This is a genomic window from Corynebacterium sp. HMSC072A04 (assembly GCF_001809235.1).
Taxonomy (GTDB): Bacteria; Actinomycetota; Actinomycetes; order Mycobacteriales; family Mycobacteriaceae; genus Corynebacterium; species Corynebacterium hiratae.
Window position 1 is genome coordinate 1 of the sequence record NZ_KV796728.1, and the last position, 57,056, is coordinate 57,056.

54 protein-coding genes (1 of these 54 running past the window's edge) are annotated in these 57,056 nt (G+C 60.6%); 41 read left to right on the forward strand and 13 right to left on the reverse strand.

Going from position 1 to position 57,056, the window contains the following annotated elements:
- Window positions 1-180 precede the first annotated feature (180 nt).
- From HMPREF2565_RS00665 to HMPREF2565_RS00710, 10 genes are all read left to right on the forward strand, one after another.
- The gene (locus HMPREF2565_RS00665; protein ID WP_246819094.1) at window positions 181-2,163 is read left to right on the forward strand and encodes a vWA domain-containing protein; all 1,983 of its coding nucleotides are present in this window, start codon (window positions 181-183) and stop codon (window positions 2,161-2,163) included.
- A gap of 195 nt (window positions 2,164-2,358) precedes the next feature.
- A complete protein-coding gene (locus tag HMPREF2565_RS00670; RefSeq protein WP_046648167.1) occupies window positions 2,359-2,961 on the forward strand; it encodes a copper resistance CopC family protein in 603 nt (200 codons plus the stop codon).
- A 77-nt stretch (window positions 2,962-3,038) separates the two neighbouring features.
- Window positions 3,039-3,725 carry a copper chaperone PCu(A)C gene (locus HMPREF2565_RS00675; protein WP_070547082.1) on the forward strand — a complete coding sequence of 229 codons (687 nt, stop codon included), beginning with the start codon at window positions 3,039-3,041 and terminating at the stop codon, window positions 3,723-3,725.
- A 66-nt stretch (window positions 3,726-3,791) separates the two neighbouring features.
- Window positions 3,792-5,075, forward strand: coding sequence for a Dyp-type peroxidase (locus tag HMPREF2565_RS00680; protein WP_070547080.1), 1,284 nt, complete (start codon window positions 3,792-3,794; stop codon window positions 5,073-5,075).
- A gap of 93 nt (window positions 5,076-5,168) precedes the next feature.
- The gene (gene thrS, locus HMPREF2565_RS00685) at window positions 5,169-7,232 is read left to right on the forward strand and encodes a threonine--tRNA ligase (protein ID WP_070547078.1); all 2,064 of its coding nucleotides are present in this window, start codon (window positions 5,169-5,171) and stop codon (window positions 7,230-7,232) included.
- Between the two features lie 45 nt (window positions 7,233-7,277).
- Window positions 7,278-7,856: an ATP adenylyltransferase gene (locus HMPREF2565_RS00690; RefSeq protein WP_070547076.1), complete on the forward strand. Its 579-nt coding sequence runs from the start codon at window positions 7,278-7,280 to the stop codon at window positions 7,854-7,856.
- Window positions 7,849-8,475: a phosphatidylinositol phosphate synthase gene (gene pgsA, locus HMPREF2565_RS00695; RefSeq protein WP_046648162.1), complete on the forward strand. Its 627-nt coding sequence runs from the start codon at window positions 7,849-7,851 to the stop codon at window positions 8,473-8,475. The genes HMPREF2565_RS00690 and pgsA overlap by 8 nt, the downstream gene beginning before the upstream one ends.
- 63 nt (window positions 8,476-8,538) lie before the next feature.
- Window positions 8,539-9,441 carry a phosphatidylinositol mannoside acyltransferase gene (locus HMPREF2565_RS00700; protein WP_071406730.1) on the forward strand — a complete coding sequence of 301 codons (903 nt, stop codon included), beginning with the start codon at window positions 8,539-8,541 and terminating at the stop codon, window positions 9,439-9,441.
- Between the two features lie 16 nt (window positions 9,442-9,457).
- The gene (locus HMPREF2565_RS00705; RefSeq protein WP_070513194.1) at window positions 9,458-10,558 is read left to right on the forward strand and encodes a glycosyltransferase family 4 protein; all 1,101 of its coding nucleotides are present in this window, start codon (window positions 9,458-9,460) and stop codon (window positions 10,556-10,558) included.
- A complete protein-coding gene (locus tag HMPREF2565_RS00710; protein WP_070513198.1) occupies window positions 10,559-11,017 on the forward strand; it encodes a LemA family protein in 459 nt (152 codons plus the stop codon).
- Here HMPREF2565_RS00710 and HMPREF2565_RS00715 read toward each other — a convergent pair.
- The gene (locus tag HMPREF2565_RS00715) at window positions 11,002-12,111 is read right to left on the reverse strand and encodes a DUF2029 domain-containing protein (protein WP_246819095.1); all 1,110 of its coding nucleotides are present in this window, start codon (window positions 12,109-12,111) and stop codon (window positions 11,002-11,004) included. The genes HMPREF2565_RS00710 and HMPREF2565_RS00715 overlap by 16 nt on opposite strands.
- Before the next feature lie 130 nt (window positions 12,112-12,241).
- Window positions 12,242-12,724, reverse strand: coding sequence for a DUF3817 domain-containing protein (locus tag HMPREF2565_RS00720; RefSeq protein WP_046648157.1), 483 nt, complete (start codon window positions 12,722-12,724; stop codon window positions 12,242-12,244).
- Window positions 12,725-12,842: 118 nt separating this feature from the next.
- On the opposite strand from HMPREF2565_RS00720, the gene HMPREF2565_RS00725 reads away from it, so the two are divergent.
- Entirely contained in the window at window positions 12,843-13,706 is an 864-nt protein-coding gene (locus HMPREF2565_RS00725) for an acyl-CoA thioesterase (protein WP_070516924.1), read from the forward strand.
- 129 nt (window positions 13,707-13,835) lie between these two features.
- On the forward strand, window positions 13,836-14,591 hold the full coding sequence (locus HMPREF2565_RS00730; RefSeq protein WP_070516926.1) for a YebC/PmpR family DNA-binding transcriptional regulator: 756 nt from the start codon (window positions 13,836-13,838) through the stop codon (window positions 14,589-14,591).
- Window positions 14,592-14,596: 5 nt separating this feature from the next.
- On the opposite strand, the gene HMPREF2565_RS00735 is transcribed toward HMPREF2565_RS00730, so the two are convergent.
- Window positions 14,597-15,277 (reverse strand): nitroreductase family protein, encoded by a 681-nt coding sequence (locus HMPREF2565_RS00735; RefSeq protein WP_246819096.1) that lies wholly within the window; start codon window positions 15,275-15,277, stop codon window positions 14,597-14,599.
- 156 nt (window positions 15,278-15,433) lie between these two features.
- Here HMPREF2565_RS00735 and ruvC point away from each other — a divergent pair, with 156 nt between their 5' ends.
- The 11 genes from ruvC to HMPREF2565_RS00790 all read left to right on the forward strand — a co-directional run bounded on the left by ruvC (window position 15,434) and on the right by HMPREF2565_RS00790 (window position 28,873).
- Window positions 15,434-16,045, forward strand: coding sequence for a crossover junction endodeoxyribonuclease RuvC (gene ruvC, locus HMPREF2565_RS00740; protein ID WP_071406731.1), 612 nt, complete (start codon window positions 15,434-15,436; stop codon window positions 16,043-16,045).
- Between the two features lie 39 nt (window positions 16,046-16,084).
- The gene (gene ruvA / locus HMPREF2565_RS00745; RefSeq protein ID WP_046648151.1) at window positions 16,085-16,693 is read left to right on the forward strand and encodes a Holliday junction branch migration protein RuvA; all 609 of its coding nucleotides are present in this window, start codon (window positions 16,085-16,087) and stop codon (window positions 16,691-16,693) included.
- Window positions 16,694-16,708: 15 nt separating this feature from the next.
- Window positions 16,709-17,794, forward strand: a complete 1,086-nt coding sequence (gene ruvB / locus HMPREF2565_RS00750) for a Holliday junction branch migration DNA helicase RuvB (protein ID WP_046648150.1) — start codon at window positions 16,709-16,711, stop codon at window positions 17,792-17,794.
- A 51-nt stretch (window positions 17,795-17,845) separates the two neighbouring features.
- Window positions 17,846-18,178 (forward strand): preprotein translocase subunit YajC, encoded by a 333-nt coding sequence (yajC, locus tag HMPREF2565_RS00755; protein ID WP_046648149.1) that lies wholly within the window; start codon window positions 17,846-17,848, stop codon window positions 18,176-18,178.
- Window positions 18,179-18,424: 246 nt separating this feature from the next.
- Entirely contained in the window at window positions 18,425-20,221 is a 1,797-nt protein-coding gene (gene secD, locus HMPREF2565_RS00760) for a protein translocase subunit SecD (RefSeq protein WP_158396681.1), read from the forward strand.
- A 2-nt stretch (window positions 20,222-20,223) separates the two neighbouring features.
- Window positions 20,224-21,387, forward strand: coding sequence for a protein translocase subunit SecF (gene secF, locus HMPREF2565_RS00765; RefSeq protein ID WP_046648147.1), 1,164 nt, complete (start codon window positions 20,224-20,226; stop codon window positions 21,385-21,387).
- Window positions 21,388-21,390: 3 nt separating this feature from the next.
- The gene (locus HMPREF2565_RS00770; protein ID WP_080975073.1) at window positions 21,391-23,001 is read left to right on the forward strand and encodes an ABC transporter substrate-binding protein; all 1,611 of its coding nucleotides are present in this window, start codon (window positions 21,391-21,393) and stop codon (window positions 22,999-23,001) included.
- Complete coding sequence (locus HMPREF2565_RS00775; protein ID WP_046648146.1) at window positions 22,998-23,552, forward strand: adenine phosphoribosyltransferase; 555 nt, start codon at window positions 22,998-23,000, stop codon at window positions 23,550-23,552. Before HMPREF2565_RS00770 ends, HMPREF2565_RS00775 begins: the two co-directional genes overlap by 4 nt.
- A 34-nt stretch (window positions 23,553-23,586) precedes the next feature.
- Window positions 23,587-25,884, forward strand: coding sequence for a RelA/SpoT family protein (locus HMPREF2565_RS00780; RefSeq protein WP_049154885.1), 2,298 nt, complete (start codon window positions 23,587-23,589; stop codon window positions 25,882-25,884).
- Between the two features lie 194 nt (window positions 25,885-26,078).
- Complete coding sequence (locus HMPREF2565_RS00785) at window positions 26,079-28,214, forward strand: bifunctional metallophosphatase/5'-nucleotidase (RefSeq protein WP_049154883.1); 2,136 nt, start codon at window positions 26,079-26,081, stop codon at window positions 28,212-28,214.
- A gap of 101 nt (window positions 28,215-28,315) precedes the next feature.
- Window positions 28,316-28,873 (forward strand): DUF421 domain-containing protein, encoded by a 558-nt coding sequence (locus HMPREF2565_RS00790; RefSeq protein ID WP_180963910.1) that lies wholly within the window; start codon window positions 28,316-28,318, stop codon window positions 28,871-28,873.
- 302 nt (window positions 28,874-29,175) lie between these two features.
- Here the strand turns inward: HMPREF2565_RS00790 and HMPREF2565_RS00795 are convergent, their stop codons facing one another.
- The 3 genes from HMPREF2565_RS00795 to HMPREF2565_RS00805 form a co-directional block, all read right to left on the reverse strand.
- Window positions 29,176-29,427 (reverse strand): hypothetical protein, encoded by a 252-nt coding sequence (locus HMPREF2565_RS00795; protein WP_046648585.1) that lies wholly within the window; start codon window positions 29,425-29,427, stop codon window positions 29,176-29,178.
- Between the two features lie 45 nt (window positions 29,428-29,472).
- Entirely contained in the window at window positions 29,473-29,826 is a 354-nt protein-coding gene (locus HMPREF2565_RS00800) for a hypothetical protein (RefSeq protein ID WP_070516928.1), read from the reverse strand.
- A gap of 288 nt (window positions 29,827-30,114) precedes the next feature.
- On the reverse strand, window positions 30,115-30,975 hold the full coding sequence (locus HMPREF2565_RS00805) for a peptidylprolyl isomerase (protein WP_046648581.1): 861 nt from the start codon (window positions 30,973-30,975) through the stop codon (window positions 30,115-30,117).
- Window positions 30,976-31,081: 106 nt separating this feature from the next.
- On the opposite strand from HMPREF2565_RS00805, the gene tpx reads away from it, so the two are divergent.
- The 3 genes from tpx to hisS are packed head-to-tail and all read left to right on the forward strand — an operon-like array spanning window position 31,082 to window position 33,506.
- Window positions 31,082-31,579: a thiol peroxidase gene (gene tpx / locus HMPREF2565_RS00810; RefSeq protein WP_070513221.1), complete on the forward strand. Its 498-nt coding sequence runs from the start codon at window positions 31,082-31,084 to the stop codon at window positions 31,577-31,579.
- Complete coding sequence (locus HMPREF2565_RS00815; RefSeq protein ID WP_070513224.1) at window positions 31,579-32,223, forward strand: MBL fold metallo-hydrolase; 645 nt, start codon at window positions 31,579-31,581, stop codon at window positions 32,221-32,223. The genes tpx and HMPREF2565_RS00815 overlap by 1 nt, the downstream gene beginning before the upstream one ends.
- A 5-nt stretch (window positions 32,224-32,228) precedes the next feature.
- Window positions 32,229-33,506: a histidine--tRNA ligase gene (hisS, locus tag HMPREF2565_RS00820; RefSeq protein ID WP_046648575.1), complete on the forward strand. Its 1,278-nt coding sequence runs from the start codon at window positions 32,229-32,231 to the stop codon at window positions 33,504-33,506.
- Here the strand turns inward: hisS and HMPREF2565_RS00825 are convergent.
- The 6 genes from HMPREF2565_RS00825 to HMPREF2565_RS00850 form a co-directional block, all read right to left on the reverse strand.
- Window positions 33,503-34,912 (reverse strand): L-serine ammonia-lyase, encoded by a 1,410-nt coding sequence (locus tag HMPREF2565_RS00825; protein WP_070700405.1) that lies wholly within the window; start codon window positions 34,910-34,912, stop codon window positions 33,503-33,505. The two genes, hisS and HMPREF2565_RS00825, sit on opposite strands and share 4 nt — an antisense overlap.
- A gap of 73 nt (window positions 34,913-34,985) precedes the next feature.
- Entirely contained in the window at window positions 34,986-35,663 is a 678-nt protein-coding gene (locus tag HMPREF2565_RS00830; protein WP_049154570.1) for an FMN reductase, read from the reverse strand.
- Window positions 35,664-36,770 (reverse strand): LLM class flavin-dependent oxidoreductase, encoded by a 1,107-nt coding sequence (locus HMPREF2565_RS00835; RefSeq protein ID WP_071406732.1) that lies wholly within the window; start codon window positions 36,768-36,770, stop codon window positions 35,664-35,666.
- Between the two features lie 45 nt (window positions 36,771-36,815).
- Entirely contained in the window at window positions 36,816-37,538 is a 723-nt protein-coding gene (locus tag HMPREF2565_RS00840) for a CBS domain-containing protein (RefSeq protein ID WP_049154572.1), read from the reverse strand.
- 138 nt (window positions 37,539-37,676) lie between these two features.
- Window positions 37,677-39,266 carry an inorganic phosphate transporter gene (locus tag HMPREF2565_RS00845; RefSeq protein ID WP_198525934.1) on the reverse strand — a complete coding sequence of 530 codons (1,590 nt, stop codon included), beginning with the start codon at window positions 39,264-39,266 and terminating at the stop codon, window positions 37,677-37,679.
- A gap of 337 nt (window positions 39,267-39,603) precedes the next feature.
- Entirely contained in the window at window positions 39,604-40,497 is an 894-nt protein-coding gene (locus HMPREF2565_RS00850; protein WP_049154573.1) for a KPN_02809 family neutral zinc metallopeptidase, read from the reverse strand.
- Between the two features lie 233 nt (window positions 40,498-40,730).
- Here HMPREF2565_RS00850 and aspS point away from each other — a divergent pair, with 233 nt between their 5' ends.
- From aspS to nusB, 15 genes are all read left to right on the forward strand, one after another.
- Window positions 40,731-42,551 (forward strand): aspartate--tRNA ligase, encoded by a 1,821-nt coding sequence (aspS, locus tag HMPREF2565_RS00855; protein WP_049154574.1) that lies wholly within the window; start codon window positions 40,731-40,733, stop codon window positions 42,549-42,551.
- Between the two features lie 64 nt (window positions 42,552-42,615).
- A complete protein-coding gene (locus tag HMPREF2565_RS00860; protein WP_070516934.1) occupies window positions 42,616-43,833 on the forward strand; it encodes a phosphotransferase family protein in 1,218 nt (405 codons plus the stop codon).
- A complete protein-coding gene (locus HMPREF2565_RS00865) occupies window positions 43,833-45,188 on the forward strand; it encodes a replication-associated recombination protein A (RefSeq protein WP_049154576.1) in 1,356 nt (451 codons plus the stop codon). Before HMPREF2565_RS00860 ends, HMPREF2565_RS00865 begins: the two co-directional genes overlap by 1 nt.
- 67 nt (window positions 45,189-45,255) lie before the next feature.
- On the forward strand, window positions 45,256-47,943 hold the full coding sequence (gene alaS / locus HMPREF2565_RS00870) for an alanine--tRNA ligase (protein ID WP_049154577.1): 2,688 nt from the start codon (window positions 45,256-45,258) through the stop codon (window positions 47,941-47,943).
- Window positions 47,944-48,001: 58 nt separating this feature from the next.
- Window positions 48,002-48,550, forward strand: a complete 549-nt coding sequence (ruvX, locus tag HMPREF2565_RS00875) for a Holliday junction resolvase RuvX (protein ID WP_049154578.1) — start codon at window positions 48,002-48,004, stop codon at window positions 48,548-48,550.
- Window positions 48,551-48,572: 22 nt separating this feature from the next.
- Window positions 48,573-49,748, forward strand: coding sequence for an endolytic transglycosylase MltG (gene mltG / locus HMPREF2565_RS00880; protein WP_049154617.1), 1,176 nt, complete (start codon window positions 48,573-48,575; stop codon window positions 49,746-49,748).
- 4 nt (window positions 49,749-49,752) lie between these two features.
- Window positions 49,753-50,559 (forward strand): shikimate dehydrogenase, encoded by an 807-nt coding sequence (locus tag HMPREF2565_RS00885; RefSeq protein ID WP_071406733.1) that lies wholly within the window; start codon window positions 49,753-49,755, stop codon window positions 50,557-50,559.
- A gap of 45 nt (window positions 50,560-50,604) precedes the next feature.
- A complete protein-coding gene (locus HMPREF2565_RS00890; RefSeq protein ID WP_070516942.1) occupies window positions 50,605-50,997 on the forward strand; it encodes a prepilin peptidase in 393 nt (130 codons plus the stop codon).
- 51 nt (window positions 50,998-51,048) lie between these two features.
- Window positions 51,049-52,260, forward strand: coding sequence for a chorismate synthase (gene aroC, locus HMPREF2565_RS00895; protein ID WP_070516945.1), 1,212 nt, complete (start codon window positions 51,049-51,051; stop codon window positions 52,258-52,260).
- Complete coding sequence (locus HMPREF2565_RS00900) at window positions 52,257-52,766, forward strand: shikimate kinase (protein WP_049154582.1); 510 nt, start codon at window positions 52,257-52,259, stop codon at window positions 52,764-52,766. Before aroC ends, HMPREF2565_RS00900 begins: the two co-directional genes overlap by 4 nt.
- A 77-nt stretch (window positions 52,767-52,843) precedes the next feature.
- Window positions 52,844-53,914: a 3-dehydroquinate synthase gene (gene aroB, locus HMPREF2565_RS00905; RefSeq protein WP_049154583.1), complete on the forward strand. Its 1,071-nt coding sequence runs from the start codon at window positions 52,844-52,846 to the stop codon at window positions 53,912-53,914.
- Window positions 53,915-53,952: 38 nt separating this feature from the next.
- Complete coding sequence (gene aroQ, locus HMPREF2565_RS00910) at window positions 53,953-54,378, forward strand: type II 3-dehydroquinate dehydratase (protein ID WP_046648552.1); 426 nt, start codon at window positions 53,953-53,955, stop codon at window positions 54,376-54,378.
- A 43-nt stretch (window positions 54,379-54,421) separates the two neighbouring features.
- Window positions 54,422-55,513, forward strand: a complete 1,092-nt coding sequence (locus tag HMPREF2565_RS00915) for a M24 family metallopeptidase (protein ID WP_049154584.1) — start codon at window positions 54,422-54,424, stop codon at window positions 55,511-55,513.
- Window positions 55,514-55,607: 94 nt separating this feature from the next.
- Window positions 55,608-56,171 (forward strand): elongation factor P, encoded by a 564-nt coding sequence (efp, locus tag HMPREF2565_RS00920; RefSeq protein ID WP_046648551.1) that lies wholly within the window; start codon window positions 55,608-55,610, stop codon window positions 56,169-56,171.
- A gap of 1 nt (window position 56,172) precedes the next feature.
- A complete protein-coding gene (nusB, locus tag HMPREF2565_RS00925) occupies window positions 56,173-56,703 on the forward strand; it encodes a transcription antitermination factor NusB (protein WP_049154585.1) in 531 nt (176 codons plus the stop codon).
- A gap of 230 nt (window positions 56,704-56,933) precedes the next feature.
- Here the strand turns inward: nusB and HMPREF2565_RS00930 are convergent, their stop codons facing one another.
- Window positions 56,934-57,056 carry the 3' portion of an amino acid ABC transporter ATP-binding protein gene (locus tag HMPREF2565_RS00930; protein WP_049154586.1) on the reverse strand. 642 nt of this gene lie beyond the right edge of the window, so the window shows 123 of its 765 coding nt (coding positions 643-765); its start codon lies off the right edge, out of view; its stop codon occupies window positions 56,934-56,936.

Genomic DNA, 57,056 nt, shown 5'->3' on the forward strand with positions numbered 1-57,056 from the left:
GGTTTATCCACACGAAATGTCCCTTAAGCCCATTTATGATGTTTCTCACAGACTTGTCATCTCAAAGAAATGGACATCATGAGAGCATTCGCCCCGTTTTTGACTTCCAGGCAGAGCGCAGTACGCACCTTTTTCGCCGTTTTCGCCGTTGCGCTTCTCGCACTTCTCAGTGCGATAGCCGTGCCAGCGTTTGCACAGAATCCCACGGGCGTCACGCGCAGTGAAGAGCCTAGTTCGGCGTCCGCGGCTGACTCCGAGTCTGCACCGAGTGGAGATTCAGCAGAGGCACAGAGCGGTGCGACGATGCTTGTGCTCGACTCTTCGGGCTCTATGAATGTCCAGGATGCTGGCGGGCAGACCCGCCTTGATGCCGCGAAGGACGCAACGAAGAACTTCGTCTCCGAACTCGGCGGCACCATCCCGTTGGGACTCGTCACGTATGGTGGCACGGTCGACGAAGCCCCTGAGAATCAGGAAGCCGGATGCCGTGATATCCACGTGGTGAGTGGGCCTAAGGAGGACGTGGGGGATTCTTTCACTGGGCCAATCGATGACCTTCAAGCTAAGGGCTATACCCCGATTGGTGATTCCCTGAAGAAGGCCGCCGAAGAGCTGGGCGGTCAGCACGGGACGATCGTCTTGGTATCGGACGGCATTGATACCTGTGCGCCGCCGCCAGTATGTGAAGTAGCCAAAGAGCTTCACGAGCAGGGGGTTGATCTTGTCATCAACACGATTGGCTTCAATGTTGACGAAGAAGCCCGCAAGGAGCTTTCCTGTATCGCAGGTGCCGCAGGCGGCGAGTATCTCGACGCCGGGGACGCAGATTCACTGGCAGCGATGATTAAGAAGGCAGCAGGGCGCGCCGCAGACATTTACAAATCCGATGTCGAGCAGATTGAAGGCAGCGAAGATATTAGCCAACCAACGCAGCTTCCTCGCTGGGAATCCGGAGAGGACTTCATCTTCCGTGCGCAACTGGAGCCGCCGACTAACGGCGGCGAGGATACTCACAAGGATTTTCACGCTGAGTCATGGTCTATTCCCGTCAAGCCTGGGGAGCGCTATGTAGCGACGATGTACAAGACTTTGGACGGCGCGGTGGTTAAGCCGCGAAGTCTCGGAATGTCGGTTTTCTTCGGTGACGGTTCCGAGCCACCGACCGGTAATCATGGAGGTGAACAAGGCTCCATTGAGTGCACTGCTGATCAGGACGAGTTCCATACCTCCATTCGCACAGACGCTTTGCCCAGCGCGAGTGCCTTTACCCGAGAAATGGGCTCCGAAAAGTGTCCAAGTGACGAACTTGTCTTGACCGCGAAGCGAGCGATGACCCATAAGGCTGAGGAACCCCTAGACGTAGAAATCCTCCTCCACCGCATTGACCCTGTGTCCAACATGGATGAGCTGGTGAGCGGGCTGGACAGCGAGGTAGAGGGTGAGCTTCATGCCAATTTTGAAGGCGCTGAAAAGGTTCGCGCGGCTAGCTGGTTCAGCGATGCCATTGAGCTGGAAAGCGGAGACACCATCGAGACCGACATTGTGCGGGGCGAGGCGCAAGTCTTCAAGGTTCCCATGAAGGAAGGACAGCAGCTTGCTGCTGCCTTGAAAGTAGGCGAGATGTCTGATGAGAATGCCTTGAAGTACTCGTCCCTGAATTTGGAGATTCTTAACCCCGCGCGCGAGCGAGCTGGTGACAACGATTATATGTCGGCGTTGAACGAGGGCCAAGAAGTTGCAGCACACTCAGTTATACCGACGGCCTTCGCCAACCGTTTCGGTCAAAGTCAGGCAAACGGGCAAGGAGCCCAAGCTAACTGGTTGGAGGGTGACTATTACATCTTGGTCACCCTAGATGCGGGCACGGATACCGAAAAGGAAGATGAGGTATTCGATGGCAAGCGAGACACGGCGAAATATGCCCTCACCACCAAGGTGTTGGGGGATCCAATCCAAGGGCCCATCTATGAGCCTGTCAAGGACAAGACTGAGGCACCGAAGAGTGATGGTGACGAAGGAAATGTGGACCAAGCAGCAAGCGCCGACGAGGATAAAGGCTTGGGTCTTGGCACCCTAGGATTTCTCTTGGCCGCAGCCTTGGGCATCATTGCGCTTGCCGTCATCATCTTGGTGGTCATCCTTCTTCGCGGGCGTAGACACTAGTGCTACCTGCGGGAACTGCGGCAGAATCCACGCTTGCGTAGGCATAGGGAACTTTTCTGTCGCGTGCAACGACTACTTGATAACCCCACGCACTCCACGTGGGGTTAAGGATTGGCTAGGAGATCCCTCCCAGCGATAGGATGAGGGAACCTTCAATCAAAAGTTTCATCACGCCATCAAGGAGTCATCCAAGAAATGCAGTTGCGTCAGGTCACCACAGTAGTCGCCGCTGGGGCCGTGAGCCTCGTGATTGGGCTGTCCGCGCCACTAGCCGCGGCACATGACTCAGTCATTGGCGGCAACGTGGTGGGTGACGCACCGCTGGAAGAATTCCCCCGTGAAATCACGCTGGAGTTCTCTGGCATTCCTCGGGATGACTTCAACACTTTCGCCGTGAGCGACACAACCTCCGGCGACGTGCTCTTTGATGCCACACCCACCATTGACGGACGAAACCTCACCATTGAGGTTCCCCAGGACATCGAACCTGGTGACGGCGAATACCAAGTAGGTTTTCGCATTACCTCCTCCGATGGTCACTCCACACTCGGCTCGGTGCCGTTCAGCGTAGCTTCCGGTGCTGCCGGAGGGGAGGCAGGCAATGGGTCGTCTGGAGCCTCTGGCCAAAGTGACGCGGATGCTGCCGCGGAAGACGGCGGTGCAGAGGACTCCCAGGACCCCCTGAGCTCCCTGCCCGCAGCTGCTAAATGGATCATTGGTATCGGGGCAGTTCTCGTCGTCGGTGCGGCAGTCTTCGCCTTCGGGGCGAAAACACGTCGCTCCGATGGCGCAGGCTAGGCCACACAGGGCCTCGATGACGCGCGAGCCAATCCACCTCATCCCCTTCAGGTAATTACTCCAGAAAGGCATGTTCCATGCTGAAATCCCGTTCTTTCTTCCGTACCTCCGTAGTTGCTATCGCGGCTGTCAGCCTCACCTTGGCTGGTTGCTCGCCGAGCGAGGAGGACTCGACAGCTACCGCGACGAGCACCGCGGCCAGCGCTGACAGCAGCGCAGAGAAGGGTGCGGAAACCAGCACGTCGGCTTCTTCCTCCGCTGAGTCTGGCGTAACTTTCGAGGATGCTGTCGTGCGCGCCATGGAGAAGGACTCCGATATGACCGCTATCTTCGGCACGCTCCACAACAACACGGACAAGGACATCAACGTAGTTGGCTTCAGCTCTTCGGTGAAGGCTAAGCACTATGAGATCCACGAGGTCGTAGACGGCGTGATGAAGGAGAAGGAAGAAGGCTTCGACATCCCCGCTGGCGAATCCCTCGAGCTCGCGCCGGGAGGTTTCCACTTCATGCTGATGGGCGTGACCGAGCCCGTCATGGCCGGTGAGACCGCAACCCTTACGCTGGAGCTTGCCGACGGTTCCACGATCGAGCTCGGTGACATCCCCGTGCGCACCATTGGTGCCGGCGATGAAGACTACGGCGACATGGGCCACATGAACCACGGCGATATGGACCACGGATCCATGGACCATGGTGAGCACATGGACCACTCGGAATCCGCAGACGCGTCTGACATGAAGAAGGAAGAGCACGCGCACTAGAAACCAGCGTGTTCCGGGCCAAGGTAGGCAAGAAATCGGTTCTCACGAGATAGGGAGAAATCAAAAATGAGCGGGTTCGAGGAACCTGTCAGTCGGCGTGGACTGCTCGCCGGAAGCGCTGTGGCGGCAAGCGCGGTAGCGCTTGCAAGCTGTGCGAAAGGGGATGAACCTGGACAGGCATCTGCTGATGCCTCCGCGGATGCCTCTCGCGCAGCGCAGGCTGGGGACGCCGGCAGCACAGGCCCGGAAAACCGCGAGGAGACCATGGGTGGCGATATCGTCGCCTTCGACGGCAAGCACCAAGCAGGCATCCAAACTCCGGTCCAGGCGCACGTGGAGCTGGTGGGCTTTAACCTCAAGAAGGACACCACCGCTCGCGGCGCGGCCGCGTTGATGCGCCTGTGGACGGAGGACGCCCGTCGCCTCTGCACCGGTGAGAACCCGTTGGGCAGCCTCGAACCCGAATTGTCTACCACCCCAGCAAACCTCACCGTCACGTGCGGTTGGGGAGAGGGATTCTTCGACACGGTGGACGTCGCCAAGCCCAGCTGGCTGCGCGATATCCAGGCTTTTGACCATGATGACCTCCGCCCGGAATGGGGCCAGACAGATATCGTCCTGCAGATCTGTAGCGATGATCCTTTCACTGCCGCCTTCGTGTTGCGGCATATGACCCGTGCGGGCAAAGATTACGCCGACGTTGCGTGGATCCAGCAGGGATTCAGCCATGCCTATGGATCTGCACCGAAGGGTGTTACTCCCCGCAACCTCTTCGGGCAAAAGGACGGAACGGTTAATCCCCGAAGCGAGGAAGACTTCAACGAGCAGGTGTGGATCGAAGACGGCCCCTTCGCCGGCGGCAGCGCCATGGTGGTACGCCGCATCCACATGAACCTGGACACATGGGAGCAGCTTGATCGCGCAGCACGTGAGAACTCGACTGGGCGCACTCTCGATACCGGAGCTCCTATAGGTGCTAAGGACGAGTTCGACCCGGTGGATTTGGACGCCCGCAATGAGTTTGGGCTCAAAGCCATTGATGAGAACTCTCATGTCGCCAGAGCGCATCCGCCGGCGGAGCATCCAGAGCAAAAACTGTTGCGTCGCCCGTATAACTACAACCTGCCGCCGACTCCGGAGACCACCCAGCGCGGTGAGCTCAGCAACGCCGGGTTGATCTTTATTTGCTACCAGAAGGACCCGACGACACAGTTTGAGCCTATTCAGGCGCGCCTTGACGAAGCTGATCGGCTCAACGAGTGGATCACCCACATTGGTTCGGCCGTCTACTACATGCCGGCCGGAACTGAAGGCGAAACCTTCTGGGGCGAATCGCTCATACGCAGTTAAGAGGGGTAGACTAAGCCGCTGTAACTTTCTCGTTGAGTGCTGCTCGGCCAGGTATGTCGAGCGGCGCGTGAGCGCAAAGGAGCGCACCAAGTCATGGCGGAAATGATTCCAGCAGTCCCGGTGAACTACGACCCGATCACGGTCCCGGCCGGGACTGCCGTGGGAGCAGCGATGCGCGAGCATGAGCTGCCCAACAAGGGCCCCGAAGCAGTTGTCGTCGTCCGCGGCGCCGACGGCACCCTCTACGACCTTTCCCACACCCCGGACACGGACGCCGAGTTCACCCCGGTTGCTGCCTGCGAGGAAGATGGCCGCGCCGTTATCCGCCACTCCTGCGGACACGTCATGGCCCAGGCAGTACAGGCGGAATTCCCCGGCACCAAGCTGGGCATTGGCCCGGCCATCGAGAATGGCTTCTACTTCGACTTCCAGACCGCTGAGCCCTTCACCCCAGAGGACCTCAAGGCCATTGAGAAGCGTATGAAGAAGATCATCAAGGGCGGCCAGCGCTTCGAGCGCCACGTCTATGCCACCACCGAGGAGGCTGAGGCGGCATTGGCCAACGAGCCCTTCAAACTGGAGCTGGTCCAGGACAAGGGCAACGTGGACCCAGATTCCGATGAGGCCGCCGAGGTGGGTGCCGGAGATCTGACCCACTATGACAACGTCAACCCGCGCACCGGCGAGGTGGAGTGGTTTGATCTCTGCCGCGGCCCGCACGTGCCGACCACCAAGTACATCCCGGCATTCACCCTGACGCGTTCCTCTGCTGCCTACTGGCGCGGTGACCAGTCCAAGGCTGGTTTGCAGCGCATTTATGGCACCGCCTTCGAATCCAAGGAGGCCTTGGAGTCCTACAAGACCATGGTGGAAGAGGCCGAAAAGCGTGACCACCGCCGCCTGGGTGCTGAGCTGGACCTATTCTCCTTCCCGGATGAGATTGGTTCCGGTTTCCCGGTATTCCACCCCAATGGCGCTACCGTGCGCATGGAGATGGAGGAGCACTCCCGCCGTCGCCACATCGCGGACGGCTACTCCTTCGTGTCCACCCCGCACCTGACCAAGGGAGACCTGTTCAAGAAGTCCGGTCACCTGGATTTCTACGCGGATGGCATGTTCCCGCCGATGCAGCTCGACGGTGAGTGGGACGAGGATGGCAACTGCACCAAGCAGCCGCAGGACTACTACGCCAAGCCGATGAACTGCCCAATGCACAACCTCATCTTCGCCTCCCGCGGCCGTTCCTACCGCGAGTTGCCGCTGCGCCTCTTTGAGTTCGGAACGGTCTACCGATACGAGAAATCTGGCGTTATCCACGGCCTGACCCGCGCTCGCGGCTTTACCCAGGATGACTCGCATATTTACTGCACCCCGGAGCAGCTCGAAGAAGAGTTGACCAAGGTTCTGGAGTTCATCATTTCCTTGCTCAAGGACTACGGCCTGGATGACTTCTACCTTGAGCTGTCCACCAAGGACCCGAACAAGTACGTTGGCTCGGATGAGATCTGGGAGCGCTCGACGAAGATCCTGCAGTCGGTGGCGGAGAAGTCCGGCCTTGAGCTGGTCCCGGACCCGGCAGGCGCGGCCTTCTACGGCCCGAAGATTTCCGTTCAGGCTCGCGATGCCATCGGCCGTACCTGGCAGATGTCCACCGTGCAGCTGGACTTCAACCTGCCTGAGCGCTTCGAGCTCGAGTACACGGCGTCGGATGGCTCCAAGCAGCGCCCGATCATGATTCACCGTGCGCTCTTCGGCTCCATCGAGCGTTTCTTTGGCGTGCTCCTAGAGCACTACGCGGGTGCATTCCCGGCGTGGCTGGCTCCGCACCAGGTGGTGGGCATTCCAGTCGCTGATACCTTTGCCCCGCACCTTGAGGAAGTTTGTGCACAGCTGCGTGCACGCGGCCTGCGCGCTGACGTGGATACCTCCGATGACCGCATGCAGAAGAAGATCCGTAACCACACCACCGGCAAGGTGCCATTCATGCTTCTGGCCGGTGAGCGTGACGTCGAAGCGGGTGCGGTCTCCTTCCGCTTCCTCGACGGCACCCAGGTCAACGGTGTGCCGGTCGAGGCGGCAATCAACGTCATCGAGGCGTGGGTTCGTGAGCGCAATAACGAACAACCGACCAAGGACAGCATCGCCGAGCGCGTCTAGATGCATATGCATCTAGGCAGAGGCTAGAAAGGGAGAACATACAGAGTGGGAGAGTACGTCGATACCGGCCTGGGAACGCCCGACCGCTTAGAGCGCCTGTGGGCGCCGTACCGCATGAGCTACATCAAGCGTGAGGGCGGCGCCGGCGACGTGCCGAAGAAAGCCCACAATCCGTTCGTGGAGATTCCGCAGATGTCGGACGAGGACGGGCTCATCGTGGCCCGCGGCGAGCTTGTCTACTGTGTGCTCAACCTCTATCCCTATAACGCTGGGCACATGATGGTCATTCCGTACCGTCAAGAATCTGAGCTGGAAAACCTTACCGAGGAGGAATCCCGTGAGCTCTTCCAGTTTGCCCAAGCAGCTATCCGGGTTCTCAAGAAGGTCTCCGGCCCCGATGCCGTCAACGCTGGATTCAATCTGGGGCGCGCCTCCGGTGGATCGGTGGGGCAGCACCTGCACATGCACATTGTTCCGCGCTGGAGCGGGGACTCTAATTTCATGACTATCGTGGACGGCGTCAAAGTGCTGCCGCAGCTCCTCAAGGACACCCGCTCCCTGCTGGCGCAGGGGTGGGCGGAGCTCGCCGCCGAGGGAATTATCTCAGGAGAAGCGCATGCTTAGTGTTCATGGGCGCAAGCCCGCCGCCGTGGTTGTGGTACCGGTGGCCAAGCTCTTCCTCAAGATGGGCCTGACTCCCAATATCGTCACCATCGTGGGGACGATTGTCACCATTGCTATCTCGGTCATCCTCATCCCGCTCGACCACCTTTTCGCCGCAGCGCTACTCTCGGGGCTTTTCGCAGCCTTCGACATGCTCGACGGCACCATGGCACGCCTGACTACGGGCGGTTCCAACTTCGGAGCTACTCTCGACGCCTCCTGTGACCGCATTACCGACGGCGCATTGTTCGCAGCGATTGCCTTTTGGATGGTGTACGTCGACAATGCTCACCCGCTTAACTTCGCCGCCTGCATGGTGGTGCTCGTGAGCTCCCAGGTCATTTCCTATGTCAAGGCGCGCGGTGAGGCCTCCGGCTTTAAGATGGTCGGCGGACTCGTCGAGCGCCCCGAGCGCCTGATTCTGGGCCTCGGCGGCGTGGGTCTGGAGGGACTGGGGGTTCCTTATGCCCTAGAAGTCTCGCTCTGGCTCCTAGCTGTCGGTTCTGTCTTCACCATTTACCAGCGCATGCGCCAAGCGGCGCGCCAGGACACTAAAGCGCGTTTCAAGAAGGATCTTTAGCCTAAGTAATCGCTCCGCTCAGCCGGCACCCGACCCCGGCCCGCACAGAAAGGCTTCTCAACCGTGGCTCTAGTGGATCGTGAACGCCTGACGGCCGCCGCGTACATCGCGTGTTGGAAAGTTGTACGTTTTCTTCCGCAACCGCTGGCAGCCTGGTTGTTTGAGCGCGGCGCGGATGTGGCCAGCGACAATGGAAAGGGCATGGAGCAGCTGCGCCGAAACCTCAGCCGCGTGGTGGGCGCCGAAAACGTGACGCGCGAGCTGGTGCGTGACTCGATGCGTTCCTACATGCGTTACTGGCTCGAGGCCTTTCGCCTGCCTGCCATCCACTCGGACCCCGAGTTGCAGAAACGTCTATTGGCAGGGCTGCGCGGCAAGGAGCACGCGGACGCCTCAGTGGCATCGGGCCGCGGGGTGATCTTCGCCCTTCCGCACTCCGGCAATTGGGACATGGCGGGTGTTTTCTGCGTGGGTCACTATGGCGGATTCACCACCGTGGCCGAGCGCCTAAAACCCGAGGCGCTTTTCGACGCTTTTGTGGACTACCGCGAGAGCCTTGGCTTTACCGTCTTGCCGCTGACCGGCGGAAGTTCCTCGCCTTTTCCGCGTTTGAAAGACACCCTGGAGCGTGGTGGCGTGGTGTGTTTATTGTCCGAGCGTGACCTCACACGCACTGGTGTGCCGGTAGACTTCATGGGCGAAGAAGCCAACGTTGCCGCAGGCCCCGCCCAACTCGCCATCGAGACGGGAGCGGCCCTTCACGTGGTGCACTCGTGGTTCGATGGTAAGGAATGGGGCTTGTCCGTCAGCCCCGAGGTGGAAGTTACCACTCTTCACGAGACCTGCCAGCGGCTCGCAGAAGGCTTCGCAGAAAACATCCGAGCGCATCCAGAGGATTGGCACATGCTGCAGCCGCATTGGAACGCCGACGTAGAACGTCGGCGGGCGGCGCGCGCGAAGAAATAGAAAGGCAGAACACATCATGCGGATCGGTATTATCTGCCCCTATTCCTTCGACGAGCCTGGCGGCGTTCAGGCCCACATCCTTGACTTGGCTACTGTTTTTATTGAACAGGGTCATTATGTGGAGGTGCTGGGGCCGGCGTCGGCAAGCACGCAGGTCCCCAGCTTTGTGCGGAAGGGAGGCTGGGCGGTGCCGATCACCTATAACGGATCTGTGGCCCGCCTGTCCATCGGCCCGCACGTGCGCCGCAACATCAAGCGCTTCATCCGCGAGGGCAACTTCGATATCCTCCACATTCACGAACCGAACTCCCCAAGCTATTCCATGGCAGCCTTGGCACTGGCGCGCGGGTCGATCGTGGCGACGTACCATGCATCCGCCTCCAGTTCTCTCGCGCTGACTCTGGCCAAGCCTTTCCTGCGCCCATATCTGGAAAAGGTCCGGGGCGGGATCGCGGTCTCGGAGATGGCGCGGCGCTGGCAGGTGGAGCAGCTTGGCGGTGACCCCGTGCTTATCCCCAATGGCGTGGATACCTCCGTGTATGCCCTCGAGCGGGAGCGAGCTGAGCGTGAGCGACGCGATTCGGAGATTGAAATTGTGTTTTTGGGACGCCTCGATGAACCGCGCAAGGGGTTGGACATTCTTCTCGAGGCCCTGACGCTTCTCCCAGAGCCCGTCCGCGTGACGGTCATGGGAGGAGGGCATCCGCGAAGCGCCCCAGGGGTTGAATTCGTGGGCCGGGTCAGCGATGCCGAGAAAGCAGCCATCCTCGGGCGTGCCGATATCTATGTGGCGCCCAATACTGGAGGCGAAAGTTTCGGCATCGTCCTCGTCGAGGCGATGGCCGCCGGCTGCGCGGTCGTGGCTTCAGATTTGGAGGCCTTCGCCGCGGTGTGCAACGTCGATTCGGACACACCCGCCGGTGCTTTGTTCCGTAACGGTGATGCCACGGATCTAGCCCGCGTGCTGCACGATGTGGTGAGCGATTCCGGCAAGCGGCACGCCTTGACCGCAGCGGGAATGGAGAGGGCTCGCGACTACGATTGGGACCATGTGGCCGCAGCCGTAATGCGCGTCTATGAAACGGTAGCGGACGGAACAAAGGTGCGTGTGTCTTAAATGCCGATCGAAGTTGTCATCATCCTTGCTCTGGCGATTGTGCTCGGAATGTGGGCCCTGTACACAGCACAGCGGCTCAACTCCCTCCACATCCGCACCGATGCAGCGTTAGCGCAGTTGGAGTCCACGCTCGACCGCCGTGCGACGGTCGTGAGCGCGCTGGCGCCGGAGCTCGAGGGCATTGCGGCGCGGGCGGAGTCTACCGAGTTAGCACAGGGGAATTTCGATGAGCGTGCCACCCGGGAGCGGGAGTTGTCCGCAGCCATCCAGCAGCGCTTTGAATCACGCCCGGCCTTGCTTGCCGACGCCGAAGGGCGCATTCACCTAGCTCACCGCTTCTACAACGAAGCAGTCAGCGATACTCGTGCGTTGCGGTTGCGCCCCGCTGTCAAGCTGCTGCGCTTGGGGGGAACAGCGAAGCTGCCTGAGTTTTTCGAACTAAGTCAGATCGACATGTGAGCTGCTCGCGCTGCGCGATACTCGAGGCGGTGCCAGTAGAGAGCCAGAACAGCCATGACGAGGATGAGCTGGTTGCGCAGTACGAGGGCATACACCGGGTTGGGGTCCTCACCGACATAGAACCAGATGTAGTCATAGCCATAGGGGTAGATGACGGTTCCCAAAGCCGCTGTTCCCACGGCGAGGACGGCCATGATGGTGCGTACCCCTTTGATATCGGCGGCCCTCTGCCGTTGCCCGGCGGGTGACTTGGGGACGGGGGAGCGAAGCGCCACCGCTAGTATCGGCCCGAGCCACACGATGTACTGCGGGGAGAAGACCTTATTCGTTGCGATGAGAAGCAGAATCGCCGCGATGAAAAAGACCACGGTGGAATGTGGGCTCCAGAACCCCCGTAGAAAGTGCACGAGTGCTACGCCCACGAACCACACGAGGGCCGCGCCCGTCGCGATGGTGCTGATAGCGAGTGCCGTGTCGACGCCGGGACCGGAGATCTCATAGCTCTTCGAGGCCGCGTATCCCATCGTCCACACATTAGGATGGCGATGCGCCTGGTACACGAACCACGTAGCGGCTAGAGACTCAATCTGGAGGCCGCGCTCACCTTGATACGTCAACGGGGATAGAACCCTATCCACGCTGGTCATCGCTGCTACACCGAGGCACAGGGCAACGAGACTTCCAAAGAACGCGGCCAGCCGCTGCCAGGTATCGCGGGAGTTTGCTCTCCCGACAAGCCCGGCAGCGAGGACCCCCGGCCACAGCTTCGCGGCGGTGGCCCACGCCAACAAAGCTGAGGCGAGCCGCGGGCGGGTAGCCAGAAGCGCGCCCGCGCCGGCAACCAGCAAGGCAGGATAGAGATCGAGCCGCCACGCGAAGACGTGGCCTGCCGCCGTGCCAAAGAACACCCAAAACCATCCGGCGCTATATGCCCCGGGGTTGGAACGGTGATGACGTAGGAGAAGGGCGAGGAATGCGCCGTCGGCAAGCAGCACCATTGCCGTAAAGCCGATGGCATAGGCCTCGAAGTCGTCGCCGGTAATCCACGCAAGGAGGACGCTGGGCCAGGTGCCCACCTGGGGATATTCCGTCATGTCACGGGGGTTATCCCCGTATACGCCCGCGAGGTAGTACCGGACATCCCCGAGCGGACCCGTTTCGTTGACGAGTAGGTAGATAAGGAAAAGGCGTGCCAGCACCCACCCAGCCCAGATAGTCGGGACTTTAGCGATTATTTTCAATGGCGGATTCGACGTCGACGGGTGGGCCCAAAAAGAGAAGGATGCTAAACACTACGGCAACGACGAGCAGCGCGATGAGCGCGGTGCGGACGGGGTGGCGCACTGCCTGGGCTAAGAGCTTGTCGAAGAAATTCTGCGGCTCCGCGTCATCGCTAAACCGCCACGGACCAGCAACGAGCCCGCGCCGCGACACCCACAGCGCAAAAGGCAAGGCTGCGAAAGGAATCACGGTGACAACCAGGCCCAGGATCCCGATACCCAATGGCCACCGGTTGTTGATCCACACCAGGGCCGTCATGAGCAAAAAGCACAGGAAGCCGAAGCCGTGGATACCTCCCGCAAGTGGGGTGAGTGCTGCGGTGGTGCCCGAGTACTTGAGGATCATCGAGAGGATCAGCAATCCCCACGTGACCATTTCCAGGTAAGCGGCTACGCGGTGCACGCTGTGCGGCGTGGTTGAAGTCATGCGGAATATAGTACGCAACCTCCGGGGGTGGATCAGCACGTGAGTAGGATAGTCGGGGTTAGTGTGGCGGGCGCCATATCGCGGCGAACGCCACAACGCACAAGGAAGGGAGCAAGACATGGCAACGGTGGCCCAGGCGGTCGACCTCGAGCGAATCGGCGACGACGAGTTCCGCGGCCCTGTGGTTCCATCGCTTATTACGCGCACCTTTGGCGGGCAAACCATGGCGCAGGCGCTCCGCGCGGCGCAGCTCACCGTTGACGACAAGTTTGCCCACTCCATGCACTGCTACTTCGTGGGGCCGGGCGATTCTGGCGCTCCCACCACCATTCGGGTCGAGCGGATTAGGGATGGCCGCTCTTTTGCGCACCGACACGTACGGGTCTTTCAAAACGAACGCTTGATCTTCATGCTCAGCGCTGGTTTCCAAGCGCCAGGGGACAGTGGTCCAGAGCACCAAGCAGACATGCCGCAGGTGCCGCCACCGGAGAGTATTAAGGACTCGCCCTATTCCACCCGAATCATCTTGAAAGAGTGGGAAGACTGGGACGTGCGGCTTGTCCCGGATGCGGACCGCGACGCGATTGCCGCGGAAACCACCGGTGCCGGGTTTAGGAATATTTGGTTCCGTAACACTGGTGACTTTCTTACCACTGCCGACCAGTCTCTCCACCAGGCGGCGCTGCTGTATATGTCGGACATGACGCTGATTCGTACAGCATTGCTTCCGCACCAGGGCGAGAGGATTCAGCTAGCCAGCCTGGACCATTCTCTGTGGTTCTTGCGGCCAGTTCGAGTGGATGAGTGGATGTTGTATTCGCAGTCTAGCCCGTCAGCACAAACCGGGACGGGGCTAGCAGAGGGCAAGATCTTCAATCAGCGCGGCGAGCTACTGGCCGTGGCGATGCAGGAGGGCCTGACGCGCATCCTGCATCCGGACGCCGAAGGCTCAAGCGCCAACGGGAATTGGCAAAACGTTTAGCCACCGGGGGTCAGCACCACGGCGTGCGAGACGCACGCGCGGACCCCTGTTCCGGTGGATCCAGGACAAGGCCGTATAATTGCAGCAGTTTCTACAAGCTTTTTATATAGCCACATCGAAAGGGATGACATGGCAGGCCACTCTAAATGGGCAACAACGAAGCACAAGAAGGCGGCGAACGATGCCAAGCGTGGCAAGGAATTTGCCAAGCTGATTAAGAATATCGAGGTGGCCGCCCGCACCGGTGGCGGTGATCCCGCCGCAAACCCAACCCTTGATGACATGATTAGGAAGGCCAAGAAGGCCTCTGTTCCTAACGACAACATTGAGCGCGCCCGCAAGCGCGGCTCCGGCGAAGAAGCCGGCGGTGCCGATTGGGAAACCGTGATGTACGAGGGCTATGGCCCGAACGGTGTTGCCATGCTCATCGAGTGCTTGACGGATAACCGCAACCGCGCGGCGACGGACGTGCGCACCGCCATGACCAAGAACGGCGGCAACCTCGGAGAGTCCGGCTCCGTGGCGTACATGTTCGCCCGCACCGGCTTGGTGTTGGTGGAAAAGGGAGAGCTTAGCGAAGACGACATCCTGCTCGCTGTGCTGGAGGCTGGCGCTGAGGAGGTCAACGACAACGGCGAGAAGTTTGAGATTACCTGTGCACCGGGTGATATCCCCGCCGTGCGCGAGGCGCTCGTTGCTGCCGATATCGAGGTCGATGACACCGATACCGATTTCCGCGCCTCGGTCGAGGTGCCGCTGCAGGCAGATGATGCCCGCAAGATCTTCCGCCTCATCGACGCTCTTGAGGATTCGGACGATGTCCAGAACGTTTACACCAACATGGACTTGAGCGAAGAGGTCCTCGCCCAGCTGGACGAGGACTAACGCGGCTAGTCGAGCTTGAGGCCTTCCATGCCATGAGCAGTTACCGTCTCTGACAGCGGGGCACGGCCCGGGGATGTGTTGAACACAGGGCTGGACTCGTCTGCAATGCCGAAGGTCAGGGCGGTGACAAGCTTGTGCTCCTCGTCCACTCCGAGGAATTCACGGACGGTCGGGGCGAGGAGCGAAATCATGCCTTGCGGGACACCGCGGTAGCCGTGCGCTTGAAGCGAGAGCAAGAAATTCTCCGCATAGGTACCTTGATCAAAGGCAGCGCGGATACGGTCGCCCATTGGGGGAATGAAGAGCAAAGCCGTGTGTGGGGCGCCGAAGAAGCGAAGGTTCTCACGGACAAATTCCGTGCGCGCTTCCTTATCCTCGCGCGCAATACCGAGGAGACCGTACATCTTGGCTGCTAACGCCTGCGAGCGCTGCGGGTGGACGCCCTGACCGTAGTCAATCGTGAAGTCCGGGTTGATTCCATTCTTATCGAACTCAGCAATGAGAGCCGCGCTCAAGTCCTGCAATGCCGTACCGCCAACCAGGTGCACATTCCAGGGTTGGGTATTGGAGTTGGAGGGGGCGGATTGGGCGTCGATCAGCACCTGTTCTATAACCGCCGCGGGGGATGGGGTCCGGAAGGAACGCGCGCGCGGAATGGCGGGAACGAATGAATTCAGAAAAGCCATTAGGATGTTGAGACATGCGCGCCACTCTATGCCCCACAATCTGAGGGAGTGTATTCGGCTCGGGGGACTGCCTGCACTAGAACGCATGTGTGTACACTGTTTCTAAATAAACAAGTGGTTGTATAGGGTGAGAATAAAAAGGGCGAGGAGGCAGCCGTGAACTTGGAGGGGTTGCGTGTCATGGGGATTGATCCCGGTCTGACGCGTTGTGGCCTGTCTGTTGTCCAAGCCGGACGTGGGCGCACGGTCATTCCCATCGCCGTGGGCGTCGTCCGTACGCCCAGTGACAAGGATCTGGGAGAGCGCCTTAAGCGGCTGTCAGTCGCGGTCCGGGAATGGATGGATGACTATAAGCCGGATGTCGTGGCGCTCGAGCGCGTATTCGAACGCGGTCAGGTGTCAACCGTGATGCAGACCGCGCACGCAGTCGGGGTCTTGGTGCTTGCAGCCGCAGAGCGCGACATCCCAGTACACATGTACACCCCTTCGGAGGTGAAGAAGGCGGTGTCGGGCAACGGGCGCGCTGATAAGAAGCAGATGACCGCCATGATCACCCGAATTCTGGGGCTCAGCGAGTCGCCTAAGCCAGCGGACGCTGCGGATGCCTTGGCCCTTGCCGTCTGCCACTGCTGGCGTGCGCCGGCCCTGGCATGGATGAGCGGGGGTGATCCGAGTGCTGGCGTGGGGGCTGGGGCACGAACGAGCGGTGTGCGCGGCACCTCACCACGCACCGCGTCCGTTTCTCGGGCAGCGAAGACGACCTCTTAAGCTATGTGGTACATCCACTCGAACCAAGGAACCTAAATAATGATTGCATCTTTGCGCGGAACTGTCCTCGACATCCAGCTTGATCATGCCGTGCTCGAATGCGCCGGCGTGGGATACAAGGTGCTGGCCACCCCAGCCACACTGGGCACGCTCCAGCGTGGTGAGGAAGCCCGAGTCATGACCACGCTCGTGGTGAAAGAAGATTCGATGACGCTGTACGGGTTCACCAGCCAGGATGACCGCGACATGTTTCACGTCCTCCAGACGGTCTCTGGGCTGGGGCCCAAACTGGCTCTAGCCGCGTTGTCCGTGATGAGCGCAGGCGATTTGGCCCAAGCAATTGCGGGGGAGGAGGCTGCACGGCTGCAGAAAATCCCGGGGGTAGGAAAGCGCGTGGCGCAACGCTTGATCCTAGAACTCAAGGAGAAGGTGCAGGCGTTTGCACCCACGGACGGTGCTGATCCTGCGGCCTCCGCCCCTGCGGCTGCCGGCCCCGTGGTGGAGGATGTCGTTGAGGCGCTTATTGGGTTGGGCTTTACAGACAAGATGGCTCGACCGGTGGTGGAATCGGTAGTGGCTGAGCAGCCCGATGCGGCGACGCCGGTGGTGCTGCGAGCAGCCCTCAACCAACTCGGGGCCAAAAAATAGGGGAGAGTGGACGACATGTCAGATGTAGAACGCACTGAGTTTAAGCTGCCGGAGGGGATGGATTTAACCTCGCCTCCGCAGCGTAACCAGGATGTGGACGCCACAGAGCAACAAGGCGAGCACGATATTGAGCGCTCACTGCGCCCGAAATCCCTCGATGAATTCATCGGCCAGCCCAAGGTGCGCGAACAGCTATCGCTCGTGCTCAATGGCGCGAAAAACCGTGGTGTCACCCCGGATCACGTGTTGCTCTCCGGCCCGCCTGGGCTGGGCAAGACCACGATGGCGATGATTATCGCTCAAGAACTGGGAAGTTCCCTGCGCATGACGTCCGGCCCCGCACTGGAGCGGGCCGGAGACTTGGCCGCGATGCTGTCGAATCTCATGGAAGGTGACGTGCTCTTCATCGACGAAATTCACCGCATCGCCCGTCCCGCGGAAGAAATGCTCTACATGGCAATGGAGGATTTCCGCATCGATGTCATCGTGGGCAAAGGCCCTGGGGCGACCTCCATCCCGCTGGAAATCCCACCTTTTACTCTGGTGGGAGCGACGACGCGCGCGGGCATGCTGACTGGTCCGTTGCGTGACCGCTTCGGTTTCACCGCGCAGATGGAGTATTACGATACCGAGGACCTCACCCGAGTGATTACCCGAGCAGCGCGAATCTTGGAGGTTGATATCGACCAGGATGCCGCGGTGGAGATCGGCTCCCGATCGCGCGGGACGCCGCGTATTGCTAACCGGCTGTTGCGTCGTGTGCGCGACTATGCCGAGGTCAACGGAGATGGGCACATTAATGTGGCAGCTGCCCAGGCAGCGCTTCGGGTCTTCGACGTTGATGAACGTGGGCTGGACCGTCTTGACCGCGCGGTGCTCGAGGCCCTCATTAAGGGACACGGCGGTGGACCCGTGGGGGTTAATACGTTGGCTATTGCGGTGGGCGAGGAACCGTCAACCGTCGAGGAGGTCTGCGAACCCTACCTCGTGCGCGCCGGAATGATCTCCCGCACCGGGCGTGGCCGTGTTGCCACGGCAGCGGCCTGGCAGCACCTGGGCCTTGAGGCGCCCGAAGGAACTGTCGGCGGGACACTCTTCTAATCGTCCCGGCAATTGGCCGGGAGGCGGGCAGGTCTGGCACACTGGCCTTTTATGAACGGAACCCAACTTATTCTTCTCCTTGTTCTCGCCGTCCTCGTCATTTTGCCGAGCTTCATGTCCATGCGCGCGCAGCGCAAGCGCCAAGCGCAGATGAAGGAGCTCCAGTCCTCGTTGCGCCCAGGCTTAGACGTGATTACGGCCGGTGGCCTGCACGGAACCGTGGTGGAGGCCCGCGGTGAACAGGTTGATTTGCGAGTCAAGGACGGCACGGTGATGACCTTCGACACCATGGCCATCGTGCGCTCCGCGGAGCCGATTGCTTCCCAGAACGAAGCAGCGGCTGAGCCGGAGGAGGGTGAGGACGAACGCTTTCCGAAGCTCTAAAACAAGTTGCACTCGTCACACTGCGGGTGCCTCACCTTAAACCTGTTAAGGATTATGCCGGTCCATGACGTACGATGATGGACTGTGCTTTAGTCATGGTGGCGCCGCGACACTCAGCACGTGCGTGGCAGTGGCTGCCATGACCCATGATTTTTAGCCCTGTTCCTCACAACACAGGAGATCTTTGTGTCCGCTTCGAAACGTGGTGGCGTTAGCAGCCGTCAACGGCAATGGCCCAGACGAGCAATGGCGCTCTTTGTGCTCATCGTCATTGTGGTTTACGCCCTTATCTTCCTAACCGGCGATAAATCGCCGACTCCCAAGCTCGGCATTGATTTGCAGGGCGGTACGCGAGTAACCCTCGTTCCGCAGGGCGAAGACCCCACCCAGGATCAGCTGCAGCAGGCACGCAACATCCTGGAGCAGCGTGTCAACGGTATGGGCGTCTCCGGCTCTGAGGTCGTTATCAGCGGCTCTAGCCTGGTCATTACGGTGCCGGGCGAAGACGCTTCCCAGGCGCAGGCTGTAGGCCAAACCTCGCAGCTGCTGTTCCGCCCAGTGGGTGAACAGCCGATGCCGGACTTGGACAAGCTTGAAAAGACCATGACGGATATGGCGAACCGCTGGGTCAAGTTCGGCGTCGTGGCACCGGAGCAGGCGAATGACGCACTGGCCTCTATCCACGACGCGCTTAACCAGAGCGCCGATGCTGCCCAGGGTGAGGATAAGAAGGAAGAAAACAAGGACGCGAAGAAGTCTCCGGCCCCGACCGTGAGCGAAAAGCCGCTTCCGGACCCAGCAAACTCTCTGGAAGAAACCGAACGTCGCGACCAGGTTAACGAGGTTCTTCTCAAGGACCGTCAGTCCGAGGATCCCACCGTTCAAACCGCGGCCCTGGGCCTGATGCGGTGCGATGCCGATTCCGATCCGCTGGCCGGCACGGACGATCCGGCAAAGCCGCTCGTGGCGTGTGACTACTCGAACCAGCAGCCCTATATCCTGATGCCGGCTCCGCTGCTGGATGGCATTGAGGATCCACACGGTACCCGCCTGACCGGTAACGAAATCGATACCCAATCCCCAATTCAGGGCGGTCTCAACGGCCAAACCGGCCAGATGGAGATCAGCTTCGCATTCAAGACTGGCGACGGCCCCAACGGCTCTCAGACGTGGTCCACCCTGACGCAGGAGTACCTGCAGAAGCAGGTGGCCATCACTCTTGACTCCGCCGTTATTTCCGCACCGGTTATCCAGGGTGCGACTCCGGTGGGTTCTGCCACGTCCATCACGGGTGATTTCACGCAGGAAGAAGCCCAGAACTTGGCCAACAACCTCCGCTACGGTGCGCTCCCGTTGTCCTTTACGGGCGCTAACGGCGAGCCGGGCGGAACGGTGGAAACCGTGCCTCCGTCACTGGGTAAGGCAGCTCTTGAGGCAGCGCTTATTGCGGGTATTGTCGGCCTGATTTTGGTCTCCCTGTATTCCATCTACTACTTCCGCGCACTGTCCGCCGTGGCCTTGCTGGTGCTCATCGCCACCTGTGTCCTGCTCTATGGCGCTCTGGTTCTGTTGGGCCGGTGGATTGGCTACTCGCTGGACCTGTCTGGCATGGCGGGCTTGGTCATCGGTATCGGCGCCACGGCTGACTCATTCGTGGTCTACTACGAGCGCATGAAGGATGAGCTCTTGGGCGGCCGCACATTCCGCTCCGCTACCCGCACGGGTTGGGAACGCTCCCGTGCAACGATCGTCACGGGTAAGGCAGTTACCCTGATCGGTTCCGTCGTGGTCTACTTCCTGTCCATCGGTGCGGTCAAGGGATTTGCCTTCACCATGGGGCTGACCACGATCTTCGACCTCGTCGTATCCTTCCTGATCATGGCACCGCTCATGCAGCTCCTCGGCAGCCGCCCGGCCTTCGCTAAACCATCCATGAATGGCCTTGGTGGCATCTACAACCTTGTGGAGGAGCGCCGTGAACGCGGCTTTTATGCCAAACCGGCCAAGAACCCCGTTGCTACCGCTGCGGATGAGGAGAAGTAAACATGGCTGTCGAAACCACTAACCGCAAGATTTCCCGCTTTGACCGTCTCTACGTGGACGGCAGCGGATTCGACTTCGTGGGCCGGGCCAAAACCTGGTACACCATCGCCGGCGTGCTGCTCATCGCGTCCATTTTGGCCATTGCGCTCCGCGGCTTTAACTTGTCCCTTGACTTTGAAGGCGGTACGAAGCTCAACATGCCGGCGGGAGACCTCAGCACCGAGCAGGTAGAGGAAACCTTCAAGGATGCCACCGGTGTCACACCGGAGCTGGTGCAGATTGTGGGCGCCGGTTCCTCGGAGACATTGGAAATCACCTCCGAGCGCCTGTCCCAGGATCAGGTGAATCGGGCACGCCAGGCCATCTTCGAAGAGTTCCACGTCAAGGATGAAAACGGCAAGCCCAGCCCGGACGCGATCGGTTCCTCGACGGTATCGGAATCGTGGGGTGCCTCGATTACCAAGCGAATGGTCATCGCCATGGCGGTCTTCCTGGTGCTCGCCACTATCTACGTGGCGGTTCGCCTGCAGCGTGATATGGCCTTTGCCGCTATCCTCGCCCTTATCTTTGACGGTGTTTTCATCTCTGGTATCTACGCCCTCTTTGGAATTGAGGTTTCACCGGCGGTCATTATCGGCCTGCTGACTGTGCTTACTTTCTCCCTCTACGACTCCGTCATTGTCTTTGACAAGGTAGATGAAAATACGAGTGGGCTGGAGGGCCAGCGTAAGAAGACCTATGCCGATCTCACCAACCTGGCCATCAACCAGACCGTGATGCGTTCTATCTCTACCTCGGTCATTTCCGCGCTGCCGATTATCGCCTTGTTCGTCGTCGCTGTGTGGTTGATGGGTATCGGTACCCTGCGCGATCTGGCTCTGGTCCAGTTCATCGGCGTTATCGAAGGCGTCTTTTCTTCCATCTTCCTCGCAACGACGCTGCTGGTGACATTGTCGAACCAGCGCAAGAGCGTCAAGAAGCATAACGCTGAGGTCGCCGCTTATCGGGCGGAAGGCGGGGACGCAGACGACGCCGACGATGATTCACCGAAGCCTGCGCGCACTGTGGTATCCCCGGCAGCAGTTTCCCCATCCACGGCCTCCGAGCCCGCAACGAAGCCGCGCGGCGAGGAGTCCGGTGGCGCGTCCTGGCGTCCTGGGCGCTAAATCGTGCGCGCCTCATCAGTTGCGGCACTGCTCGCTGTTGCTCTTACCGTTTCTGCGTGTGGAGCGAAGGAGGACAGGGCAGGCAAGGATGTCCCGCCGCCGCGCTTCGCAGTACTGAGCGACGCCCGCATCGCCACCAGCAATGCGGCTTCTGACTGGGGCGAAGCTGCGGGCGCCGCGCAGCTTGCCAGCCGCGTGTTCCCTGCGTTGTACGTGCCAGGCCCGGCTGGGCAGATGGTTCCGAACTCGGATCTGGCAGATGCTGAGTACGTTCCGGCCGAGAGCGAGGGCGTCGGCGCTCGTGTGGACTTCACGCTCACGGAGCAGGCACGCTTTGCCGACGGAGAACCTGTCACATGTGATGACTACCTTTTGGCGTATATCGCCGGGCAGTTGAGCGAGACCTTTGGCTCCCACCTCCCGTTGGCGGAAGACATAGCCGAGATGGAGTGTGCACCGCATAGTAAGAAGTTCACCGTCTGGTTTAACCCAGATGCTGGTTCGCGCTGGCGCTACCTGTTTGGGCCGGGCACGGTGGTGCCCGCCCACGCGTTAGCTAAGCGAGCAGAGCTCAGCATGGAGGAGCTCAACGCGGCGCTTCACGCCTACGACGTGACGACCTTGCAGCCTGTGGCGGAGGCGTGGCGCGAGGGGTTTTCTACCGAACCAGGCCGTTTCGATCCCGAGCTACAGATTTCCTTTGGTCCTTACAGCATTGATCGCGTCGAGGACGACGGCGCCATCGTACTCACCGCCAACGACAACTACTACGGCGACAAGCCGTCGCTGAAGGAGATCGTCATGCTGCCGAACACGGCGGATGCGGCTGCATTTGTGGCCTCGGACGAGTTGCGCGTGGCCGAGTCACCTACCGCGGCACCGTCGTGGCTGAATCGGGACGCAGAAGGAAAACCGGTCGACGTTAACTCCGTTGCGGGAGGCATGACCGATACTTTGGTTTTCTCCGAAGCCGGCACCTTCGCGCAGCCGTGGGCACGCGCCGCTTTCGCTGCCTGCGTCGATGCACAACGCATGGCAGAAGTTTCCGCAAAGGAATCCGGCGTGGAGGTACCCGCCGTCTCCGTGCGGACAGTGAGCACCAGTGATTCGGTGGCATCACAAATGGCGTCGCTCACCACAGTCCCTGTAGACACCGCCACTGCTTCCGGCCTCGCTGGCTATACGGTCGGCGTCGGATACCTGGCACCTAACCCGCGCTATAAAGCGATGGTGGAGGAGCTACGCGCAGCCTGCGAACCAGCCGGGATTACGGTGGAGGATCGTTCGGGGGATCGTGTATCCCGTGCCCAACTGGACGCCGACCCCTCGACGGGGTTGCCGGAGATCGACGTCTACCTTGGAGCCGTCGACCCGATGCGGGAGTATTCCGCGCCCGCTGCCAGTGTGAAGAACGCTGCGGCTTTACGCACACTGGAACAAGAGCTTTGGGAGGAGCTGCCGTCTATTCCCATTGCCGCGCAGCCCCGAACCTTCATCGTTGATCGCGCTGTGACTGGCGTGGTGCCCTACACTGGCCCTGCGGGTATCGGGTGGAATCTCGACCGCTGGGGCTATACCCGAAATGAAGCAACCGAAACAAAGGAAGAGTCGTGAGCGAGATTTACGTCGCAGCAGCACAAGCCCTGAAAGACAAGGTGCGCCTTGTCCCGGATTTCCCGGAGGAAGGAATCCTTTTCGAGGACCTGACTCCGGTGTTGGCCGATGCTGAATCCTTCGCCGCCGTTGTCGATGGCTTGGCTGAGGCGTGCAAGGAGCTCGGTGCTGACATGATCGGCGGCCTCGATGCGCGCGGATTCCTGCTGGGTTCAGCCGTAGCGTACAAGTTGGGGGTAGGTATTTTGGCCATTCGCAAGAAAGGCAAGCTGCCGCCACCGGTGCTGACCCAGGAGTACGAGCTGGAATACGGTACCGCCGCGCTGGAAATCCCTAACAGCGGCATCGACATCAAGGGCAAGCGCATTGTGCTTGTCGACGACGTCCTCGCCACCGGCGGCACTCTCCACGGCGCCACCTTGCTCCTGGAGTCCGCAGGAGCAGAGGTCGTGGGCAATGTCGTGGTTCTGGAGGTTCAGGGACTGGAGGGCCGCGAGCGCCTGGAAGGTTCTCCGCTGATTGTGCTCAACCAGATGGGGACAAAGGACTAAGGTTGTATGCCTAAGCTACTTCGCGGAGGCAGACATGACGACTGAAAAGCAGGACAAGACTGCATGGCGGCCAGGCGGCGTCCGCGGCATGTCCGCCCGCCTGGCTCGTTCGCTGACGGGCGGCAGAGTAAAGATCAATCCGGCGCTCGACCCGCTGATGTCCATTCACCGGGAATTTCATCCGAAGGCCGACGCGGAACTACTCAATAACGCCTACACCACGGCACAGCGTCTGCACGAAGGCGTTTTCCGCAAGTCCGGTGAGCCATACATCACGCACCCGCTGGCGGTAGCCACCATCGCCGCGGAGATAGGTATGGACACCACGACCGTCGCAGCAGCGTTGCTGCATGACACGGTGGAGGATACCGACTACTCGCTCGAGGATCTGACTCGTGATTTTGGTCCTGAGGTGGCCCGACTCGTCGATGGTGTTACGAAGCTCGACAAGGTTGCACTCGGCGCCGCTGCGGAAGCGGAAACGATCCGCAAGATGATTGTGGCAATGGCTACTGATCCGCGCGTGTTGGTTATCAAGGTGTGCGACCGTCTCCACAACATGCGCACGATGCGCTTCCTCCCGCCGGAAAAGCAGGCTAAGAAGGCACGCCAGACTCTCGACGTCATCGCGCCGCTGGCTCACCGCCTCGGAATGGCCAGCGTCAAATGGGAGCTTGAGGATTTGGCCTTTGCCATCCTGTACCCGAAGAAGTATGACGAAATCGTACGCATGGTGGCCGACCGTGCGCCCTCGCGCGATCGAGCGCTCAAAGAGATCAAGGCTCAGGTTAGCCAGGCGCTGAAGGCCAACGGCATCGAGGCTGAGGTGATGGGCCGCCCGAAGCATTACTGGTCGATTTACCAGAAGATGATCGTGCGCGGCCGTGACTTTGCGGAAATCTTCGATCTTGTGGGCATCCGTATTCTTGTCGATGACATCAACTCCTGCTACGCAGCCATCGGCGTGGTGCACTCGCTGTACCAGGCTCTTCCAGGGCGCTTTAAGGATTACATTTCTTCGCCGCGCTTCGGCGTGTACCAGTCCTTGCACACCACCGTGATTGCGGCCGGTGGCTCCACTCTTGAAGTGCAAGTGCGCACGCACGAGATGCACTACAACGCTGAGTTCGGCGTGGCGGCGCATTGGCGCTACAAGGAAACTAAGGGCAAGAATTCCGGCCACCAGGAAGAAGTCGACCAGATGGCGTGGATGCGCCAGCTGCTGGATTGGCAAAAGGAAGCAGCAGATCCCAACGAGTTCCTCGACTCCTTGCGCTATGACCTGACCGCCAAGCAGATCTTTGCGTTTACCCCGAAGGGCGACGTGGTTAACCTGCCTGCCGGTTCCACCCCCGTTGACTTTGCCTACGCTGTGCACACCGAGGTGGGGCACAGGTGTATCGGCGCCAAGGTCAATGGCAAACTCGTGGCCCTAGAGTCTGAACTCAAGTCCGGCGACAAGGTGGAAATTTTCACTTCGAAGGATCCGAACGCAGGACCGTCGCGGGATTGGCAGGAGTTCTTGGTGTCGCCCCGGGCGAAGACGAAGGTGCGGCAGTGGTTTGCCAAAGAGCGCCGTGAGGAGCATCTTGAAGCCGGGCGCGATGCCCTGGCCGCTGAGGTTCAGCGCGGTGGTTTGCCCATGCACCGCTTGTTCACCGCCAGCTCGATGAAGCAGGTGGCCGAGCAGCTGCACTATCCCGACGTGGATGCGTTGTACACCGCTATCGGCGCGGGCCACGTATCGGCGCAGCACGTTGCTAATCAGCTCATGGCTCTCTTTGGGGATCAAGATGACGCTGTCGATGCCTTGGCTTCGCGCACCCCGCTGAGTGAGCTGGAGAACTCCCGCGCGCAGCATACGAAGGATTCCGCATCCGGCACCGGCATTCTGGTGGAGGGAAGCCCAGACGTCATGGCCAAGTTGGCGAAGTGCTGCCAGCCCGTGCCAGGAGACGCCATCTTTGGCTTCGTTACCCGCGGCGGTGGGGTGTCTGTGCACCGTGCTGACTGCACCAACGCTGAAAAGCTGAAGTCCGAGCCGGAGCGCATGATGCAGGTGGAGTGGGCCGGTGGGCCGAAGTCTTCCGGCGCTTTCTCTGCGACACTGCAACTTGAGGCCATCGACCGCCAGGGCCTGCTCTTTGAGCTGACTCGTATCTTCAGCGAGCAGAGCCTCAACGTTTTGTCGATGACGTCCAACCGCGGCGATGACCACATTGCGACCGTGCGCTTTACCTTCTCGGTGTCCGATACCAAGCAGCTGGGGCAGCTCATGACGACGCTGCGCAACACCGAGGGCGTCTTCGACGTCTACCGCGTCACCGCCTAGGCGAACTGAAGCCCACGGCTAAACCACCGCCCCCTCAACCGGGGGTGTGTGGTTGAACACTGGGTTGCGCTGGGATGAAAACGGGGAAGACGCTAAGTAAACGTGCAGGTGGAGGCGTTAGCGAGCCCTGCGCAACCGTGATGGATGCGTTATAAACGCGTGGACAAGATTCCTCTCATCTTCAGGAGTACCACGTGAATTTCCGCCGCTTTGGCCAGCTGTTGGCCGCCACCACCGTTACCGCCGTTGCCGTCTCCGGCGCACCTGCCTTCGCCGCTGAGGCCGACCAGGTGACCATCTCCGTCACCAACTTCACCGACTTCCACGGCCACCTTGAGCTGGCCGAAAACTTTGATAAGGAAACCGAGGAACTGGTTGGTTACTCCGAGATGGGTGCTGCTCGCATGGCTGCGCTCATCAAGGCCGTCAACAAGGACCAGGAGTACGCCTTGACCTCCTCCGGTGATAACGTTGGCGGTTCCGCTTTCGTGTCTGCGATTTCTGAGGACAAGTACACCAACGAGGCCCTCAATGCTATGAATCTCGATGTCACGGCCGTGGGCAACCACGAGTTCGACAAGGGCGATAAGGATCTTATGGGCCGTATCAAGGACCAGTCCAACTTCCCGATCCTGGGCGCCAACGTCACCAAGGATGGCAAGCCCTTGCTCGATGCTTCCTTCGTCAAGGAGGTAGACGGCGTGAAGGTGGGCTTCGTTGGTACCGTCACTGAGAACACCAAGTACAAGGTGTCTGCTGCGTCCATCCCGGGCGTCGAGTTCTCCGACCCGGTCGAGGCCACCAATAAGGAAGCCAGCCGACTGAAGGAATCCGGCGAGGCCGAGGTTGTTGTGGCGCTCATGCACGAGGATGCTCAGCAGTTCGCTGAGGGCTTCAACAAGGATGTGGACATCCTCTTTGGCGGTGATACTCACGTCAAGACCCAGGGCGAGGTTGCCCGTGAGGGCGCATTGCCGCTGTACTGGGCACAGGGCTACGAGTACGGCAAGGTGCTTAACGACGCCGACATCACCTTCGACAAGGCCGAGAAGAAGATCACCAAGATTGATCTCAAGCAGTACGACGTGGCCGACGCAGAGGTCTTCGCCCAGCTGCAGGGCCTCGAAGACGACCCCGAGGTAGCTAAGGTCGTCGAGGAAGCAAAGAAAGTAGCGGAGATTGAGGGTGCCAAGACTGCTGGTACCACCGAGAAGGCCATGTACCGCGGCTCCGATGAGGGCAAGGACACCGGTTCCAACCGCGGTGTGGAGTCCACCCTTAACAACTTCATTGCGGAAGGTCAGCGCTACGCTCTAGCCAAGCCGGCGGGCAAGGACATCGAAATTGGCGTCATGAACGCGGGCGGTGTGCGCGCCGACCTCAAGGAAGGTGACGTTACATACCAGGACATCTTTGCTGTTCAGCCTTTCGGAAACTCCGTGATTACCGCTGAGGTCAGCGGAGCTGACTTCATCACCGCACTGGAAAACCAGTGGAAGCCTGGCCAGTCCCGCCCACGTCTGGCTCTAGGCCTGTCCAACAATGTCACCGTTGTCTACGACCAGAAGGCTGAGCAAGGCAAGCGTGTTAAGTCCGTCACCATTAACGGTGAACCGATTGACCCGAACAAGAATTACAGCATTGCTCTGTCCTCCTTCCTCGCATCCAGCGATACGGAAGCAGGCGGCGATGGCTTCTTCGAGCCCGGTTCCATCAAGAACCGCAATGACGTTGGCCACATGGACACCCAGGCGATGATTGACTACATTGCGTCCGGAGAGTCCAAGGTCCGCACCGGCCAGGGTCAGATCGGTGCTCACATTGAGGGGGACCTGAAGCCGGGCAGCGAGATTACCATTGACCTGTCTTCCCTGAACTACTCCAACGCTGAGGAGCCGCAGGCTAAGAAGGTCACCGTTGCACTGGGTGACGCTAAGGCTGAGGCAGGCATTGATAACGCAGCACAGCCGGGTGATGAGCAGTTTGGCGAGCGTGGCCGCGCAACCGTCAAGCTCACCATCCCGGAGGGCCTAGAGGGCGAGCAGAAGCTGTCCATCACCACGGATGCTGGTACTAAGGCTGTCCTGCCTATCACCCTTGAGGGCGCGGGTAACGACGAGGACCCGAAGGACCCAGAGAACCCGAAGGATCCGAAGGATAACGGCTCCAACAAGGATGTAGCGTCCTCCGTTGGCCTGGGCGTGGGGATCACCGTAGCGATTGCCGCTGCCATTGCCGCTGTGATTGGCGCTATTAACCTGCCGGCAGGCGCGCTACCGGCTCCGGTACAGCAGATGATTGAGCAGTTGCGCAAGCAGTTCAACATCTAGTCAGTCTCGTTCCTAAAGCCCGCACTGAGGTGCGGGCTTTTCGCATGCGGAAGGTATGGTGGGAAGCTGTGGATACACTGAGGCTATTTGGACGCGAGGCAATGTATCAGCTCGGCATCGAGCCTCACCGCATCCCGGTGGTGATGTTCGCAACGCTGGGCATCTACTTGGCTTTCATGCTCTTGGTCAAGCTTTTCGGTAGTCGGGTGCTGACGTCTATCACGGCCTCAGATGCTGTCATCATCATTATGTTTGGTGCGGTTTCGGGACGCGTCATCGTAGGCAACCCGCCCACGCTTGCCGCCGGCATCATCGGACTGTTTACGCTCATGTTGTTGGAGGCCGCTTTCGGCACCTTCAGACAGCTGGTGAGGTGGTCGAGGTTCATTGACCGAAAACCGGTCCTTTTGGTGTACAAGGGGGAACTGCAAGAGGACAACATGCATTTTGCGCACATCACCGAGAGGGATATCAATTCCGCTGTGCGCAAGGCGGGGCTCGGACGGCGTAGCGACGTCCAGCTTATGATTCTGGAACCGACTGGTCAGATTTCGGTCATCCGCCGTGGCCAGCTTGTCGACGCTTCAGTGTTTAAGGATATCCTCGGCGCCGAGCGCATCGAAGAAGTCGAAGAAGACTCGCAAAAGGATAGCGAATAGATTCTCGCCAGCTGTTAGACCTGCTAACCACTGTGAGGGTTGGAGTCCTGAAGGACGTGCCGAGATACCTTTCTCCATTCCACACGAGAGCGCGAGCCTCATGGGGTGGGGACCAGACTGCCCTACGTGACGAAAACATAGCCCGATCCCCGGGGCGGGAGGGAAAACTTTGGCAACTAAGGCAGCACGTCCAGGGCAGCAGTGTCTAGGGCAGTAACGGTCAAACGGGGGATGGCCAGCCCGCAAAACGAAAAATCTCCTCCGGCGCGTTGAACGCGGGAGGAGACTTACGTGCTTGCGGCTTAGTTGCCAGCGAGCTTGTCGCCGAGACGCAATGCGTCATCCATGGCGCCGATGATGGAGGTGATAACCTTGATCCACTCGCGGATCTCCTTCGGGCTGACGTTGCCCTCATCGTCGGAGGAGAGAGCGAAGAAAGCAGCGGAGGAGCTATCGTTCTCGACCGGAGCAGCGGAAGCAACAGCGGTGCCGGAGAAGGTGATGGTCGCAGCGGTAGCAACGGCAACGAGGGACTTACGGGAGAAGAACTTCATGGTGGAGTGTCCTAATCTTTGGAGAGGGTGGAAAGAGAAACCGAATTACTTCGCGTTAGGAGCGAAGTTCTTCTGGTAGAAGGCGAAGACGGTGCCCAGAGCGCCGATGATGGCGGTGAAGACTGCGATCCAGTCGCGGATCTCAGACGGCTTCATGTCGGTGATGGAGGAACCCTCAGAGTCGTTGGAGGAGGAAGAAGAGGACTCCTCTTCCTTCTCCTTGTCGTTCTCGGACTCGGAGTTGTCGGTCTCCTTGTTGTTGTCCGTGGTGGACTCGGAGTCTGCGGACTCGTTGGTTACGACTGCGGTGTCCTCAGCGGAAGCAACGGACACGCCGGACAGGGAAACGGTTGCAGCGGTAGCGGCAGCAACAAGGGCCTTACGGGAGAAGAACTTCATTCTCGTTCCTTAAGATCTCGGGAATTTCAAAGACCTCACAGATGCTACTGAGACATTGTGCGATTTGCAAGAGATTTGGCAATTAGTTGGTGAGTCTGTGTATCTGCTGGCCGCCGTATGTGAGCTGCGGATATTAAACAGAGGTGCCTGTGGTGGGTGAGTGGTTTGCCAAATGAACTGCTCAAGGCTAAGAAATTCTTAGTACCGGGCGGGGTGGGGCGGAGTGGTAAAGAAATAGCCCCGCTCGCTGAACGCGAGTGGGGCTAGTCACCGTAAAGGGGGTAAAACTTATCCCTCGATGGTTGCCTTGGTGATGCGCACCTCTTCGGCGGGCTCTCCGTCAGACTGTCCATCCTTGACGCCCTTAGCAGCGATAGCGTCGATGGTCTTCTGACCCTTCTCCGTCAAATCACCAAAGTAGGTGTAGGAGGGAGGAAGCGTCGAGTCCTTGTAGTTAATGAAGAACTGCGAACCGTTGGTATCTTCGCCGGCGTTGGCCATCGCGATGGAGCCCTTCGGGTACAGGGCAGGCTGTGCCTTGGCGGCATCGTCAGACTCATCGGTGGGGTACTCGTTGGCAAACTGGAAGCCTGGTCCACCGGCGCCCTGGCCGGTCGGGTCGCCACACTGCAGAACGAAGATGCCGCCATCGGTCATGCGGTGGCACACGGTGTCGTCATAGTACTTGGCCGAAATCATGTCCGTGATTGCGTTGACGGTACACGGAGCTAGGGAGCGGTCGAGGGTCATCTCGATGTCGCCCTGCTTGGTGGCGAAGTTGACGGTCACCTCACCCTTGGCTGGAATGTCCTTGCCGTTAGGCGTAGGCACCTCACGGGAGGCGTCACCTGCTTCTGGGTATTCACACGTTACGGTGTCACCCAGCGGTGTGGCACGCTTGCCGATCAAAGGCTCGGCGGTGGGGGCTTCGGTTGTGGTCTCCGCGGCCGAGCTCTCCTCGGCCTGAATCTCCTCTTCCTCCGACGAGCGGGTAGCCAAGAACCAGATTCCGCCGACGAGGGCAATAATGACGACGGCTGCCATCACAACAACGCCAAGTGGGCGGCTCTTCTGTTTACGGTCGCGGGACTTCAGCTCGCGATCGAGCTGGTTGAGCGCATCATCCAAGCGCTGGCTGTTAGTAGACACCTATGTTTCCTCCACAGTGGTGGTTCACAACTTTCGACTCACCTATCCTAACCGCACCGTCCTACATCATGGCGCGACGCCCCGCGCGTCAGTACGCTTGGGTGCCATGGCTACAACGAATTTTCAGAATGAACCCGTCGAAACCAACGCCGAGCTGCCCAAGGTTGGTGAGGTCCTGCCGGACTTCACCCTTGTCGGTACCGATCTGGCAGAGCTGACCAAGGCAGACTTCGCCGGCAAGCGCCTCGTCGTTTCATGCTTCCCATCCGTCGACACTGGTGTGTGCGCGGCGCAGCTGCGCAAGTTCAACGAGGAGGCGGCTGGACTGGAGAACACTGTTGTTCTGTCTGTCTCTCGTGACCTGCCGTTCGCACAGGAGCGTTTCTGCGCAGCTGAGGGCATTGAGAATGTCGTCAGCGCCTCTGACTTCCGCTCTGACTTCGCGGATAAGCTGGGCCTCGTGCTAGAGGGGTCCCCACTCAAGGGCCTGTTCGCCCGCGCGGTCATCGTCACCGACGAGGACCACAAGGTGACCTACACCGAGCTGGTTCCGGAGGTCACGACTGAGCCGGACTACGACGCAGCTTTGGCATCGCTCAAGTAATGCCCGCTCCCGAAATCTACGGTTTCGCCGCCGGGCCTTATAAAACCAACACTTATGTGGTGGCTAACGGATCCCGGGCGTTCATCGTGGACCCAGGGATGCACACGCGCGAGAAGCTTGAGCAGCTCGCGCGTGAGAAGTCCTTGGAGTTTGAGGCCGTCGTGCTCACCCACGGCCACATTGACCACACGCGCGATGCCGCCGAGTTCGACCTACCGGTCTACATCCACCCAGATGACGCGTTTATGCTTGTGGATGGCTCCGGTGTGTCCCCCGAATCGCAGATGCTCTTTGCTGCCGCCTCCATGAAGCAGGTGGCGGACCGTCGCGACTTGATCGGCGGAGAAACGTTGAATCTGGTTGGCCTTGAGTTCAAGCTGCTCCATGCACCAGGTCACTCGCCCGGATGCGTCATTCTCGTGGCTGAGGAGGTTGCCCTGACGGGCGACGTGCTGTTTAAGGGTTCCATCGGGCGCACCGACTTGCCGCACTCCGACCACGCCGCGATGCAGCGTTCCTTGCGCGGCCCGGTGTGGGGCCTCGATGACTCCCTTGCTATCTTGCCGGGCCATGGCCCGACCACGACTATGCGTCGTGAACGCGCGACTAATCCGTTTCTACGCGCAGCGGGGGATGTACTCTAAAGGGCGTGAGTGATAAGAAGCAGTTCAAAGCCCTGTCCGCGCCCAAAGGTGTGCCGGACTACGTCCCGCCGCAATCGGCCATCTTTGCCAAGGTGCGCGACACCTTCGTGCACCAGGCACACCTGTCCGGCTTCCAACACATCGAGCTCCCTATCTTCGAGGACACCTCGTTGTTCGCCCGCGGTGTGGGGGAGTCCACGGATGTTGTGTCCAAGGAAATGTACACCTTCGCCGATCGTGGCGATCGTTCCGTGACACTGCGCCCAGAAGGCACCGCTGGTGTCATGCGTGCGGTCATTGAACACAACCTCGACCGCGGCCAACTGCCGGTCAAGCTGAACTACTATGGTCCTTTCTTCCGTTACGAGCGCCCGCAGGCGGGCCGTTACCGCCAGCTGCAGCAGGTCGGAGTGGAGGCCATCGGCGTGGATGATCCGGCGCTGGACGCAGAGATCATTGCCTTGGCGGATCGCTCCTACCGCAGCCTAGGCCTGAGCCAATTCCGCCTTGAGCTGACCAGCTTGGGTGACCACGACTGCCGCCCGGCCTACCGCGAGAAGCTGCAGGAGTTCCTGTTCAAGCTGGATCTAGACGAAGAAACCAGGGCCCGCGCGGAGCTGAACCCGCTGCGCGTGCTCGATGACAAGCGCCCGGAAGTCCAGGAGCAGCTTGTCGACGCCCCCCTGATGCTCGACCACCTCAATGCCGAGTGCCGCGAGCACTTTGAGACGGTCACTGGCCTGCTCGATGACATGGGCGTGCCCTACACCATCAACCCGCGCATGGTCCGCGGTCTCGATTACTACACGAAGACCTGTTTCGAATTCGTCCACGATGGCCTCGGCGCGCAGTCCGGCATTGGCGGCGGCGGCCGCTACGACGGGCTCATGGCTCAGCTCGGCGGACAGGAGTTGTCCGGTATCGGCTACGGCCTCGGAGTGGACCGCACGGTTTTGGCCCTGGAAGCCGAGGGCGTGGAGCTCGACGGCGTCGAAGAGCGCGTGGCCGTTTATGGCGTTGCTTTGGGCGCTGCGGCAAAGAAGAAGATGGTCAGCATCATTGATGACCTCCGCAAGGCCGGTATTTCCGCGGACATGTCCTTCGGTGACCGCGGCCTCAAGGGCGCAATGAAGGGCGCTGACCGCGCTAACGCGCGTTTCGCCCTCGTCCTCGGTGACCAAGAGCTAGAGGCCGGCACCGTGGCGCTCAAGGATCTTCGCGCGCACGAGCAGCACGACGTCCCCGTGGGGGACGTCGTCAAGCAGCTTCGTCAGCTGGTTTAGCACTCCACCTGGGAGACGGTGAAGCCCATCGTCTTCGCTAGGCCACCGAGCGAGGTCTCCTTGTACTTGGAGAGCATGTCGCGCCCCGTTTCGGCCATCGTGCGTACCGCGTTATCGAGGGTAACGTGGTGCGTTCCCTCGCCCATGCGGGCTAGGCGTGCGGCGTTGATGGACTTGACGGCACCGATGGCGTTGCGCTCGATGCAGGGAATCTGCACGAGGCCGCCGACCGGGTCGCAGGTCAAGCCGAGGTTGTGCTCAAGCGCGATCTCGGCAGCATTCTCTACCTGCTCCGGAGTTCCCCCAAGCAGTTCGGCCATGCCGGCCGCCGCCATGGAGGAGGCGGAGCCTACCTCACCCTGGCAGCCCACCTCGGCGCCTGAAATGGAGGCATTGGACTTGATGATGATGCCAACGGCACCCGCGGTCAGCAGGTAGCGGCGAGCATCGGCGCGCGTAAAGTCCGCCATGAAGTCGCGGGCATAATGGAGTACCGCCGGTATGATGCCACAGGCGCCATTCGTCGGCGCAGTAATGACGCGGCCGCCGGCGGCATTCTGCTCGTTGACGGCGAGCGCGTAGAGGTTTACCCACTCCATCGCAGAGAAGCCACAGGATTCGTCGTCCTGCTTGGCCAACAACTGTTGGTACATCTGCGGCGCGCGGCGGTTGACGCGCAGGCCACCAGGCAAGATTCCCTTGGTGGAGATTCCCTCGGTCACGCATTCGCGCATAATGTCCCACACAAGGTCGAGGTGTTGGTAGACGTAGTCGAGACCGCCCTCGTCGCGGTGAAGCACAGCCTCGTTTGCCGCAACGATCTCCCAAATGGCCATGTCATTGGCAGCGCACAGGTGAAGCAGGTGCTCACCCGATTGGAACTCATAAGGAACGGTGTCCTCAGCAGTCGCCGCGGCGACACCTGCTGGAACGCCGGAGTCGGTTTGAAGCTGGGCATCAAACTCCTCGCGGGACAGGATGAACCCGCCACCGACGGAGAAATACTCCGCGTTCTCGGCGAGGATGGAGCCGTCTTTGTCCCAAGCAGTGAAAATGAGGCAGTTCGGGTGCTCGGGCACCGGCTCGTTGTTGAATTCGATGCTGTAGTCCACCTCGCCTGCCGGGCCGCTGATGCTGCCCTCGGTAGGGATGAAGGCATCGGCGCGTGGCTCAGCATCGAGCGGAACGGAGAGCGGATCCCAACCGGCGAGGCCTAGAATGACGGCCCGGTCCGTAGCGTGTCCACGGCCGGTAGCGGACAAGGAGCCACGCAGTTCGATGTGGACCTTTGCTGGGTGTTGCTCAAGGGTCTCGAGGAAGGCCTTAGCAGCACGCATGGGGCCCACGGTGTGGGAGGAGGAGGGACCGATACCGATCGAGAAGATGTCGGTCACGCTAATTGTCATGGGGGGTTAAACCTCCTTAGAAGCGTTAGATAAGTTACGCCTTACGATAGTACCGAGCGCCCCCAGTAGTTGCTTAGCCCGGTTGGCCGTCGTGGCGGGACAGGAGTTCGCGGAATCCCCCTGAGCCCGAATCAGGTGCCTTCCCGGTAGAACCCTGGTGCGTGTTGCGCGGTTCGCCGAGAGAGCCGGCAAGGCCAGCTACGCGGTCGAGCGGGCGCACCATGAGGTCTGCGAGCTCGCCCGTGGCGCGCTCGATGCGCTTTTCATTGCGCGCGCCCTCAGCAGTGCCAAAGTCTTCCGTGGCCTGGAAGATCCCGGTGGGGACCACCGTGGCATGCAGGTAATTGAGTAGTGGGCGCAGGGCATAATCCAACACTAGGGCGTGACGGCTGGAGCCGCCCGTGGCCGCGATGAGGGTAGGAAGCCCCTCCAAGGAATGCGGCTCCAAGGTGTCGAAGAACATCTTGAACAGTCCCGAGTAACTGCCCTGGAACACGGGACTGACCGCGATGAGGCCGTCGGCATCCAGCACCGCGGACTGAGCCGCGTTAAGGCGGGGCGTGGGCGAAACCCAGTTCGTCATTGCTTCAGCTAGCTCGCTCGCGAGGTCCCGGAGCTCCACGACGGTGATGTCGGTGCCTTCGCCCCGCGCGGTGACGTGGGCGGAGGTGGCGGCCGAGAGGGCGTCGGCAAGCGCGCGCGTCGAGGACGGCGATGACAACCCGGCCGTAACGACAACGAGTGACCGCATCTACTTCTCCTCTCCAGGATTGACCAACGCGTGTGGCTCATAACTACCGAGCGTGGCGTGCGTTGGTGGGTCAGAAGGTACATGATCCGGGCGGCGTTCCTCAAAGCGGCGGCGCAGCTCAGGGACGACCTGCGTCCCTAGAATCTCAATCTGCTCCAGCACCACCTCTTGCGGGAGGCCGGCATGATCGATAAGGAAGAGCTGGCGCTGATAGTCGCCCACCCAGTCGGCGAACTGCAGGGTTCGTTCTACCACCTGCTCCACCGTGCCTACCGTCAGCGGGGTTTGTGCGGTGAATTCTTCCAAGGAAGGGCCGTGGCCGTAGACCGGAGCGTTGTCGAAGTAGGGGCGGAAGAAATCCTTCGCCTCCTGCTCGGTAGACCCGATGAAGACGTGCCCGCCGAGGCCCACGATGGCCTGATCCGCGCGACCATGACCGTAGGATTCGTAGCGGGTGCGGTAGAGGTTCACCATTTTCGCGGTGTGTTCCTTGTTCCAGAAGATGTTGTTGTGGAAGAAACCATCACCGTAATAGGCCGCCTGCTCAGCGATCTGCGGGGAGCGGATGGATCCGTGCCACACAAAGGGCGGGATACCGTCAAGCGGGGCTGGCGTGGAGGTGAATCCCTGCAGTGGGGTGCGGAACTTTCCTTGCCAGGACACGACAGGTTCGCGCCAGAGGCGGCGCAACAGGTGATAGTTCTCCACCGCCAGAGGGATGCCTTCGCGGATATCTTTGCCAAACCACGGGTAAACCGGACCGGTGTTACCGCGGCCCAGCATGAGATCGATGTGCCCGTCAGCCAGGTGCTGGAGAAAAGCGTAGTCCTCTGCAAGCCGGACGGGGTCGTTGGTGGTGATCAGCGTGGTGGCAGTGGAGAGGTGCAGGTTCTTCGTCTGCGCCGCGATGTAGGCCAGATGGGTGGTGGGTGCGGACGGGACGAAGGGTGGGTTGTGGTGCTCGCCGGTGGCGAAGACGTCGAGGCCCACCTCCTCTGCCTTGAGGGCGATTTCTGTCATAGCGCGGATGCGCTCGGCCTCGGTGGGGGTGCGACCGGTGGTGGGATCTTGCGTGACATCACCGATGCTAAAGACTCCAAATTGCATGCCATACTCCTCTCTGTGACATGTCAACAAAGTTTAGCCGGGTAATTATTCCCACTCAAGGGCGTCGACCAAGACTGCAAGATCCGCTGGCGTTGCGATGGCGAGCGGGCGCTGCGAAGGCTTGCCCTGCTCGGTAAGGAGAACCGCACTAGGATGCGTGCCGTCCGCCGCGGGTTCGGTGAGGGCATCGATGACCTCTTGCGCACTGGCGTTGCGGGGAAGGAACTCGGCCCTGTCCTTCTTCTCTGCAAACTCTAGAACGGCGCTAATCGACGCCGCGTTGACCACACCATCGTCTCCCAAATCTGCTGCGACCCAGCGGGCGATGACATTGGTCGTGAGGAGGGCTTGGTAAGCGCCGGAATCATAAATCGGGATCTGCGAATAGCCGGTCCTATTAATGAGCCGGAGAGCCTCTATGATCGGGGTATCGGGGCCAAGTGTGGTGACCTCACGGTTGGCGAGTAAGGACTGTGCCGTGGGCGGATCTGTAAGAAGCCGCTGGAGGTTCTCTAGCTGCGCCAGCACCTGTGGGTGCGGGGTAGCGATGGGCTCGCCGTCGAAATAGCGGCCGTGGGCGATGGCGTTGCGCAGATTACCTAAGTCCTTGAGCTGCTCTGCCTGGCGCTTGCTGAGCAGGTGTTTGTCGTGTGCGCGGTCGACAATCCACCAGAAGGAGTCGGAGTTCTTGGCCCCGACGGCCTGGCGGAGAAACTGCTCAATGTCGTTGAATGCGGAAAAGAATCTGGCCAGGGAGTTATCGCTCATGCCGTTCCAGTGTACGGGTGCTCTCAAACCCCAGTGGTCGCTGGTGGACAGAGAAAACAAAGAAGCCGCGAGTATCCCGAGGCGGCAGGAGACTCGCGGCGACTGGGTACGATGCCCTGTGCGCGTGTTGTGTTGAGACTAGAACACGACGCGCAGGATGGAGACCGTCACAGCTGCGATGGCAGCGGCGGCTGGGAGAGTGATGACCCATGCGAGGGCGATGGGCTTCATCAGGTTCCAGTTAGCAGCGCGGTTGACGATGCCGACGCCAAGGACAGCACCGATGAGGATGTGCGTCGAGGAAACCGGGAGGCCTAGGAGGGAGGCTGCCATGACAACGGCAGCGGCAGCCAGCTCAGCGGCGAAACCGGAGGAGGGGTGCATCTGGGTCAGGCCGGAACCGACGGTCTGGATAACGAAGCGGCCGATGAACCACAGGCCAGAAACGAGGGCAATGCCCATAGCCACCATGACCGGCAGCGGGACGGTGACTTCGTCAGAAATCCGGTTGGTCTGCAGGACATCGAAGACGGCGGCGAAGGGGCCGATGGCGTTGGCGATGTCGTTCGAGCCGTGCGAGAACGCGAAGGCGGAGGCGGTGAAGACCTGCATCCAAGAGAAGAGGAGGAAGGTGGAGCGGGACAGGGACTTCTTCTTCAGAGAGCGGGCGAAGATGAAGACGGCCATCCAGACCACGGCACCTACCATGCCCATGACAAGGAGGTTCTCAAGTGTGGAGAAGTCAACGCCGGTGTTCTTGAGGCCCTTGAAGAGCATCATCGCGGAGATGATAACAGCGCCCAATGCTGCCAGCAGCGGGACCCAGTTCTCTAGTGCGCGGTGCGCGTTGACGTCCTCGAGATCCTTGTTGAGGTTGTGCAAATCTCGGTAGTAGTCGGACTCGAGCGCCTCTGGATCGTAATCATCTTCCGCGGTGAGGGCGGCATCACGGGCCATGGCGTTGGTGTAGGAAATCTGCTGCAGCTCGTTCATGCGCTCGAAGCGGGTCTTGTGCTCCTTGCGCAGCTCAGCGCGGCGAACCTTGATGTCGCGCAGACGCTCGTCTGCGGCGTCGTTGTAGACGAGGATGGAAGCCTTAATCCACCTAAACAGCAGGTAAGCGGCAACACCGCCAAGAACTGGTGAAAGTACCCAGGAGAAAGCAATGGTGCCAATGCCGCCCCACTGCACCATGTCCATTCCGCCCTTGCCGGTGACGAAGCCGACGGTCAGCGCGGCGCCGACGATACCGCCGACGATGGAGTGGGTCGTAGAAACCGGCCAGCCCATGCGGGTAGCGACGAGCAGCCAGATGGCAGCGCCGAGCAGCGACGCCATCATGATGTAGACGAACTCCATGGGGTCGAGCCCGTCAATGGCGTCGAGGTCCACAATGCCGGAGCGGACGGTGTCGGTAACCTCGCCGCCGGCGAGGATCGCGCCGGATACCTCAAAAACCGCCGCAACAGCGAGGGCCTGCTTCATAGAGAGGGTTCCCGCACCCACGGAGGTACCGAAAGAGTTGGCGACGTCATTGCCACCAATGTTGAAGGCCATGAATACGGCGAAGATGATCGCGGTAACAAGGACGATCTTGTTAGCGCCCTCAGCAACCTCTCCGTTGCCCCAAATGATGAAGAGGACAAGAGTAACAGCGGTGATGGCGCCGAAGAACAAGTGCCAAATCCAGTCCTTGTTCTTACCATTCATCGTTTCGAGATCAGGCATCGTCGGCGTGGCGGTGCTCAAAACGTCGTTCCTTTCATGAAGAGAACGCTGCGTGATGAGGAAGCGCGGGCTGCCGCGGGCAAGGTAAAAGCGTCAATAATGATGGGGATTAACGTACCTGCTGCGGTGCAGGTGATGACATCACGCACAGTTCTTTTATGTTTTTAAAGACAGAGCGGATCCCACCACGAACCGGCGGGAACTTGATCAGGGTAAAGCATCAAGATTGCCGGCAGGTAAACACCTCATGTATTTGAATTTAATCTGCACATTTTGTGGCACATTTGGGGGTGGTGTGGCCTTTCGGTGGACACACCAACATTTTTGACGCTCGGTATTAAGACTTATATACGCCTCGACCCAAAGTGTCGCACTGCTCCATCTTTCCGCTGTTATATCCGGCGAGGAAGGATTGTGCTCGGTCCTCAGAGGAGCCGTGTGTCCAGGTATCGGGGCGTACCTCGCCGCCAGAGCGGCGCTGGATGTTGTCGTCGCCCACGGCGCGGGCAGTGTTGACGGCGTCGGTGACCTGCTGTTCGGTGATCGTTTCGAGCAAAGCATCCTCACCCTTGTCGGCGTAGTGTGCCCACAGTCCGGCATAGCAATCCGCTTGCAGCTCAATCTTCACTGCGTTGGAGTCCTCGCCGGGTTCGTTGTAATTGGACAAGCTGAGTGTGCCCTCTAGCTTCTGAATGTGGTGGCCAAATTCGTGGGCGACGATATACATCTGTGCCAGAGGTGCATTATCCCCACCGAAGTTGCGGAGCTGATCGAAGAACGCGGTGTCGAAATAGGCGGACTCATCGGCCGGGCAGTAGAACGGCCCGGTGGCGCCGGAGGCTTGGCCACAGCCGGACATAGTGGTGTTGTTAAAGATGACGCGGCCGGGTTCGACGTACTCGATGCCTGCCTGATCCGGCAGCTGCTGGGCCCAGACCTTGTCGACGGACTGGGCGGCGAACATGACGCGGCAGTCGTCGTACTTATTGCCGTCCTCGGCAGTTTGGCAGTGTGCGAAGGCATCCTCTCCGCTTTCCTCTGGGCCGACCTGGGTTTGGTCGGGCTGAGGGCTGCTTTCGGTGATGTCACCAAGATCGCCGCCAAGCAAGAGATAGAGGCCAATGAGGAGGAGGGAGCCAATGCCGCCGCCGGTAGCGATCATGCCGCCGCGGCCCCCGCCGCCGGAGCTTGCTCGCTTGCCATCAAAGTTGGCGCCAGATTTGAAAGTCATGGTCCAGATTTTGCCATATGCGGGCGGTGATGTGCGTGTGATGAGGGGAGCTGCGTCAAGCGGGGGTACCAGTGCTCGACGTTCGGCGGCGCTCGGTGTTTACCCCAGCGCTGAGCAAGTCTGGTGCGGGCGGTAGACTTGGGCCGTTCAAGTTCTTGCATCCCTCGGCGCGTGCTGTCTACGCGTGGCGTGTGTGGGTGCGAGCGTCAACGATGAGAAGGGATTGAACGAGAGTGCTGCGTACACATTTGGCAGGCGAACTGCGCAAAGAGATGGCGGGGGAGACCGTCACCCTGACGGGTTGGGTGGCGCGCCGTCGCGACCACGGCGGTGTTATCTTCATTGACCTGCGTGATCGCTCCGGCGTTGCCCAGGTGGTTTTCCGTGAATCCGAGGTGGCTGAGCGCGCCCACGATCTGCGCTCCGAGTACTGCGTTAAGGTCACCGGCGTGGTGGAGCCCCGTCCAGAGGGTTCCGCTAACGCGAACCTGGCCTCCGGTGAGATTGAGGTCAACGTTACGGATCTGGAAGTGCTCAACAAGTCTGCAGCGCTGCCATTCCAGATCGATGATCCTTCTTCCTCCGGTGAGGTCGGCGAAGAGACTCGTCTGAAGTACCGCTACCTCGATCTGCGTCGGGAGCGCCAGCACGAGGCTCTGCGCCTGCGCTCGGCAGCTAACCGCGCCGCTCGCCAGGTCCTGGATAGCCATGATTTCACTGAAATCGAAACCCCGACCCTGACCCGTTCCACCCCGGAGGGCGCTCGTGACTTCCTCGTGCCCGCCCGCCTCAAGCCGGGCAGCTGGTACGCACTCCCGCAGTCGCCGCAGCTGTTTAAGCAGCTGCTCATGGTGGCCGGCATGGAGCGTTACTACCAAATCGCTCGCTGCTACCGCGATGAGGACTTCCGCGCGGACCGTCAGCCGGAGTTTACACAGCTCGACGTCGAGATGTCCTTCGTTGATCAGGACGATGTGATCGCTCTCGCGGAAGAAATCATCTCCGCCCTGTGGAAGCTCATCGGCTACGAGATCAAGACACCGATTCCGCGCATGACCTACGCAGACGCTATGAAGTACTACGGTTCCGATAAGCCGGACCTGCGCTTCGACATCAAGATCGTGGAATGCACCGAGTTCTTCAAGGACACCACTTTCCGCGTGTTCCAGAACGAGTACGTTGGCGCCGTCGTCATGGAAGGCGGAGCTTCCCAGCCGCGCCGTCAGTTCGATGCGTGGCAGGAATGGGCAAAGCAGCGCGGTGCGAAGGGCCTGGCTTACATCACCATCGCTGAGGACGGCACCTTGGGCGGCCCAGTGGCCAAGAACATTACTGATGCCGAGCGCGAGGGCATTGCTGAGCACGTCGGCGCCAAGCCGGGTGACGCCATCTTCTTCGCGGCTGGTGACACCAAGTCTTCTCGCGCTCTTCTGGGTGCAGCACGCGGCGAGATTGCAAAGAAGCTGGATCTCATCAAGGACGGCGACTGGGCCTTCACCTGGGTTGTGGACGCACCACTGTTCGAGCCTGCCGCTGATGCCACCGCCTCCGGCGACGTGGCTCTGGGCCACTCCAAGTGGACTGCGGTACACCACGCCTTCACTTCGCCGAAGCCGGAGTATCTGGACAACTTCGACGAGAACCCGGGTGAGGCGCTGGCCTACGCCTACGACATCGTCTGCAACGGCAACGAGATCGGCGGCGGATCTATCCGTATCCACGACCAGGACGTGCAGAAGCGTGTCTTCGACGTTATGGGCATCGGTGAGGAAGAAGCACAGGAAAAGTTCGGCTTCCTGCTCGACGCTTTCCAGTTTGGTGCCCCGCCGCACGGTGGTATCGCGTTCGGTTGGGACCGCATTGTCTCCCTGCTGGGCGGTTTCGACTCCATTCGTGACGTCATCGCCTTCCCGAAGTCCGGTGGCGGCGTGGATCCATTGACCGATGCTCCGGGCACCATTCCTGCCGAGCAGCGCAAGGAGACCGGCGTGGATTTCAAGCCGGAGAAGGCAGCCAAGGCCGCTCAGGGCGACAAGGCAGGGAAGGAGTCCTAGGTCGCTCAACTCGGTGATGTAGTTGGGCCTTCGATATGTGGAAGCAGGCAAGCAAGTGAATCCGATGGGACACGAGTCCAAGAAAAAATCTGTGGCGGATGCCGTGGTGGCGGAAGCCTCACAGATGCTCTCGCGCCGCTTTGGCGGGGAGCCTGAGCTTAGTGACGTCGAGCAACTCACTGGTTCGGGCAACGCCGTGGTGCTTCGTGCCCGCACGTCACCGAGTGCCTTTTTCCCGCATCGTTCGGTGGTCATCAAGTACAACCCAGTCACCGGGCACACCATTGATGACGCCGCCCTTCTGCGTGAGGTGGTGGCCTATCAGTTCACCACAGCGTTATCCGAAGAGGTTCGCCCAGGCCCAGTACTGCTCGCACACGACGTCGAGAAGCGCATCTTGGTGCTGTCTGACGCCGGCGATGGCGACACCCTGGCGGACACTCTTGCCCGCAGCAATGACGAAGAACGCGGAGAGCTGCTCAGGTCCCTGGGCGGCGCGCTGGGCAAAATGCACGCGGGCACGGCTGGGCGCGAAGAGGATTACGAGGCTCTGCTGAACCGGCAGTTGCGCCGGCATCCCGAATACGCCGAGCACCAAGCCCTGCGGGATGAGTCTCTGAAAAGCTCCATCCTGATCGGTGCGGACATCCTCAGCGAAGCAGGACTGGAGCCACCAGAGCACGTCCGCGAACTAGCCCGCACCGCCATGCAGAGCTTTAGTTCTGGCCGCAACCGCGCTTTTACGCCCTTCGATCTGTCCCCAGACAACATCATCGTGGGGACAACACTGACCTTCCTGGATTATGAGTGGGCCGGTTTTCGCAACGTGGGCTTTGATGTAGCCTGCGTTGTCGCCGGCTTCCCACAGTTCCTCTTCAGCCGCCCGATTACGGATTCTGAGGCGGACGTCTTCATCCAAGCCTGGCAGCGCCGGGTCGTCGACGTGTGGCCGCAGCTGGCGGATGAGAAAACACTGCATGAGCTGATAGTCGCTTGTCTCATTGGTTGGGCTTTGTCGAGCGTGACCACCATGTATGCCGGTGGGATTGAAGGGGTAGTAGCACTGGCGGAGGGTAACGCCGAGATTTATCGTGACCCGCGTCGCTCGCTGCTGCGCCGCTCCGATCACGGCCCGTTCAGCGAGGATGAGCTCTTGATTCGGCGCGACCTTTATGAAACTTTCGAAGCGCTCTCACGTTTTGCCGCGCAGTGCAAGCACGATGGGTGCTCGACTGTTGCCGCTTTCGGTCGCGCTGTGGCCTCCCGTCTCCGGGAGTCCTGATGGGGCAGGAGTCACTCTTCGGCGACGACCAATCAGCGCCAAGCCTGCCGGGTGGCCCCGATATTTTTGCGACTCATTCGGGGTCACCGCTGGCCGCGCGCATGCGGCCGCAAAGCCTCGACGAAGTAGTGGGCCAAAAGCACCTTCTGGAACCCGGGACTCCGCTGCGCCGCCTCGTCGAGGGTTCCGGCGAGGCCTCCGTCATCCTGTACGGCCCGCCAGGCACCGGAAAAACGACCCTGGCTTCGCTGATCGCGTCCTCTCTGGGGGATAACTTCATCGGCCTGTCCGCCCTCGACTCCGGCGTCAAGCAGGTACGGGAAGTCATCACGCATGCTCGCCGCGAGCTGATTGAGGGCCGCCGCACAGTGCTCTTTATCGATGAGGTGCACCGCTTTTCCAAAACCCAGCAGGACGCATTGCTGGCTGCGGTGGAAAACCGGACGGTGCTGCTCGTGGCAGCTACCACCGAGAACCCCTCCTTCTCCGTGGTGGCGCCTCTGCTCTCGCGTTCGCTGCTGCTGCACTTGGAGCCGCTTGACGACGCCTCCCTGCGCACTCTCGCCGAGCGAGCGCTGACGAGCGAGCGCGGCTTAGCCGGGCGAATCACCGCAACGGAAGACGCTCTGGACCAACTGGTGCTGCTCGCCGGAGGAGATGCGCGTCGCACGCTGACCTACCTCGAGGCTGCGGCTGAGGCGGTACCAGATGGTGGCGAGCTCACCGTCGACATTCTCAAAGACAATGTCAACCGCGCGGTGGTGCGCTATGACCGTGACGGCGACCAGCACTATGACGTAGTCTCCGCGTTCATCAAGTCCATTCGCGGTTCTGACGTCGATGCTGCGTTGCACTACCTCGCCCGCATGATTGAGGCTGGCGAGGATCCACGCTTCATTGCGCGCCGGCTCATCGTGCACGCCTCAGAGGACATTGGGATGGCCGACCCCACCGCGCTACCCACCGCCGTGGCCGCCGCGGAGGCCGCTGCGCTGATCGGCCTGCCCGAGGCGCGCATCCCGCTGGCTCAGGCCACGATCCACCTGGCTACTGCGCCGAAGTCGAATTCCGTTATTAATGCCATCAATTCTGCTCAGGCCGATGTCCGGGCCGGTAAGAGCGGTTACGTCCCGCCGCACTTGCGCGACGGGCACTACGAGGGTGCTAAGCGCCTAGGTAACGCCGTCGGCTATCAGTACCCGCATGATGATCCACGCGGTGTTCTAGCCCAGCAGTATCTGCCGGAGACGCTGGCCGATGCCGAGTATTATCAGCCCACCGACCACGGAGCGGAAAAGCGCGTGCGCGAGTACCTGGGAAGGTTGCGGGACATCATCCGGGGGCGGCGTCGCTAAGCACAGCACCGGACGGGTAAAGTTGAGCGCTGACTAGAAACCTCTCAACAGTGAAGGACTTTTGCTCGTGAAGACTCATGAGATCCGGGAACGCTTTACCCAGCACTTCGTCAAGGCCGGCCACGAAGCCGTCCCCAGCGCGTCGCTGATCCTGGATGACCCGAACCTGCTCTTCGTCAACGCCGGCATGGTTCCCTTCAAGCCCTACTTCTTGGGCCAGCAGAACCCGCCTTTTGCTAACGGTACGGCGACCTCCATCCAGAAGTGCGTGCGCACCTTGGATATCGAGGAAGTAGGCATTACCACCCGCCACAACACCTTCTTCCAGATGGCAGGCAATTTCTCCTTTGGCCAGTACTTCAAGGAGGGCGCTATTACCCACGCCTGGAACCTGCTGACGAACTCGGTAGAGGAGGGCGGCTTGGGGCTGGACCCCGAGCGTTTGTGGGTCACGGTCTACCTCGATGACGATGAGGCAGCCGATATCTGGCACAACAAGATCGGTGTTCCCCGCGAACGCATTCAGCGCCTCGGCATGGAGGATAATTACTGGTCCATGGGTATTCCTGGCCCGTGCGGTCCGTGCTCTGAGATTTACTATGACCGTGGTCCGGAATATGGTCAGGACGGTGGCCCCGTCGCGGACGATAACCGCTACATGGAGATCTGGAACCTGGTCTTCATGCAGAACGAGCGCGGTGAAGGCATCGGCAAGGGCAACTTTGAGATTCTCGGCCCGTTGCCTAAGAAGAACATCGATACCGGCATGGGCATCGAGCGCGTTGCCTGCATCCTGCAGGGCGTGGACAACGTCTACGAGACGGATCTGCTGCGCCCGGTCATTGACGTTGCCGAGGAACTCACCGGGGCGAAATACACGCCCGATGCACCGAAGGAAGACTTGATCCGCTTCCGCGTGGTGGCGGACCACTCGCGCACCGGCATGATGCTCATCCTGGATGGCGTTACCCCCGGTAACGAGGGCCGTGGCTATATCCTGCGCCGACTGCTGCGCCGTATCATCCGCTCCGCCAAGCTGCTGGGTGCGAAGGGCGAGACCATGGAACGCTTCATGAACACCATCATGGACACCATGACTCCGTCCTACCCGGAGATTGCGGAGAACCGTGAGCGCATCCTGCGCGTCGCCGTGGCGGAGGAGAAGGCCTTCCTTAAGACCTTGGAGTCGGGCACCAAGCTTTTCGACGAAGCTGTCGACGAGCTAAAGAGCACCTCCCGCGCGGCCACCCCGAAGGTGCTGTCCGGTGAGAAGGCTTTTGAACTGCACGATACCTATGGTTTCCCCATCGACTTGACGTTGGAGATGGCCCAAGAAGCTGGCCTGAGCGTGGACATGGAGGGCTTTGATGCCGCCATGGGCGAGCAGCGCCGCCGTGCCAAGGCTGATAACCAGGCTAAGAAGCATGGTCATGCCGACTTGTCGCTCTACCGCGAGTGGGTGGATAACCATCCGACTCTGTTCACGGGTTATGAGACCTTGGAATCCGAAGCCAAGGTACTCGGCCTCGTCCGCGATGGCGAGAAGGTCTCTGAAGTCCAAGCAGGCGACACCGTCGAGGTAATTCTGGACCAGTCGCCGCTCTACGCCGAAGCCGGTGGCCAGACCGCCGACCGAGGCCGGATCATTGCCGGTGAAACCCTCCTTGAGGTCAATGACGTGCAGAAGATCGGCAAGAAGCTGTGGGTCCACAAAGCTACGGTGACCGCTGGTGGCCTTGAACTGGGCACTGGCGTAACAGCCGAGGTAGACCAGCAGTGGCGCCACGGTGCCGTGCAGGCGCATTCCGCCACGCACCTCATTCACGCCGCGCTGCGCCAGGTGCTGGGGCCGACCGCTGTCCAGGCTGGCTCCTTGAACCGACCGGGTTACCTGCGCTTTGACTTCAACTACACCGACCAGCTCACCCAGGTGCAGCTCGATGAAATCGCTTTGGTGACTAACCAGGCGGTAGACCAGCACTTCCCGGTCAATACCATCGAGACGTCTTTGGAGAAGGCCAAGGAGATGGGTGCGATGGCCCTCTTTGGTGAGAACTATGGTTCCGAGGTTCGCGTCGTGGAGATGGGTGGCCCCTTCTCCATCGAGCTGTGCGGTGGTACCCACGTCAGCAATACTGCTGAGATTGGGCCGGTTTCGGTCCTCGGCGAATCCTCCGTGGGTTCCGGTGCGCGCCGCATCGAGGCCTATTCGGGCTTGGATGCCTTCCGTTACTACTCCAAGGAAGCAGCCCTGGTGGAAGGTGTGTCTCGCGAGCTGAAGGTCCAGACTGAGGACCTGCCGGAACGCATCGCGCAGCTGACGGAGAAGCTCAAGGCCGCAGAGAAGCAGATTGCAGAGCTGCACAAGGCCCAGCTCATGTCCCAGACTGCGGACATGATCTCTACGGCGAAGACCGTCAACGATTTCACCATCGTGGCCGTCAAGCTCCCTAAGGGTGTGAACGGCGGTGACCTGCGCACGCTGGCTTCCGACATTAAGAACCGCCTCGGTGATGTCGCTGGTGTGGTCGTCTTGGCATCGGAGAATGAGGGCGGCAAGCTGCCATTCATCGTGGGTGCCACCAGGGCAGCAATTGAGCGCGGTGTCAAGGCTGGTGACTTGGTTAAGCTGGTGTCCGGCTACGTTGATGGCAAGGGCGGCGGCAAGCCGGATATGGCTCAAGGCTCCGGCGCAAACGCCGAAGGCCTGCAAGCTGCCTTCGACGCCGTCCGTGATGAGCTCGAAACCCACTAATGGATGCGCACGAGTAGGTGTGCAGAAGTAGCTGACTCTCAGGACCAGGAGGAACACCATGGCCGTAGAGCCCGATAAGCCAGGAGCAGACGATCCCGGACCTGGGCGCCGGTTGGGTCTTGACGTCGGAACCGTCCGAATCGGCGTGGCGGTGTCCGATCGGGATGCCCGCCTGGCTATGCCGGTCGAGACCGTCCGCCGCGAAACCGGGTTTAAGGACCGCGACAAGGGTGACATCGACCGACTGCTTGAGCTTATTCACGAGTATGACGTCGTCGAGGTGGCAGTCGGTTTGCCGCGTGATCTCAAGGGCAACGGCTCATCAAGTGTTAAACATGCCAAAGAAATCGCGTTTCGTATCCGCCGCCGCTTGGCAAAAGATGACACGATAAACACACCTCCGCCTGTGCGCATGGTGGATGAGCGCCTCACCACAGTGGTGGCATCATCTGCACTGCGAGCCTCTGGCGTGTCAGAGAGACGCGGCCGTTCGGTTATCGACCAAGCGGCCGCGGTGGAAATTTTGCAATCCTGGCTGGATGCGCGCCATTTCGCGTTGAACGGCCACAGCCCTTCAAACCTAGGAGACGAAGTACGTGAGCCGTAAACCTTCACGCATCGGACGCTCGATGGAACCCCAGTACGTCAAGCGCCGCCAGCGCGGCATGGCCGTGCTTATTGCCAGCCTTGTCCTCATCATCGGCGGCCTCGGCTACATCGGTTTCCGCCTGTTGGGAGGGGGCAATACCTTGGACTATGAGGGACAAGGCAATGGTGTAACACAGCTCGTTCAGGTCCCGGAAGGCTCATCCATGGGAGAACTGGCACCTGAGCTAGCAGAAAAGAATGTGGTGAAGACGCCTGAGGCTTTCTCTTCGGCGGCCAATTCCAATCCGCGCGCGAGCCAAATCAAGCCCGGGTTTTACCGTCTCCAAGAGGAGATGAGCGCTAAATCGGCCGTGGAGGCACTGCTTGATGACGCCAATATGGTGGACCTGCTCGACGTGCACGGCGGAGCGACGTTGCTGGACGTCAACGTACTGGGGGGCGATGTCCGGTTTGGTATTTACTCCCTGATCTCGCAGGTCTCCTGTAAGGAGGGTGGTTGCGTATCCGCCGAGGAACTAGAGAAGATCGCGGCCACGGTAGACCCAGCCGAACTGGGTGCGCCGGACTGGGCTGTGGAGGAAGTCCGTGCCCGCGGCGAGGATCCCAAGCGTATTGAGGGGCTTATCGCCCCGGGACAGTACGTGCTTGACCCGAACATGGATGCCCAGGAGATCCTGACCGATCTCATCAGTCGTTCGACGAAGAAGTACAACGACACCAACATTGTCGACCGCGCCCAGGCCATTGGCCTGAAACCCTATGAGCTTCTGACCGCAGCGTCCCTGGTGGAGCGTGAGTCGCCGGCCGGTGAATTCGACAAGGTTGCGCGCGTCATCCTCAACCGCCTCGACGAGCCGATGCGCTTGGAGTTGGACTCCACTGTGAACTACGGGCTCGAGGACGTCGAGCTGGCCACCACCGATGAGGACCGTCACCGCGAGACCCCGTGGAATACCTATGCGAAGGATGGTCTTCCGGATTCCCCGATCGCCTCGCCGTCGGAGGAGGCCATCCAGGCTATGGAGAACCCGGCAGAGGGCAATTGGCTCTTCTTCGTCACGGTTGATGACAAGGGCACGACGGTCTTTACCGACAACTATGATGAGCACCTCGCCAACGTCGATGATGCGGTGCGCTCTGGCATCCTGGACAGCAAGCGCGAAGGCGCCGGCGAGCCACCAGCAGAGGAGCAGTAATAGGATGCCGCGCGCCGCAGTTTTAGGCAGCCCCATCGAGCATTCGTTATCCCCGGTCCTCCATAAGGCCGGCTATGATGCGCTGAACCTGCAGGACTGGGATTACACCAGGTTCGAAGTGACCGACTTGGCTGCCTTCCTCGCCGAGGTAGGGGAAGAGTACCGAGGTTTCTCGGTGACCATGCCATTGAAGTTCGACGCCTTGGCTTGCGCAGACATCGTGAGCGAGCGCGCCAAGCTCATCGGCTCTGCCAACACTCTGGTGCGCACCGCGGAGGGGTGGCGCGCGGACAACACGGATACGGAAGGCGTGCTGGGCGCACTCGATGAGCTGCTGGGCCCCTCTCAGCCCTCGACGGCTTTGCTCATCGGTGCAGGCGGTACCGCGCGGCCGGTCCTGTGGGGATTAGCCCAGCGTGGTGTCACCGATGTCACCGTGCTCAATCGCTCCGACCGCCTCGTCGAGCTACGCCCGCTGGGCGACGCCCTCGGCCTCTCCCTCCACGCAGCTACGTTTGAGGATGATCTCGCGGGGTTAGCGCGTTCGGTGGACCTCATCGTCTCCACTGTTCCCTCCGCCGCCGTGGAAGAGCATCTGACCCAGTTGGCCAAAGCTCCGGTGTTCGACGTTATCTACGATCCCTGGCCCACCCCGTTGACTGTGTATGCGGCTGCTGATGGCTATCCGACCGTCGGCGGGCACATCATGCTGGCCAACCAGGCTTATTCGCAGTTTGAACAATTCACCGGGCACACCGCCCCGCGGGCAGAGATGCTGGCTGCTCTCAACGCTGCGCTCAAGCTGCCTTAATCAACAGCATGCGCGGCAGCACCCCGCACGGTAGGCTGCGCAGTCATGGGGGATGTGCTTTTCCTGGCGTGGGGGTGCGCCTTAATCGTTTATGACCTGCGTTTCAAACGCCTGCCCAACTATCTGACCCTGCCTGCCGCCGTGCTGTCGCTGTGGTGGTTCGACCCAGCCGGGCTGCTATGGCCGGGGCTTTATATTCTGGTTGCATTGCTGAGCCGCGCCGGAAGCGTGGGCGGGGGTGATCTTAAGCTGGCGTTGCCACTGGGCATGGTGACCGCCCACGCGGCGGGAGTACTAGGGGTTGCGTTCGCGATGGTAGGGGCGTCGCTGAGCACGCTGCTCTGGGGGTTCATGACGCAGGATCGGAAACCCGCGCACGGGCCCGGCATGCTCATTGCGGCAGCACTTGTCGTGCTGTTTAACCCCGACACGGCGTGATAGGCGGCCCAGTGCCCCCGAAAGAACCCCTAGCGTGTGATAATAGTCCGCATGCTTCGTTGGACTACCGCAGGTGAATCTCACGGCCAGGCACTCGTTGCACTCATTGAGCACATGCCCGCCGGGGTTCCCGTTTCCCAAGACGACATCGCTCTCCAGCTCTCTCGCCGCCGCCTCGGCTATGGCCGCGGTGCCCGCATGAAGTTCGAGGCCGATGAGCTCACCTTGCTCAGTGGCATTCGCCACGGACTGACTCTGGGCAGCCCAATTGCCATCATGATCGGCAACACGGAGTGGCCGAAGTGGACCACCATCATGTCCCCGGACGCGCTCGATCTCGATGACCCGGAGACCGCTAAGGCGATGGCTTCCGGCCGCGGCGCCCCGCTCACTCGTCCTCGCCCGGGGCATGCCGATTTCGCCGGCATGGTGAAGTTTGATCACGCGGAGGCCCGTCCCATTTTGGAGCGCTCCTCTGCACGCGAGACCGCTGCTCGCGTCGCCGCGGCCACGGTCGCGCGCAACTTCCTCCGCGAAACCCTGGGAGTCGAGGTGCTGTCCCACGTCATCTCCATCGGTGCCTCAGAACCTTATGAGGGCCCGCATCCTAGCTTCGCGGACCTTGAGGCTATCGACGCTTCACCGGTACGCGCCTGCGATAAGGCGGCGGAAGAGTCCATGATCGCAGAGATCGAAACCGCGAAAAAGCAGGGAGACACTCTGGGCGGCATTGTCGAGGTGATCGTGGAAGGCCTGCCGATTGGCTTGGGCTCGCACACCTCGGGTGAAGACCGCCTCGACGCACAGCTCGCCGCCGCCTTGATGGGGATTCAGGCGATCAAGGGCGTCGAGGTCGGCGATGGCTTCGCTGAGGCCCGCCGCCGCGGGAGCGAAGCGCACGATGAAATGGTCCGCACCGACAATGGCGTGGATCGTGAGACTAACCGCGCTGGTGGTCTGGAAGGCGGCATGACCAACGGCCAGACGCTGCGCGTGCGCGCGGCGATGAAGCCGATTTCCACGGTCCCGCGTGCGCTCAAGACGGTCGACATGGCCACAGGTGGGGCGGCTACCGCTATTCACCAACGTTCCGACGTCTGCGCGGTACCGGCTGCCGGCGTCGTGGCAGAGGCGATGGTGGCGCTCGTTGTCGCGCGTGCGGTGCTGGAGAAATTCGGCGGCGATAGCCTCGCCGAAACCAAGCGCAACATCGCTGCCTACCAGGACTACGTGGCAGGCCGACTGGAGTGGGGTGACGCATGAACTCCCCACACGTCGTCCTTGTAGGACCTCCCGGTGCCGGCAAAACCACGATTGGTCGCCGCCTGTCGCGGGCACTGAACTGCGACGTTGTTGATACCGATAGCCTCATTGAGGCGCGCTATGGAAAGAAGTGCGGCGAGATTTTCTCCGAGCTGGGTGAGCCGGAATTCCGCGAAGTGGAAGCCGAGGTCGTGCGCGAGGCGCTGGCTACCACCGGGGTGGTGAGCCTGGGTGGCGGTGCCGTGCTGACAGAATCGACCCGTGACTTGCTCGATAGCCTGACCGTCGTCTACCTCGACATCACACCCGAAGAAGGCGTCACCCGCACGATGGGGGGTACCAACCGCCCGATTCTCGAGTCGGCGGATCCTCTCGCGCGTTATTCCCAACTCTTGGAGGAGCGACGGCCGCTCTACACCAAGGTTGCGGATTTAAAGGTACGCACAGGCGTGCGCTCCCCGCAGCAGGTGGTGGGCGATATTTTGAGCTTCCTCGAGACTCTCTAAGACACCGGCTTATTGTCACTCCACCCCCGCGACGACTAATGAAGACGACTACTAGCGCTGCTGAAGGAGCCGCTCCCATGCACACCATTCCGGTTAACGGACCATCCCCCTACGAGGTCACGATCGGCAGTGGGCTCAGTGCTGCGATGATTGAGCGCGCCGCCAGTATTGGTGCGGCGAAGGTGGCGATTATCCACCAGCCGCCGCTGTCCCAAGCTGCCCGCAAACTCGCTGAGCAAGCCAGCGCACAGGGCCTCGAGGCCACCCCGGTCGAGGTTCCCGATGCCGAGGCTGCCAAGCAGCTTGATGTATTGGCACGTCTGTGGGATGTGTTCGGTGACGCTGAGTTTAGCCGCCGCGATGCAGTCATCGGCCTCGGCGGCGGTGCCGTCACAGATTTGGCGGGTTTTGCTGCGGCAACGTGGATGCGCGGCATCCCGGTTATTCAGGCTCCGACGACGCTGCTGGCGATGGTTGATGCTGCCGTGGGCGGGAAGACAGGTATCAACACAGCCGCAGGAAAGAACCTCGTTGGGGCGTTCCACGAGCCGGATTCAGTCTTCGTAGACCTGGATCACCTGCGCACGCTGCCCGAAGACGAGATCATCGCTGGCTCCGCAGAAATCATCAAGACTGGTTTCATCCACGATCCACGCATCATCGAGCACTATCTAGCGGACCCCGCCGCTTGCCTCAAACCGGAAGGCCTGCTTCCTGAACTCATCGAGCGGTCCATTGCCGTCAAGGCGCACGTGGTGGGCCAGGACTTGAAGGAGTCCGGTCTGCGCGAAACCCTCAATTACGGCCATACCTTCGGCCACGCTGTGGAACGCCGCGAAAATTACTCGTGGCGCCACGGCCGTGCTGTGGCGGTGGGCATGATGTTTATTGCGCACCTGTCCCACGCTCGGGGGCTTATCGACGCCAGCCTCGTCGCCACCCACCGAGACATCCTCACCCGGATCGGGCTGCCCACCACCTATGAGCAGGGCCACTTCGAGGAGTTGCTCGACGGCATGCGGCACGACAAGAAGAACCGCGAGGGTCGCATCCGCTTCGTCGCGCTCACTGGTATTGGGCAAACAACCCGCCTAGAAGACGCAACAGAAGAGGAGTTGCGCGCAGCTTACACGCAACTGGCCTCGTAGAGTTTCAGCTGACCCCCTAAAGCTTCAAGGAGTTCGCCATGACCATCCTCGTTCTCAACGGTCCCAACCTGAACCGTTTGGGCAAACGCCAGCCAGAGATTTACGGAAGCGAAAGCCTAGCGGATATCGAAAGCCGCGTGCGCGCCGCGGCGGGGGAGGAAGAGATCGTCTTCTTCCAGTCCAACCATGAGGGCGAACTCATCGAGCAGGTGCATCGAGCCGCCGACGAAGGCTGGCCCGTCATCATCAACCCAGGCGGCTTTACCCACACCTCGGTGGCGCTACGGGATGCCTTGGCGGAGGTAGCCGATGGCGCCGGTTTCGTCGAGGTTCATCTCTCCAACGTGCATGCACGCGAGGCTTTCCGCCAACACTCTTACCTCAGTCCACTCGCGCGCGGTGTTATCGCAGGGCTGGGCTCGTATGGCTACGTCGCGGCACTGGGGTACCTACTGGCAAATTAGCTATCATGGAGTATCGCTTGAAAATGAATGGAGTGGTTCTCTCATGGCATTAGCCGATACTCGTTATAGCAACCGTCGCCGTAAGCTTATGACCGAGCTGTCCGGCCAGCGTATTGACGCCATTATTGTTACCCACTTGACGCACGTGCGCTACCTGACGGGTTTTTCCGGCTCGAATGGCGGTTTGTTGCTCCGCAAGGATCTCTCCGCGCTCATGGCAACTGATGGCCGCTACACAACCCAGATTGCACAGGAAGTCCCGGATATCGAAGCCAGCCTTGGCCGCGATGTGGGCCCGCACCTGCTGGAGAAGGTATCCGATGATCTGCGGGTTGGCTACGAGGCGGACTATGTCACTGTTGCGCAACTCGAGCGTCTGGAGAAGGCGACGCCCGAAGGCGTGACGCTGGTTCCAGTCACCGGGGTGATTGAGAAGATTCGCTTGGTCAAGGACAACATTGAGCTTCAGAAACTGGAGGAAATTGCCGCTTTGGCAAACCAGGCGCTCACCGATCTTATCGAGGCGGGTGAGGTAGCTGCTGGCCGCACAGAGCGACAGGTCGCTGCTGACTTGGAATACCGCATGCGCATGCTCGGTTCGGAGCGCGTGAGCTTTGACACCATCGTGGCCTCCGGCGAGAACTCCGCTAAACCCCACCACGGCGCGGATGACCGCGAGCTGCGCAAGGGTGACCTGGTCACGATCGACTTCGGAGCCCACCTGCGCGGCTTTAACTCCGACTGCACACGCACCTTCGCTATCGGTGAGGTCACCGACTTTGCCCGCGAGATCTATGACGTCGTGCTGCGGGCCCAGGAAGCAGGCGTCAAGGCTGCGGTGCCGGGCGCGAAGCTTGTCGACGTTGACGCGGCCTGCCGCGACATTATTGCCGACGCCGGCTATGGCGAGTACTTCGTCCACTCCACCGGTCACGGCATCGGTCTTGACGTGCACGAAGGCCCCTCCGCAGCGAAAACCGGAAAGGGCGAGTTGGCTGAAGGCATGACATTGACCATCGAGCCAGGCATTTACATCCCGGGCAAGGGTGGCGTTCGTATCGAGGACAGTCTTTTCATTACCTCCGGTGCAGCGAAGATCATTACGCCCTACCCGAAGGAACTTCAGGTGCTGTAGCCAGCACCCCTTCGCTCCGCTGGTGCCGTGCGTACGGTATGCTTAGACACTGTTTTCATAGTTTCGACTACAAGTAATTTGGGAGAGTCATTTCATGGCAGATACCACTGATTTCAAGAACGGTCTCGTTCTGAAGATCGACAACAAGCTGCAGCAGATTGTTGAGTTTCAGCATGTGAAGCCGGGCAAGGGCCCAGCTTTCGTGCGTACCAAGCTCAAGGACGTGGTCTCTGGCAAGGTAACGGACAAGACTTTCAACGCTGGCGTGAAGGTGGAGACCGCTAACGTCGACCGCCGCGACATGACCTACCTGTACAACGATGGCCAGAACTACGTGGTCATGGATGATAAGACCTACGAGCAGTACGAGCTGCCATTTGACAAGTTCGGCGACGCCGGCAAGTTCCTTCTGGAAAACATGCGCGTCCAGGTCTCCTTCCACGACGGTGAGGCTCTGTTCGGTGAGCTGCCGATCTCCGTTGACCTGAAGGTGGAGCACACTGAGCCGGGTCTGCAGGGTGACCGCTCCAGCGGCGGCACTAAGCCGGCGACGCTCGAGACCGGTGCTGAGATCCAGGTTCCGTTGTTCATTGAGACCGGTAACACCCTCAAGATCGATACGCGTACTGGCGAGTACCTGTCTCGCGTTAACAACTAAGATGACCCAGCCAGAGCCTAACTATAAGCGTCACACGGCGCGCTACCGTGCGCGCCGCCGAGCCGCAGATATCCTCTTCGAGGCAGAGTCGCGCGATGTTGATCCGGTAGCAATCGTGGAGGACCGCGTCGAGCTTGCCCGCGATCCGGAAAATGGTGTGGCGCCGATCGCTGAGTACACCCGCGAGATCGTCAGCGGCGCAGCTGAAGAGTTGGACGCTATCGATGACGCCATCGCCCGGTACCTTTCAAGCGAATGGTCCCTCGAGCGCATCCCTGCTGTTGACCGCGCGATCATGCGCGTAGCGGTATGGGAAATCCTCTTCAACGCGGATGTTCCCAACGCGACTGCGCTCGTCGAAGGCGTAGAGCTTGCCTCGGAGTACTCCAATGACAAGGCCGCGCCCTACATCCACGCGGTGCTGGATGACGTCATCCAAGCCCAGTCCGCGGATAGCCCGATGGCCTCGGCCTCTGCCGAGGACTCTGAGGAGCCCGCTGAGACTGCGGAAGACGAAGGCGTCTCCGAGTAGAGCCTACGTCTTTCCCTAAAGCCCTAAACTCCGGCCAGCTATCCTTTTCGGACTGGTCGGGGTTTCGCTTTTTAGCTGGCTTTCGCCACGTTGGAACGGTTCTTGAGCAAAATAAACTGCCCTAGTTGCCAAAACCATTGCTCTCGCCGCGATGGCGGCGCATAACTTTGGCAACTAGGGCAGTTGCGGCGGTGGTGCCGCGCGTGCGTCGGTGGTTGCAGTGCAGCGCGCTAGAGCAGCGAAGAGAGGAAATCCTTCGTGCGCTGGTGCTGCGGGTTGTCCAAGACCTGCTCCGGGGTGCCGGTTTCGACGACGCTGCCGCCATCCATGAAGACAATGGTGTCGGCGACCTC

What these genes read in the sequence shown, in the direction of transcription:
- thrS (WP_070547078.1), top strand. Translation starts at nt 5,169, where the DNA reads ATGGCGGAAATGATTCCAGCAGTCCCGGTGAACTACGACCCGATCACG.
- HMPREF2565_RS00885 (WP_071406733.1), top strand. Translation starts at nt 49,753, where the DNA reads ATGCCGCGCGCCGCAGTTTTAGGCAGCCCCATCGAGCATTCGTTATCC.
- HMPREF2565_RS00720 (WP_046648157.1), bottom strand. Translation starts at nt 12,724, where the DNA reads ATGACTTCAACCACGCCGCACAGCGTGCACCGCGTAGCCGCTTACCTG.
- HMPREF2565_RS00705 (WP_070513194.1), top strand. Translation starts at nt 9,458, where the DNA reads ATGCGGATCGGTATTATCTGCCCCTATTCCTTCGACGAGCCTGGCGGC.
- HMPREF2565_RS00815 (WP_070513224.1), top strand. Translation starts at nt 31,579, where the DNA reads ATGCCCGCTCCCGAAATCTACGGTTTCGCCGCCGGGCCTTATAAAACC.
- tpx (WP_070513221.1), top strand. Translation starts at nt 31,082, where the DNA reads ATGGCTACAACGAATTTTCAGAATGAACCCGTCGAAACCAACGCCGAG.
- mltG (WP_049154617.1), top strand. Translation starts at nt 48,573, where the DNA reads ATGGAACCCCAGTACGTCAAGCGCCGCCAGCGCGGCATGGCCGTGCTT.
- HMPREF2565_RS00915 (WP_049154584.1), top strand. Translation starts at nt 54,422, where the DNA reads ATGGCATTAGCCGATACTCGTTATAGCAACCGTCGCCGTAAGCTTATG.
- HMPREF2565_RS00845 (WP_198525934.1), bottom strand. Translation starts at nt 39,266, where the DNA reads ATGCCTGATCTCGAAACGATGAATGGTAAGAACAAGGACTGGATTTGG.
- HMPREF2565_RS00735 (WP_246819096.1), bottom strand. Translation starts at nt 15,277, where the DNA reads ATGGCTTTTCTGAATTCATTCGTTCCCGCCATTCCGCGCGCGCGTTCC.
- HMPREF2565_RS00850 (WP_049154573.1), bottom strand. Translation starts at nt 40,497, where the DNA reads ATGACTTTCAAATCTGGCGCCAACTTTGATGGCAAGCGAGCAAGCTCC.
- secF (WP_046648147.1), top strand. Translation starts at nt 20,224, where the DNA reads ATGGCTGTCGAAACCACTAACCGCAAGATTTCCCGCTTTGACCGTCTC.
- pgsA (WP_046648162.1), top strand. Translation starts at nt 7,849, where the DNA reads ATGCTTAGTGTTCATGGGCGCAAGCCCGCCGCCGTGGTTGTGGTACCG.
- HMPREF2565_RS00715 (WP_246819095.1), bottom strand. Translation starts at nt 12,111, where the DNA reads ATGACGGAATATCCCCAGGTGGGCACCTGGCCCAGCGTCCTCCTTGCG.
- HMPREF2565_RS00730 (WP_070516926.1), top strand. Translation starts at nt 13,836, where the DNA reads ATGGCAGGCCACTCTAAATGGGCAACAACGAAGCACAAGAAGGCGGCG.
- ruvX (WP_049154578.1), top strand. Translation starts at nt 48,002, where the DNA reads ATGGCCGTAGAGCCCGATAAGCCAGGAGCAGACGATCCCGGACCTGGG.
- HMPREF2565_RS00675 (WP_070547082.1), top strand. Translation starts at nt 3,039, where the DNA reads ATGCTGAAATCCCGTTCTTTCTTCCGTACCTCCGTAGTTGCTATCGCG.
- HMPREF2565_RS00840 (WP_049154572.1), bottom strand. Translation starts at nt 37,538, where the DNA reads ATGAGCGATAACTCCCTGGCCAGATTCTTTTCCGCATTCAACGACATT.
- HMPREF2565_RS00710 (WP_070513198.1), top strand. Translation starts at nt 10,559, where the DNA reads ATGCCGATCGAAGTTGTCATCATCCTTGCTCTGGCGATTGTGCTCGGA.
- HMPREF2565_RS00790 (WP_180963910.1), top strand. Translation starts at nt 28,316, where the DNA reads ATGTATCAGCTCGGCATCGAGCCTCACCGCATCCCGGTGGTGATGTTC.
- HMPREF2565_RS00860 (WP_070516934.1), top strand. Translation starts at nt 42,616, where the DNA reads ATGGGACACGAGTCCAAGAAAAAATCTGTGGCGGATGCCGTGGTGGCG.
- ruvB (WP_046648150.1), top strand. Translation starts at nt 16,709, where the DNA reads ATGTCAGATGTAGAACGCACTGAGTTTAAGCTGCCGGAGGGGATGGAT.
- secD (WP_158396681.1), top strand. Translation starts at nt 18,425, where the DNA reads ATGGCGCTCTTTGTGCTCATCGTCATTGTGGTTTACGCCCTTATCTTC.
- ruvA (WP_046648151.1), top strand. Translation starts at nt 16,085, where the DNA reads ATGATTGCATCTTTGCGCGGAACTGTCCTCGACATCCAGCTTGATCAT.
- aroC (WP_070516945.1), top strand. Translation starts at nt 51,049, where the DNA reads ATGCTTCGTTGGACTACCGCAGGTGAATCTCACGGCCAGGCACTCGTT.
- HMPREF2565_RS00725 (WP_070516924.1), top strand. Translation starts at nt 12,843, where the DNA reads ATGGCAACGGTGGCCCAGGCGGTCGACCTCGAGCGAATCGGCGACGAC.
- HMPREF2565_RS00670 (WP_046648167.1), top strand. Translation starts at nt 2,359, where the DNA reads ATGCAGTTGCGTCAGGTCACCACAGTAGTCGCCGCTGGGGCCGTGAGC.
- HMPREF2565_RS00865 (WP_049154576.1), top strand. Translation starts at nt 43,833, where the DNA reads ATGGGGCAGGAGTCACTCTTCGGCGACGACCAATCAGCGCCAAGCCTG.
- HMPREF2565_RS00800 (WP_070516928.1), bottom strand. Translation starts at nt 29,826, where the DNA reads ATGAAGTTCTTCTCCCGTAAGGCCCTTGTTGCTGCCGCTACCGCTGCA.
- HMPREF2565_RS00825 (WP_070700405.1), bottom strand. Translation starts at nt 34,912, where the DNA reads ATGACAATTAGCGTGACCGACATCTTCTCGATCGGTATCGGTCCCTCC.
- nusB (WP_049154585.1), top strand. Translation starts at nt 56,173, where the DNA reads ATGACCCAGCCAGAGCCTAACTATAAGCGTCACACGGCGCGCTACCGT.
- HMPREF2565_RS00780 (WP_049154885.1), top strand. Translation starts at nt 23,587, where the DNA reads ATGACGACTGAAAAGCAGGACAAGACTGCATGGCGGCCAGGCGGCGTC.
- HMPREF2565_RS00795 (WP_046648585.1), bottom strand. Translation starts at nt 29,427, where the DNA reads ATGAAGTTCTTCTCCCGTAAGTCCCTCGTTGCCGTTGCTACCGCTGCG.
- HMPREF2565_RS00835 (WP_071406732.1), bottom strand. Translation starts at nt 36,770, where the DNA reads ATGCAATTTGGAGTCTTTAGCATCGGTGATGTCACGCAAGATCCCACC.
- HMPREF2565_RS00890 (WP_070516942.1), top strand. Translation starts at nt 50,605, where the DNA reads ATGGGGGATGTGCTTTTCCTGGCGTGGGGGTGCGCCTTAATCGTTTAT.
- HMPREF2565_RS00680 (WP_070547080.1), top strand. Translation starts at nt 3,792, where the DNA reads ATGAGCGGGTTCGAGGAACCTGTCAGTCGGCGTGGACTGCTCGCCGGA.
- efp (WP_046648551.1), top strand. Translation starts at nt 55,608, where the DNA reads ATGGCAGATACCACTGATTTCAAGAACGGTCTCGTTCTGAAGATCGAC.
- yajC (WP_046648149.1), top strand. Translation starts at nt 17,846, where the DNA reads ATGAACGGAACCCAACTTATTCTTCTCCTTGTTCTCGCCGTCCTCGTC.
- aroQ (WP_046648552.1), top strand. Translation starts at nt 53,953, where the DNA reads ATGACCATCCTCGTTCTCAACGGTCCCAACCTGAACCGTTTGGGCAAA.
- HMPREF2565_RS00830 (WP_049154570.1), bottom strand. Translation starts at nt 35,663, where the DNA reads ATGCGGTCACTCGTTGTCGTTACGGCCGGGTTGTCATCGCCGTCCTCG.
- HMPREF2565_RS00900 (WP_049154582.1), top strand. Translation starts at nt 52,257, where the DNA reads ATGAACTCCCCACACGTCGTCCTTGTAGGACCTCCCGGTGCCGGCAAA.
- aroB (WP_049154583.1), top strand. Translation starts at nt 52,844, where the DNA reads ATGCACACCATTCCGGTTAACGGACCATCCCCCTACGAGGTCACGATC.